The organism is Lentilactobacillus parabuchneri DSM 5707 = NBRC 107865, from assembly GCF_001435315.1.
GTDB lineage: Bacteria > Bacillota > Bacilli > Lactobacillales > Lactobacillaceae > Lentilactobacillus > Lentilactobacillus parabuchneri.
In genome coordinates, this window is record NZ_AZGK01000016.1 from 1 (window position 1) to 40,446 (window position 40,446).

Here is a 40,446-nt window from a genome sequence, read left to right on the forward strand (position 1 = left end):
TTGTCGGCGGGACTTATGTCCCAGCCACTCGTTTATTTGGTTACTTTAAATATTGCGCACCAATTTCTTGATAGGTCTCAATCATACTGTCGTATGTGTCTAAATCGATGTATTCATTAGGCTGATGACTGGTGGTGTTTCCTGGACCGAGGACGACGACATCCATTTTTTCATTTACTCGGGTGTATTCTGACGCGTCAGTTCCAAGTGATACCCCAATTGTCGGCAGATCCAGTGACTCATGCAGGTGATGGGCACCGGCCTGTTGGGCGATATCGATAATTTTGGACCCCGGGTGGTTGATCACCGGCCGTTTGCTGGTGATATCGATGGTCAGATGATAGCCAGTTTGTCGGTTTAACTCTTCAATCATTTGGTGGAGCTTGTTGATGATTGTTTGGTTATCAAATTCTGGAATTGTTCGAACCTTTACTTGAAGGCTTGCCTTGTCAGGAATGCTGTTAATTTGTTTGCCACCGGAAATGATGGTCGGTGCGTAAATGGTTTCGCCTAAAATCGGATTACTTGCCTGGATACTTTGGTAGAACTGCTTTTCCTTGAGGTAATAGTTTACCAGCATATCAATGGCATTGACGCCCATTTTTGGCATGGATGAATGAGCTGCCTTTCCGTGGGCGGTGACTTTATACATTAACCAGCCTTTGTGAGCAAAAAAGATAAAATGTTGTTCAGGTGCTTTTTGATCGTGGCTGATAGCGTGGAGTTGAGCAGCCAATTCCGGCGTAAATTTTGCGCCGCCACTGTCGACATAAGCATCGAGCCGTTGCTTTGAAACACCGCTGGGTTCGCCGATGACTACCGCGTCCAAATCATCCACGTAGCCTTTATCTGCTAAAAGTTTGGATCCGAGTTCGCCAACTTCTTCTCCCATCGTGACATATAGTCTCAACTTACCGTTTTTGATCGCCCGTGACTCAACCAGGTTGATGAAGGCAATTGTGAGGCCGGCTAAGCCACCTTTCATGTCGGCTGCCCCACGGCCGTATAAACGGTTGTCCCGAACGTCTGGGGCAAATGGCGGTGTTGTCCAGGTTGACACAACCCCTTCATGGACAACGTCGGCATGACCAGAGAAGCCAAGAACCGGGCCAGGATGGCCGGAGTCAAATTCAGCGACTAGGTTATCCCGATTATCCGAATATTGAATGAATTTTGAGCCAATATGATGAGCTGCCAGTAGGTCATGAATATAAGCAGTGACGAGGTGCTCATTTCCGTTGACTGTTCTAAATGCGACTAAATCCTTGAGAATCTGAAGTCTCTCTTCTTTATTCATAAACGATTAGTCCACCTTACCTTTTTGATTGAAGTAGTTGAGCAATGTTAAAGATGCCTGCTCATGAAATTTGGCAGCGTACTGTAGGCCGGATCACTTTTAATCGTTCTTTAATCTATATTTAATAATACTTTAAGAGTTCACGTGAAGATAGTCAAGGAAGATTTAAAGATGGTAATATTATTAAGGAATCAACTTTTCACAACGGGTCCAGTATGGTATGTTGAATATCAAAGAGACCAAGGAGGAACATACAATGGGACTATTAATTACAGGAATTATCATTGTCATTTTGATTGTGATCGTTATTGCCCTATATAACGGTCTGGTCAGTCAACGGAACCTGGTGGATGAAGCAGCCAGCCAAATTGACGTTCAACTGCAACGACGGGGCGATTTGCTACCTAATTTGCTGGAGACAGTTAAGGGTTATGCCAAGCATGAACAGGAAACCTTTGAAAAAGTCACTGCAATGCGCTCGCAAATTCAAGATCCCAACGTTAGTTTAGGTGATAAGGTTAAGGCCGATAATCAATTAACCGGCGCATTAAACCATCTGTTTGCGGTTTCCGAAAACTATCCAGAGTTAAAGGCAAACCAAAACTTTTTGTCACTTCAAGAAGAGTTAACGAATACAGAAAATAAGATTGCCTTTTCGCGTCAAAATTACAACAGTAACGTGATGGTTTATAACAACAAACTGCAAACCTTCCCAAGCAACATGGTTGCAAAATTCGGAAACTTCCCAGCTCATAGTTACCTTGAAGTTCCTGAAAAATCTAAAGAAGTTCCACAAATGAAATTTTAAAGGGGACTGACTGATAATGGACACCATAAATCAGCAAGTTCAGCAAAATCGGCGGCGAACCTGGTCAGTAATGACCTTTTTTGTCGTTTTAATCGCCATTATCGGCTTTCTAATTGGGCTGGTCTTTGCCATGGCAACCAAGGATGAAGATACCATCAATTGGCTCATTCCAACCTACACGATGATCGGTTTCCTAATTGGGGCCGCCATTTATTCGTTCTTCGTCTACATGGGCGTCACCAATATTTTGATGCGGTCAGCCAATGCCCACAAACTGCAGGAATCCGATGATCCGGAGTTATTCAATATTGTCAGTGATTTGGTCATGGTTGCCCAGATTCCGATGCCGGACATATACTTAACCGATGATCCGTCACCGAATGCGTTTGCTACCGGTCGCGATCCTAAGCACGCCGCTGTGGCTGTTACCAAAGGATTACGTCAAATGATGAATCGTGAAGAGTTGGAAGGGGTTTTGGCCCATGAAATTTCTCACATCAAGAATTATGATATTCGAGTGTCTTCAATCACCGTTGCGTTGACGACCTTTATTGCTGGGTCTGGGACAGTGTTGATTGTCTCTGGTATTGAGTTGATGCGAGGCGGTCGTTGGTTCAGCTGGTTTGGCAGTGACAGCGACGATGATGCCAAATCAAGTTGGGCGATTGCTTTGGGAATCTTAATGTTTGGTCTAATCATGTGGTTAGGCGGCTGGATGATTCGAATCGTCGGTGTTCCAGTTGCTCAGATTCTTCAATTCTCAGTTTCTCGTGAACGGGAATCTCTGGCCGATGTTTCCGGTGTTAATTTAACCCGGGATCCGCAGGGCTTGATTGATGCGTTGACTTTGCTGAAGAACGACTCGACACCCACCAACAACCCAACTGCCAAAGGGGCTGCACTTTATATCAATGAGCCAGTTACGAGGCGGGGAAAAACACCATTTCTGGCTAAAATGTTTGACACCCACCCACCACTGGATGAGCGGATTGCCAGACTGAAGCGTCTGTTAGGCGAAAAATAATTGAATTAAGCGTGAAACACAAAAACGGATGGCTCACAGGTTTTACAAAACCCATGAGCCATCCGTTTTTAGTTGTATCAATTATGCCACTTGGGCACTCGGTGTGATTTTCGTTCGATTTAACAAGACTGAGCTGGTTACGACTGACAATGAGCTAAGTGCCATTGCCAAGCCGGCTAATTCTGGACTTAAGGTCAGTCCAATGAAGTAGAAGATGCCGGCAGCAACCGGAATGCCGAGGACATTGTAGATGAATGCCCAGAACAAATTCAACTTGATTCGATTAAACGTTTTTTTACTTAATTCCAGTGCCTTGTAAACATCGCGAAGATCGTTTTTAACCAGAACGATTCCACCAGATTCAATGGCAATGTCGGTTCCGGATCCCATGGCGATACCGACATCAGCAGTGCTTAGCGCAGGGGCATCGTTAATACCGTCACCGACAAAGGCAACCTTACCGGACGCCTGGAACTTTTTAACTTGGTCAGCTTTATCTGCCGGTAAGACATCGGCAACCACTTGATCAATACCAACTTGATCAGCGATGGCCTGAGAAACGGCCTGATTATCACCAGTCAGCATGACAGTTTTTAGCCCTTGTGATTTAAGCGCCGAGATGGCATCCTTGGAAGTTGGCTTTGGGGCGTCTTGAATTGCGATTAGGCCAATAACCCGCTGGCCTTCGCCGACAAAGACAACTGTCTTGGCTTCTTGCTGAAGGGTGGCCATTTGAGTTTTAAGTTCATCACTCACGGACACGTCATTGAGTAGCTTGTCGTTACCAACAAACGCGGTTTGGCCGTCAATAACGGCTTGAACGCCCTTACCCTCGATGGCTTTAAAATCCTGTGACGGTTCGATTGTTAACTTAGAATCCTTGGCTTTATTGATAATGGCCGTTGCCAGTGGATGTTCTGAGGACTGTTCCAAGCTGGCCGCAATTCCAAGTACTTGAGCGGAATCACCAATTACATCAGTGACTTGGGGCTTGCCGACCGTAATGGTGCCAGTTTTATCAAAAATCACTGTTTTAACATCGTTGACGGCTTCAAGAACTTCGCCATTTTTAATCAGGATGCCCATCCGCGCACTGCGGCCGGTTCCGACCATCAAGGCCGTTGGTGTTGCGAGTCCAAGAGCACATGGGCAGGCAATCACGACTACTGACACGGCAAAAATCAAGGAACTAGCGACGCTGGCACCAATAAAGACGTACCAAATCAAGAAAGTTAGAATCGCGATAATCAGCACCAGTGGAACGAAAATCGCCGAAACTTTATCGGTTAATCCCTGAATGGGTGCATGACTGTTTTGGGCCTTTTTGACCAACTCGACAATCTGTGACAGCATTGTTTCATTGCCGACTTTGTTCGCTTTAAAAGTAAACGTGCCAGTCCCGTTGACAGTGGCACCGACTACGGAATCGCCAACCTTTTTTTCGACTGGCATGCTTTCTCCGGTAATCATGGATTCGTCGATAGTCGAAGCGCCACTGACGATTTGGCCGTCAACGGCAATCTTTTCACCCGGGCGTACCTTGATGATATCTCCGACAACAATTTCTGAGATGGGAACCTTGACCACTTTGCCATCTCGGATCACTTCAGCATCCTTCGCCTGTAAGTTCACCAATTTTTCGACAGCATTCGAAGCGTTATTCCGCATCCGTTCTTCAAAGACCTGACCTAAAAGAACGAAGGTGGTGACAAAAGCAGCACTTTCAAAGAAGACCGGCTGGTTGGTCGCCATGGCATAAATGCTGTAAAGATAGGCGGTCATCGTTCCAATTGCGACCAGCGTATCCATATTGGAGTGGTGCTTCTTAAAGGACGCCCACGCGCTTCGAATAAATGGGCCCGCTGCGACGACCATGACGACTGTCGTCAGGGCAAACATGGTCCACTCACCACCCGGCATCATCCAGCCAAATGGTTTCAGGATCATTTCTGCCAGCATCGGCAACGAAAAGATCAATGAAATCCAAAACCGTTTTGTGATGGTCATTAGCGCACCTCGACTTTTCCGTGGAACATGTCCATTCCGCAACTGAAGCTGAATTCACCTGCTTGATCAGTTGGAATTTGGACCGTTTTGGTAACACCAACTGGTAATTCTTCTGAAAAGTTCAGGGCATCGGAATGAACGACGTCCAAGCACCCTTGAGCATTGGTGCGTTTGAAATTAATTTCAGCGGGGATGCCTTTTTGGAGCTTGATTACTGAAGGCTTGTACCCACCGGCGACGATGACATCAACTGTTTGTTTATTTTCACTCATGATAAATTCCTCCGTTTACTTAATGACTAATTTTCCGTGAAACATGTCCATCCCGCAGGACCACTGAAACTCGCCGGGATGGCTGGTATCAATCTCAATCTCTTGTTTTTCGTTCTGTGGCAGTGCCTGGTTAATTCCAAAGTCTGAAAAGACGACTCGGTCCAAACACGATGACGAATCCTTGCGGGTGAAATTCAACCTTGCCGGCACACCTTTTTTCAAGACGACAACTTCAGGTGAGTAGCCACCGTTTACTTCAACGTCAACCACCTGCTGGTCATTTGTGACCTTTGCATTTGCTTCGGCCACGTCATGCTTGCCGAAGAACCACCAGACGATAAACCCAATAATGGCAAGCCCAACAATTAAGACAACTACTTTCACAATCCCATCTCCATTTCAAAACTAAATTTACAAACGTAAACTTTATGTGTCTAGCATATAGTCTAAGTTTACATTTGTCAACTTTAAATTTAAAATGGGTCGGATTGTTTTTAAAGTCAGAATTTGAAAAATGATTTTTAAAATTGTTGTTGACAATTAAAAAACCATGAGTTAGATTATAGGCGCATTAAAATTTGATTGAAAAAATGCAGCGACGAGGAGAGTAGATTCGCTTAATCATTTCAGGGAGTCCCGTTAAGTGCGAGGGGATAATGATGACCGAATTGAAAGTAGCCTCTAAGCAGTAGATGCGAAGTGATGAGTATCTACGGTGTGCACCCCTTAAAGTGCCAGTGTATCGCCAAGCTATTGGCCGTACACGATGAGACGATTTGTGTGAGCAGATCGTGAATTTAGGTGGTAACACGCGTAAGCGCCCTTGATCTTATGAATTAAGATCAGGGGCGCTTTTTTTAATCAAAAATAAAATTTGGAATTGGAGAGTGGTTTTTATGAAGTTTGCAATGATTGGTGCAGGAGCAATGGGATTACGTTATGGAATTTTACTGCAGGAGGCTGGCAACGATGTTACCTTTATCGACACGTGGCAACCCCATATCGACAAGATTCGTGAACAGGGTGGCGTATATGTTATGCGTGACCATAAAGACCGCCATTTGACTAAAATTAAACTGGAAACACCGGAAACATTTGACGGCCACCCAGATATGTTCATTTTCTTTACGAAGCAAATGCAGCTTCAAGATTACCTTGAGCGTTGTTCACATTTCTTCCACAAAGATCAGTACGCGTTCACCGCGATGAACGGGATGGGCCATATTGAAAAACTTCAAAAGTACTTCAGCGATGATAAAATCATTGGTGGAACTGCGCTAATTGCGACGGTTCTTCCAGGACCAGGCGAAGTTGATTTCATGGGTAAGCGGGGCGCTGGGATGATGAACATGTGCCCACTCAATGAAAAGCCGGACGCCATGTGTCAGGCACTCTTTGACCAGCTTCAAAAGGCCAAGATGAACCCAACGTTAACGGATGATTTCACAGGCACGTTAATGACGAAGGTGATCTTCAATTCCGTTATCAACACAATTTGTACGATGTTTGAGTTGCCCATGGGTGAGTTTGGAAACTTCCCGGGTGCCTATCAAATGGGTCGTCAGTTAATTGACGAAGCTTATGACATCTGTGCCCGCGCCGGGATCAAACTCGTTTCCAGCCGTGATGAGGAAATGGCCGCCCTCGACCACAATACCCGAATTGATATGCCGCTTCATTATCCGTCTATGTATCAGGATATGACCAAGGACCGGCCAACTGAAGTTGACTACATCAACGGCTATATCGCTGAGCTTGGCCGCAAGTACCATTATGAAGCCAGCACGCATTTGTTTGTTACCCAAGCGGTTCACTTGGCAGAATTTCATCGCCAAAACTTGGCCAAACAACGAGCGCTCAAGCAAGCACAGTCAGCACCCCAAGCTCAGACCGCATAGTATCCCAGCGGGTGGACACGGTATTTGGAAGCCATTTGTCGAAGCGTCGTGAAGAGAACCTCCTGTTGGTCACGGGTGCCGGAGACTTCCAAATAAAACGAATAAACACCCAACTGGGTTTTGACAGGTAAGGACATGAGGGTTACCAAATTAAGCTGCTGCTTGGCAAAGTAGCCGAGAATCTCATAAAGGGTTCCGGGTTGATCATTGAAAGAGGGTGTTACGAAGAGCGGGGCTTTGAAATGCGTATCGGATAGGGCTTGTGAAGAAAGTGCTTCAAGATTGGCAGGCCGGGATTTAAAAATGATAAATCGCGTGCTGTTGTCATCTTGATCAGCAACTTTATCCAGCATGAGCGGCTGTTTTAAAACCGCCATTTGTGATTGCGGAATGATGGCCGCACTGCCCGGCTCGCCGGATTGGAACTTTTCAAGCGAAACCATATTAGAAGAAGTTGTGACAATTTGGGCCTGAGGCAGGGATGAAAGTAACTTTTGGCACTGGCCCTCGGTCTTAAACTGAACATAGATTTGTTTGATTTGCTTCAAATCAGCAACGTTTGCCACCAAGCCAAAGTTCACTGGAATGGTTATCTCGCCGATCTCCGTAACATCGGCAGACTGCAGGCGCTGCAAGGTTGCGGACACATAACCGTCAAGCTGGTTTTCCAGTGGCAAAAGACCAATGTTGTCACCGGAAACAGCTTGATAAACCTGATCGAAAGTGGGATGGTAGTCAAAAACGATATCGGAATCTGGCTGGGTTGTTAAATAAGCTTTTGCGGCCGCATCGGCGAAAGTGCCGGCGGGACCGAGAACGGAAAATTTCATCACGTAACCACCTTTTGTTTTCAAATGAAATAATGCTTCTATTATCTCATATCAAAGTAGAATCGAATGAATAATGATAAAAATGAAATGAAACGCGCCATGAAATCGGAACAGTTTCCGAATAAGTGGCGCGTTTTTGTGTTGTCATGGTCGATTTGTTAAACAAAAGTAAAGTTGTTTGACTTCCCTCAATTCAGTCACTAGTATTAATAATAATATTTACGAGGAGTTATGACGATCAATGAAATTAGCAAATCTCAAGCCATCATCATTTATCAAGCTGGTTCTCCCGTTAACTGCGGTCACTGCCGGCAGTTTCTGGGTCAGCCTGAAACTATTTGATTTTGCCTTTAAACGTGTAGATTACGTACCTGAAACGTCTAAAGAAAAGCAGCAATATGCCGACCAATACTATGAGTACGTTGACTGGTTTCATCATATGCCGTCAGAAGAATGGTACCTTAATCGAAACGACCCCGACAAACGGATGGTCGCAACTTATATTCCGGCTGAAGGCATTTCCAAGAAGACCGTCATCATTGCCCATGGTTACAAGGGAAATCGCGAAACAATGGCCAACTACGCCAAAATGTTTCACGATATGGGCTTCAATGTCTTGACGCCGGACGACCGTGGTCATGGCGAGAGCGCCGGAAAGTACATCAGCTTTGGCTGGTTAGATCGGCTGGATTATTTAAAATGGATTGATCAAACCATCGACCACGTCGGCGAAGACAGCAAGGTGCTCTTATTTGGTGTCAGTATGGGTGGCGCCACCGTCGAAATGCTATCGGGCGAGCGGCTGCCAACCCAAGTCAAGGCGATTATCGCTGACTGCGGCTACTCCAGTATTAAAGAAGAACTGACCTACCTATTGAAGAAACAGTATCATTTACCGGAATATCCAGTTGAACCGATGGTTAGTGAAATCAATAAGCGGGCGGCCGGTTTTGGCTTGAACAGTGCCTCGTCGGTTAAGCAACTCGAGAAAAACACCCGGCCAATTCTCTTTATTCATGGCGGCAAGGATACCTATGTGCCGGCGTACATGGCTTATGAAAACTACCAGGCGACTCACGCCCCCAAGCAGATTTGGATCGTCAAAAACGCAACGCACGCTGAGAGCTTCTGGTATGATCCGGTTGCTTATAAACGGCGGGTCCAAGAGTTTTTGAGGACCTATTTTTAATTTAAATGAAGATCTTAGAAGCAGCTGGCGCGTGAAACCGTCGGCTGTTTTTTATGCCTGAATGATAACGTCTTTTTCAAAGGATGATAATCAATTTGGTTATACTTACGAAAAGTAAGTCTAAATGCTGGCATTCCATTTTCAGCATGCCTATACTTGATAATTGAACCAGTAAGATTAGTGATGGATTCGGTTCACAAACTATTGGTAAGAAGGAGATTTTTCTATGACTAAGATGATTGCAGGACAAGCTTTAGTTAAAGTACTTGAAGACTGGGGCGTCGATCATGTTTATGGAATTCCCGGCGGCTCAATCAATCATACTGTCGAAGGACTCTATCTTGAGAAAGACAAAGTAAAATACATCCAAGTTCGCCATGAAGAAGTCGGAGCAATCGCTGCTTCAGCTGATGCAAAATTCACTGGCAAGATTGGCGTTGCCTTTGGTTCAGCCGGCCCTGGCGCAACTCATCTATTTAACGGCTTATACGATGCTAAAATGGATCACGTTCCCGTGCTGGCATTAGTAGGTCAAGTGCCACAACCCGCAATGAATACCAATTACTTCCAGGAAATGGATGAAACACCTATGTTTAGCGATGTTTCCGTTTATAACAAGCAGGTCACGACCGCGGACCAAATTCCTTACGTTGTGAACCAAGCAATTAAGGAAGCCTACCGTCAAAAGGGTGTCGCAGTTGTTATCCTACCAGAAGACCTCACTTCTCAAGAAATTGATTACACACCTACCAGGACACCACTTGTGGTTAAGGATGACTTTAAGCAAACCGTTGACCCGAAAGCAGTCGAGGATACACTCAAGATGATCAAGGATGCCAAGCACCCATTGATCTATGCTGGCCGTGGTTTACTTGGCGCCCGCGATACGCTGACCAAGTTCTCCGAGCAGTTTAATATTCCCGTTATGAATAGTGTGCCGGCTACCGGTGTTATCAGTACCGACCATCCAAACTTCATTGGAACCACCGGCCGTCTTGGTACCAAATCTGGATTTGAGGCCATTCAAAACGCCGATTTGATTTTGTTCTTAGCTTCTGAGTACCCATTTGCCAACTTCTGGCCACAAGATACCAAGATGATTCAAGTCAACAATAATCCTTATGATATCGGGAAACGAATTGATGTTGACTATGCGGTAATTGCCGACGCCAAGAGCTATCTGCAGGCAATGATTGACTCCGGTGAGAGCCGACCAAAGGACGCTTGGTTGGAAGCCAACCAGGAAAACAAGAAGAATTGGGATACTTGGTTGGATCAGCTCGCCGATGATGACAGTGATGGCTTGAATGCTGAATCGGTCACCAAGAAGATTGCTGAAATTGCCGGTCCAAACGATACTTATGCCGTCGATACCGGAAACGTCTCCGAATGGGGCGTTCGTGGCTTGCCAATGAACAAGAACCAGCGTTTCGCAATTTCCGGCTTGTTTGCAACGATGGGCTTTGGACTTCCTGGTGGTTTGGCAGGCGCTTTGAGTGTACCTGATGCACAAGCATGGTCATTGTCTGGTGATGGTGGCTTTTCAATGGTTGTCCAAGATATTTTGACCGAAGTCCGTTACAACTTACCAGTGATTAACGTGGTCTTCTCAAACGACCGTTTTGGCTTCATCTGGTATGAACAAATGCAGACCAAGCAACACTTCTATGGTGTTGATTTGAATGACGCCGACTGGGCAAAAGTCAGTGAGGGTCTTGGTGGTATTGGGTTTACCGTTAAGAGCATCAAAGACCTGGACGAAGTCTTCGCTAAGATTAAGGACCTTCAAGCTTCTGGAAACAAGAAGCCAATTGTGATCGATGCCAAGATCAAGCAAGACGATCCAGTCGCAACGGCCTTCATGCCACTTGATTCACAGAAGTATGGTGAAGAAACGGCCGAAGGATTTGCAAAACAATACCACATTGATCGTCAACAACAACCTTCATTAGAAGAGTTACTGCGTTCTAAAGAACAGTAAACAAATCAATATATGAGCTTAATCAAGAGCGGCAAAAGTTTTACGGAACTTTTGCCGTTCTTTTACATATTGGGACATGGACCGTCAATGTTACAAAACTGTTACATTCAAAAATTGTAAAATTAATATATAAGTTTGTGAAGTTTACATAAATGAAACATTGATATGTTAGGGTATTCATGGCTATTAAGATTGTGCATAATCATTTGGTAACCGGTAACTTAACTTTTGGTAAAGGCGGTTAATATTACGCCATTATTTCATTGACATCTTTTTGTAACGTGCAATAATGAGTTTAATCTTTTAGGGAGGTAGTATGATTATGAAAAAATTCGCAACGATTATTACCGTAGCTTCACTTGCATTACCAATTGCTTTTGCAGCTCCAATGGCAGTCTCAGCTGCTACAACACCGACGACTACTACAGCAAAAACTAAGGGAACAACTTACACGATCGCAAAAAATGGTGTTAAGAACTTTAAGGCTAAGTCCTATCACATCAAGAAGAACATTACGCTTTATAAGGGTTTCTTCTATGCAGATGCAGGTAAAGTGACATTCACACCTAAGGGCAAGTTAACTAAGGCCATTACTTACAAAGTAACGCGTTCAGTTAAGGTAGCTGCTACCAAAACATCCAAAGCCAAGACATTCTTGTACGTCAAGGGCTATGGCTATGTCCTTTCAACTCAAATCACTAAGGGCAGTTACATGGCAGCCGATTAAGTTAAATTGAAATAAATGATTAAGCTTCATCCTTCTATAATCAGGTCAAGGGCAATGTGAATTGTTCTTGGCCTTTTTATATGCGAATTTTGTCCATAAAAAACGGCACCAATCCGATTACGCTCGAATTGGTGCCGCTTGTTGGATGGAAATGCCTATTGATAATCAGTATTTGCCCTGAATGACTAATTTCTTATTTGCTGTGACAAACATACCATTGCTCAGCTGGTAACGGGTGGTCAGGTTGTGTTTAACCAGTTTCTTAACGGTTAAACGAGTGCCTTTCTTGTATGATTTTACCCGACCGGTTAAGTTCTTGTTCTTGTATGCGTGAACACCCTTCTTAGAAATGACGGTGATCACCTTGTTCTTTGGAACTGACTGATAGTAGACACCGCAAACGAATTTCCAGTTAGCAGTGATGTAGCCGATCTTGCCGTCCGATTTGCGACCGTGGTTAACATCACGAACTTTGTAACGGAAGGTCCCGTTATTGGAACGTGCATAACCGATGACCACAAATATTGGGCGGTTAACCCGCTTCTGCTTTGGATAAGTGGCGATTCGCTGGCTCTTCTTGAAGGTTGGGTTCTTGTAGAGGTAAATGGCCTTCAGTGCGTAAACAGCAGCTTTCTTCTTGGTCACATATCCCGGCGTTGTCGGCGGATTAGGCGTTGGAGTAGGTGTCGGCGTTGGTTGTGGCTGTGGTGTCGGAGTAGGCGTCGGTGTTGGTGTAGGAGTTGGATTTGGTGTGATGTTACCGCCGCCTCCGCCACCACCTGGTGTATAAACGGTTACGATAGTTGTGGCGGTCTTATCACTTCCTGCGAAGTTGAAAGTAACTTTGTGCTGGCCTGGAACAGCTGTACTAAAGTCATTACCGGTGATCATCAAGCCATCAGCAATTGCTTCGCTAAGCTTTGTGGTTTCTCTTCCCTCAGGTGTGATTGCTGAAATGAAGGCATCCTTAGAATCAAATTTGGTGCCTACAGGGATGGTGATTGACGGTTTGACAGTGATTGACGATTGATCCTGCATACCATTCTCAGGTACGTAAGTTTCGGTTGGGATACCGGCTGTTTCATAATGAGCGATTAAGTTGGCAGGTGAGTAAACAGTTCCCGTCGGTTTGCTCAAGGTACCACCATTAACTGCTTGCCAGTTACCGGTTGTACCGCCAGCCGGCGCGCCTAATTTAACATTTGAGAAGAATTGAGCTTTGGGTCCTAAAATGAGTCGGATTAGTCCGGTAGTTTGATCGAACATGTCAGACATGCTTGCACGCTGAGTTACATTTGTTAAATCAAGCTTGGCAAGATTTAACATCTTTAGTGAACTTGCGCCCGCAAACATGCCATTAACATCGTTTACGTTTGGTGTTTCAAAACTTGAAACATTTAACCATTTTAGGGCACTATCAGCAATGAACATACCGCTCATATTCTCAACATTTCGAGTATCAAAGTTTCCAAGATCAAGTGAAGTAAGTGCCATATTACCGGCAAACATTGCTTCCATCGTCACAACTTTGCTGGTATTAAAGCTAGATACATTCAAATTTTCTAGAGCGACGTCACCATAAAACATATCGTTCATTTGCTCGACGTTCCCTGTATTAAAGTTGGACAGATCCAAGGAAGTAAGAGAAGAATTTTCCGAGAACATTGCCGACATGTTTTTAACTTTGCTTGTGTCAAATGTTGATACATCAAGTTTAGTAAGCGAAGAATCACCACCAAACATACCACCCATTTCGGTTACATTTCCCGTCTTGAAATTAGGAAATTTGGTAAAGTCCAATGATTGCAGTGATGCGGCCCCTTGGAACATGGCTCCCATGTCGGTAACTTTATTGGTATCAAAGGACGACAAATCCAAATTTTGCAAGGAAGTCGTATCATAAAACATCATATTCATATTAGTAACATTACTTGTATTAAAAGATGATAAATTTACACTCGTTAATTTAGATGCGCCGGAAAACATTTCGGCCATATTAGTAACATTACTGGTGTCAAAGGTTGATAGATTAATGGATTCTAAACTTTTAGAATCATAAAACATTTGATACAAAGTAGTTGCTTTGGAAGTGTCAACATTGCCTAGTCCTTCAATCGTCTTCAAATTACTCATCCGAGAGAAGATATGCTGCGCAGAAGGACCAACTAAATGTAAATTTCCGGTTATGGAAATTTTAGTGATATCGCTCCTACCCCTCCACGGGTATAGAGCTAATGAAGGATCGGCAGGGTTTTTTGTAAGTGTTCCTCCACTGATATATAGTGTTCCATCAGTTACACTCCAAGTAACACCATCGCCAATGGTCCCACTGTCATCATTTTGAGCAGCTACGACTGGGGCATCCGCTTTTAAATCGAGGCGATTATTGGGCAGCGGTGCCGCTGTGCTAATTTTGCTCTGGCTCACCTGAGTCGATGCTTGCGAGACGTCCTGCGCATTTAACAACGCGAACGATACACCGGCTGAGGCTGTCAGTAAAAGTAATACTTTATTGATTCGATTCATAGAAAACAACTCCCCCCTCAAACACAAATCAAAGAAATACATTAATTTCCCTCGAGCAAATAACTAAACCCCTTCATCTGTGAATATAACTGATTTGAGTCTGAATGTGTTTGCCGTTTCTACAAAATAATTGGCGATTGTTTGTCCAAACATACGAAAGCGGCCAGAACAAAAGTAAAACAATTGCTCTGGTCGTTGGCCTAATTTCTATTCAGTAGCTTTTTAATAAACGCAATGTAAATCAAAAATTTGTCGTTTGTCAGTCGATAATCCAAGCCGGTTTGCTTGTAAATCATGGTTAGGCGATACCGAATCGTATTTGGATGGGTAAACATTGCCTGACTGGCTTTCTTGATCGATTCATTTTGACGGAAGAATTCTTTGACCGTTTCAAACATTTCGTCGTCTTCAAGGATTTGATCCATTTCGATTGGATACAGGCGGCTGTCTTGAGCCCGTGAAAGCTTTTGTACCAGTTTCCAGAGGCCAACGTCCCGATAAAAGACGGGGCGGTCAGACCAATCCAGTGTTTGAGCGATCTCAACGCCGAAGCTGGCTTCGATATAACAACGATGAATTTTTTTGGCCGGGTAAGCGTTGGACACGCCCTCATAAATGATGAAGCGGGGGATGTGAACGTTATGAATCAGCCGGGTGTAAGGCGTTCGGTCATGAGGCGGCAGCTCAACTTGATCGTTGCTAAAAAATGAAATTGCTGTGGCCCCGTTGGAAGATTCAAGAATGAAGTAAGTCTTAATTCTTCCTTCACGCTGGACCCGATCGAAGAAGGCTTGAATTTGATTAACCAGGTCGAACTGAATGGACAACCGCTCACCGGGCTTGGGGGTTTCGCCAAGGACGATCTTGGTAACTCTGACGTTAAGCTCATACAAATTGATATCCTTTAATCCGGAAACAAAGTCGAAATCTTTGTCGGATGCTGAATTTGATTTTAAGAGATAATCCAAATCAAGGTCAGCCATTTTATTGATTCGGCGATTTTCAAGTAAAAGCGCATTGATATCGTTGAGAATCTGTATGTAAGTCGCACTGGGCTCAATTTTAAATAATGGAAAGTTCAATTGATTGCCGTAGTCGATCAAGACTTGGGGGAACTCACCCGTTCCATCCGGTGAGTATGGCTTCACCATTAGTGCAACAACCCCTTTTTCGACCAACTGGGCAAGCAATTGTTTAGCGACACCCATGTCCTCCGGCATCATCCGCGAACTGGTGATCACGATTTCCCCGTTCTTCGCCCAGCCGTCTACCGTTCCACTGTCCATAATCGTAATCGCATTCACTTTGCGATTATTCAAAGGGACTTTATTGACTTGAACGATTCGTTTCTTTTCTTTAGTAATAATTTCTTCAAGATCAATCATCCGTATCACCTCCAGCAAAGGAAACGTAGCTCAACTTTATCAACCCCATTTTACAAAATTCAGCATCAAAATGGAAGCGTTTCAATGCCTAAATTGTTATCAAAAGCTGAATTATACCAACTATTTTGTTTTTCTCACAAATAAAACCGGTATTTTTTGTAATTTTAGTCAAAATATTGGCCCAATTTCCATGGTAAACTTTTGGCAACAATCGAAAGTAACATCCTTCAAAGAGATTGTCGTCGATGACCGCTGCATGTTTGTGAGAAGGTGAGAGTCATGTATCTACTACAAGTAACTCAATATTGCAGATGCCCACCAGTAAAGTGAGAAATCCTCGAGCTGTTCTGTATCATAATTGTCCATTTCCCGTTTGGCGGCTGATACGTGTATTTAATTAGGTAGTCTGTTAACCATTTGTGTGCAAGCCCCTTCATGCTGTTCATACTTGCGATTGGCTGGCAGCCTGATGTTAATGAGTGACTGGACATCTGCAATAACACGGGGAAGCGTTGTTGCGGTAGCCGCCAAATGAGACTAAATCCAACACAAAGAAGCTGAGCTAAAAGTGAAAACTTTTAACTCAGCTTCTTTTTTGGGGGATTTTATATTATCTAGATAAACGTGCTCCGCAAACCAGCTTTGTCCGCTTAATCCAATATCATATTAATGCTCCGAAGCTAAACGGTTTGCTCCACACTCTCTGTTTTAAAGTTCAACCCCATTGACGATGTAATCTGGTTGGTTGCCTTTATCCATGGCAACCGTGTTCTTAGCAACAATTTCAGCCATTGCATCACGCGCCTCAACAGTTGCGTTACCAATGTGAGGGGTCAAGATGACGTTCTTCAATGATTTGAAGCCATCGTCGACCTTTGGCTCAGCTTCATAAACATCCAAGCCGGCGCCGGCAATTTCGCCATTCTTTAATGCTTCAAGCAACGCAGCTTCATCGATGAGCGGTCCTCGAGCCGCATTGATCAGCATGGCACTGTCTTTCATTTCCTTGAACTGTTCGGCACCCAGTAAATGATGGGTCTCAGGAGTTGCAGGGGCGTGCAGCGTGATGACATCGGCATTTTTAACAATGTCATCAACGCTGGCAAAGGTTGCCCCCAGCTTTTCTTCCGTTGCAGAGTCCAACTGGTGACGCTGGTTGTAAAGGATCTTCATGTCAAATGCATGCATTCTCTTGGCAACCGCCTGGCCAATTTGGCCCATGCCGATAATTCCAAGAGTCTTTCCGGCTAATTCGTGGCCTAAGAAGAACAGTGGTGCCCAGCCAGTGAAGCCCTTGGTTCGCATTAACTGGTCACCTTCAACAACTCGGTGGGCCAAGCTAATCATCAATGCGCAAGTAACTTCAGCGGTTGACGTGGTTGAAACCTTTGGCGTGTTGGTAACAGGGATGCCCTTTGATTTGGCATAGTCGGTATCAATATTGTTAAATCCTGCACCGTAGTTGGCAATCAACTTCAAGTTTGGTGCCGCATCAATGACGTCTGAATCGACCTTCGTGGAAAGGGGTGTGATTAAGAAGTCGATGTCGGAAACTCGCTTACTTAATTCATCCTTCGTGATGAGATTTTGACTATCATCAAATACATCAATATCCAAGCCGGCATCCTTGAGAATGTTGAGTGCGTGTTCCGGAATTCTACCTGCAATTAATACTTTTGACATAAACTCACTCCCTATCAAATATTTCATACAACTCTATTATAGGGCATGTTGGGGTGGAAATGAAACCGCTTCCGAAAATGATTTCGCCAAACCGTTTTAAATAATTATCAAAATTGGTATTGACATTGTGATGGCAGACCGTTAACATACTAATTAAATAATTAGAAAACGCTGTGAGAAAGTTGAGTAACGTTCGGACATCCAGAAGCGAGCTTCGTTTGGTGAGAGGAAGCAGGATCAAGAATGCGAAAATCCCTTTTGAGCGATGTACCGAAGAATAAGAGTAACGTGCATTGGTGACACCCATTATCGTGTTAGCGTATCGCTTTTTTAGCCGTACGTGAAAGGCAATTGTAGCAATATAATTGCAAATATAAGGTGGTACAGTGCAGTAGGCGCCCTTAATTCAGCAGTAGCTGGATTAGGGCGCCTTTTTGATTACACGGATTTTTGTACATAGTTTTCTAATAATTCATTTAAGAAAAGAGTTGGTGAAAATGAAATCCCAGATTGATATTAGTCAGATTAGGAGCCAAAATCGAAATTTAATTCATAAAGGAGATCTTCATATATGCAGGAATTACATGACTTAAACCCAAACCCATTACGAAAACGCGACTATTTTGTCGTCAGCTCAATGTTATTTGGCCTCTTCTTTGGAGCCGGAAATTTGATTTTCCCAATTCACTTAGGGCAGTTGTCAGGTTCTCACTGGCTGTTAGCGGCAGTTGGCTTTCTGGTGACGGCGGTGCTGTTACCACTGCTTTCTGTGTTGGCGGTCAGTGTTACCCGATCCGAAGGGGTTTATGATATCGGAAAACCACTTGGTCCAGTGTTTGCTTTGACGTTTATGGTCTTAATTCACGCAACCATCGGACCGTTGTTTGGAACGCCACGGACGGCCACCGTTCCCTTTACTGTTGGTGTTCAGCCACTGTTGCCGGCATCGATGGCCCACGTTGGGCTACTAGTATTCTCAGCGGTATTCTTCGGACTGGCATTTCTGGTTTCCTACAAAGAATCAAATGTCATGACGTCAGTTGGAAAAGTCCTGAATCCCGTATTTTTAGTGCTATTATTTAGTGTTTTTGCATTAGGATTTGCCAATCCAATGGGAGTGGCCGGAAAACAAGCAGCTACCGCAGCTTACAAGAGCGACTCGTTCTTCAATGGCTTTTTACAAGGGTATAACACGATGGACGCGCTGGCTGGGTTAGCGTTCGGTGTCACAGTTGTGACAGCTGTCCGTCAATTAGGGAAGACCAAACCCAGCAGTAACGCCAAAGTCACCGCCAAAGCCGGCTTGTTTGCGACTTCGGCCATCGGAGTCATCTATCTGGTCTTAATCTGGTTGGGGGCCACGACCCTTTCAACGTATAAGGCTTCTGCGGATGGTGGGGTTGCCTTTAATCAATTAGTGACCTATTATCTTGGCGGCATGGGGCATGCCTTGTTGGCAACCTTGCTGACGGTTACTTGTTTGACGACCGCCGTTGGCTTGGTCGCTGCATTTGCCCAAGACTTTCACAATCATTTTTCGAAAGTCAGCTATCGCGGCTGGCTCGGCTTCATGTGTGTGGCCTCTTTTGCGACTGCGAACTTTGGCCTCGATACCATCATCCAGTGGTCAACGCCAATGCTGATGTTCCTATATCCATTCGCAATGGTTTTGATTTTACTGTCGGTCTTTTCACCGCTGTTTGACCGCGATCCGCTGGTTTACGCGCTGGTCGTTGGGTTTACGACTGTTCCAGCACTTCTGGACATGGTGGCGGCCTTCCCACCCGTTGTTAGTCAAAGCGCCTTTGGCCAGACTTTGGGTGCCGTTCAGCAACACGTCCTGCCATTCGCCAGTCTGGGGATGGATTGGGTTGTACCCGCAGCTGCTGGAGCTGTTCTTGGTCTGGGGCTTCACTTCTTGCGGCCGGTTCTTGGAAGAGCAAGGCAAACGTCTTCGCAGCAAAATGATGATTAGTCTGCCTTTAAAGAGGCAAGCTAACTGATTTGATGATAAAAACAAGGGAGTGTGCCAAAAGGCGGTTTTGCTTCCGCCAAAGAGGCTTGGCATTTCATGGCCGGCGTAGCATAACCTAGAATGACTTTTTGAGCTGAAAGCTCGGAAAGTTATTCGTAGTTATGCCTAGGAAGCGGCCTTTTGGCACACGTTCTGGCTATATAAAATTGAANTCCCGATTACAAATTACAAATTCGTAAACGCGCCGTTTTCCTGCAGCAATTTAACAAACCCGGGAACGGTATCTTTTCTGTTCCAGTCACGCTGTAATTCACAAACTAATTGCGGAATGGTGATGAGGTGGGCACCTGCCTGCTCAACTCGCCGAAGGGCCGTTTCGTGAGCGATTGTCGAAGTCCCACCGACTGCATCGACAACAGGGTAAACGTCAAAGCCTTCAGCGATCGCATCAATCGTTGGGAAGGTCAAACAAGCTTCGGTCCATAAGGCCAAGATGATAATCTTCTTGCGGCCGGTTGCCTTAATGGCTTCATTGTAATCTTTATCCTCCCAGGCGTTAATTGATGAACGATCATAGGAAGGAATGTCGCCAAGCAAATCTTTTAGCGGCTTAACGGTGTCCGAGTTGCGTTGATTATGAGCGTTTACAGTCGAAAGCACAATGGGTAAGTTGAATAGTTTTGCGGTCTCAACGACCATTTCGGCGTTTTTTAACAAATCAGCATGTCGCATTGAGCCGATTGAACCGATTTGGATGGGTTGATAATCAATAATCGTTAACAGTGAATTATCGGGTGAAAGCAGGCGATCGTCTACGCCACGTTTGTCAAAACTTGTCATAAAAAAATTCCTCCTCATTAATTGATACCATTTTTTGAATTCGCTTACATGATACAACCATCTAAATGGCGATACCACTAATTACACCGCATGCAATCAACGGGGATGGGATGAATTGTTGAAAAATTTGAATGAAAGACTACCATGGAGTTTAGACGTAGAATGAATTGAATATGGATAAGAGTGGCGATTAATGAAATGTTTAGAAAACAGCTATATTTATTTTTAACGATTCTGGTTTCCATCATTTGCCTAAGCTCGGTGCCTGCTCAAGCAAAATCTTCCAAAGTGAACAACTACATAGCGAGTCACAATATTACGCATCGTTCGATTACCACCAATATTTGGGGCGGATTTCCGCATTATAAGTACCGGCACGGCAAAAACAAACCTGAAGGCGTCGTCGTTCATGAGACGGGTAATTCGACTTCGACCATCTACGGTGAAATTGCCTACATGAAGAAGAATTACCGAAATGCATTCGTGCATACTTTTGTCGATGACGATCACATTATTAATATTGCCAGTACCAAATATTTAAGCTGGGGCGTCGGCTATCCGGGCAATGCCCGCTTCGTGCAGTTTGAGCAGGTTGAAATGCACAGCAAGAAATCCTTTGCCAAGGAGGTTGAAAATGCAGCCTACTATACGGCCTATATTTTAAAGGAGTATCATTTAAAGCCAAACGATGCCTGCTACGACGGTAAGGGAACGGTCTGGTCTCATGGCGCCGTCGCACACTATCTTGGCGGCTCTGATCACACGGATCCGGTCGGGTACTACAAGAATCGTGGTAAGAAATACTTTCATCAAGCCTACACGATGGCCCAGTTCTACAAGTTGGTGTTAACGAATTATCATGATTTGTAAAAATATTTGAAGAAATATCCCAAATTCTCTTTACAACCGAAACCGTTTCGATTATCCTTAAAAAGTAACGATTACGATTTAAAGAGGAGAGGATATTTCATGTTACATAAGTTATCAAATCTAAAGGCCATGCTGCTGGCAGTTCTTGTCGTGGCACTTGGAATTGGCCTTGCGGGATGTTCAAACAGTTCATCGTCCAGCAATGGCAAAATTAAGATTACAGCAACGACCGATTTTTATGGTGAGGTGGCAAAGGCCGTCGCCGGCAACAAGGGTGATGTAACATCGATTATTAATAATCCCAACGTTGATCCCCACGATTACCAAGCTACGACAAAGGTTGCCAAAGAAACGGTTGGTTCAAAAATTGTGATTGCCAACGGGATCGGCTACGATGGCTGGATGAATAATTTGGTCAAAGATAGCAGTAAGGTTGACTACATCAAGGTTGGTGAAGACTTGATGAACAAGAAGAACGGTGATAACCCACATCTGTGGTACAATCCGGCAACAATGCCAAAACTGGCTAACACGATCGCCACAAAATTAGGTAAACTTCAGCCAAAGAATAAAGCCTATTTCAAGAAAAATGCGAAGAAGTATATCGCTTCGTTGAACCCCATTAATGACAAGATTGCGCAATTGAAGCAAATTGCGTCAACTAAGAAGAATAAAGAAGTCTACGTCAGCGAACCAGTTTTTGATTATGCGCTTCAAGCGACTGGCTTTAAAGTTGGGGACACCAAGTTTGAAAATGATACTGAAAAAGGCGTTGATCCCTCTCCACAAACCATTAAAACCATGCAAAATGGTATTAAGAATCACAAAATTGCCTTCTTCGTTTTCAACAAGCAAGTAGATAGTAAGACAGTTAATAACCTTGTGGCATTGGCCAAGAAGAATAAGATACCGGTATTGCCAGTTACTGAAACCTTGCCTGCCAACAAGACATACGTCAGCTGGATGGACTCGCAATATACTAAATTGATTAATATTTTGAAATAAATTACGGTCACAATTAAATGATTTGATAACCAGTAAAACGGACCACAACGATGAAATAAGCGTTGTGATCCGTTTTTTAGTGAGCCTAATGAGCCTAATAGGATGGGCATTTGAATTAAAAAGATTGTGAGCTTTTCGTTGACTTAATTTTGAGAGGGAACTATACTGTAGTTGTTCAAAAGATAGTAACCACTCACTATGTAGAAAGTGAATACTACCTACTTTAATATAAAGAGGGTAATCATATGTTTACATGGACATTCTGGATTTTGGCGATTTGGTTTGTAATCAATGCGATTTGGATGTGGTTTGAATTGGACAACCAGAACCTACAAAAAATCTTGGGCTGGATTAACGTTGCTGCAGTGATCATTGGCTTCTGGGTATTTTATGCCAGCACCCCAGTTGCAGCAATCTCAACTTGGTTCAACGTTTTGAACTACGTCAATATTCTTCTGGCAGCCACCCAGTTCTACTTTGGCTACCGCAAGAATCACAACATGACGGTACAACACTAGTCGAAGATCGTTAGTAGGCATTGGTATTAAGTTAAAGGGAAATGACCGGCTATTGTAAGATTGCGCCGGTCATTTTCTATTGTAAGCACCCTATTGCATCTACTATAATTGGGATAAAGAAGGTGGATTGATGCAAAACAATTTAATGAGCTTATACGCCACGTCACCCGAGACGCGCAATCTAACCGAGAAGCAGTTAAAAGTGCTGAATGCTGCCATCAAATTATTTGCAAAAAATGGTTATGCTAATACCAGTACCCAGCAAATTGCCAAAGCAGCGACTGTTTCGGAAGGAAGCATTTTTAAACATTTTAACAACAAACATGGTTTGCTCAAGGCAATCTTAAGGCCGTTGACAGATTCACTGCTTCCCGATATTTTGCACGAATTTTCCCGGAAGACGTTGCTGACGTCTTATCCATCGTTACATGAATTTATCAAAACGATCACAGTTAACAGAATTCAATTTATCGAGGATAATATTTTAGTCGTTAAAATATTTTTGAGTGAAGTATTGTATGATTCAGCGGTTCGAAAGGACATCATTGGCGCATTTCCACAAGATTTCATTGACGATTTAAACAATGAACTCACGCAAATGAAGGCGCAACACGTGATGGTTGATTGGCCAAATCAACAGATCATTCGGTTCCTGTCAGCCAATTTTGCCGGATACGTCGTTGAACATTATGTGTTCTTCCCGGATCGGGATTGGGATAAAGAAGCTGAATTGAATAATCTGATTCGGTTTATGGAGAATGGCTTGAGCCCTCAAGAAGTGAGCTAAATTTGCGAAAAGTAAAGCGGGTATGGACAATTACAAGTTGTCTGTATCCGCTTTTTGTGGTGTTCTGATGTTATTTGGATGAAACGTGTTCCGACGGCCGCAAACGGAGTGCAGTGCCTAGCCTACTTGGCGACGGCCCAGACTCGTCCGCTTAATCCGACAACTAGCTTCGCCGCAACCCCAGCGGCAAAACTAGTTGTCACATTAATGCTCCGAGTCTAACCGGGTCTCGTCACACTCTATTTTAAATACCCTCTCCAAATCCAGCCGCCGTGGTTTCCTACCGTACTCCTTACGTGGTAATAGATTGCGTACTTGCCCGTATTTTTCTTATATAACTTTTCGTGTGCATCCGTTACCCACGTGACATTTGGGAGTTCCGCATTATAGCCATACCGGGTTCCCAGGTGCTTTGAATAACGGGCACCCTTTGTCGTTGTACAGTAATGAGCGCCCATATTGCTGCGCCATACTAACTTAACGGATGCTGAACGTGCAGCTGAATACTGTTTGCCTGACGGTGCCGGAATTTTGACAATTTCACCATCGTTATTTGAGTTCGATGGTTTAGTCGGCGTTGTTGCGCTGGAGGCGCTTGAAGCACTCGACGCACTTGATGAATTGGCATTTGTGTTCGTATTTGTCGATGCAGCCGCTGATCCTGAATTTAAATAGAAGCTATTGTTCAACTGGCTGACGTCCAAATTCTGATTGATATTTGGGAAACGATAGTCAGAGGCCCACTGCCAAGCATTGGCGGACGGGTATTTATTGCCAGTTGGGGTTGCGGGATAGTCGGCAATCCAACCTTGATTTGAGGCGTTGGTATCGATTTTGACGCCCAACCAGCTGGCCATTGTGTACAGGTCAGTCTTGTTATAGCCGCCTTGGTTCAGTGCAGCATCAAAGGCCGCCAAGTTGGCGTCATTATTTGCTTTTGAGATGCTTCCCAATTCAGATGATTCAAAATCTGCGACCATCACGACATCTTTGGAACTTGTAACGGACTGGACGGCATTGATGAAGTTCTGTGCCTCCTGAGTTGCTGATGTCGTGTCTGTAAAGTGGACAAAATGATAGAAGTTAATGCTGAGCCCGGCCTGTTGAGCGTACTGGACTTGTTGTGACAGGTACGGGTTGGTATATCCCGTTCCCTCAGAGGCTTTAATCGTAACGGCTTTAACGCCATTTTGTGCTAATGTTTGATAATCTGCTGCAGTTAAGTTGCCCTGCCAACTGGAGACATCTACCATATTGGCGCCGGGTTGGGTACTTGAAGGTGTCAAAGTTGCGTGAGCTGTGACGGATGTACCAAGTAAGATTCCCCCAGCAAGCAGCCCAAGGACTGCGGCTCCTTTTTTTAAGCGATTTCTCATAATCAATCCACTCCCATCTATGTATATACACATCACTGTGATACTAACATGAATGGGAGGCTTTCGGAAGCATATTTACTTATTCTTGTCCCTTCGTCGATCAAGTGAAAAACTCCAGTAAATTGCCAGTAACAATACGGCGGCAATTGTAATAGTTGTCATATTATTTGGCATTGCGTGGGGAGCGTACTTTATAGAACCTTGAGCAAAATTCAGTAAATAAAGTATAAGTTTTAGTAGCTGAAAATTTAATCAGCAGCCTACATGTGATATTATTCATATGTAGGTTTTATTATTTAGTAAAGTTTGAATTCAATTATGGGGTATGTTTATATGGGTGATAAAATGACAACAATTAAAGATGTCGCTAAAGAAGCTGGCGTTTCGATATCGACAGTATCACGGATTTTGAACTTCGATGACACGCTTTCGGTGGGGGAAGATACACGAAGAAGAGTGCTTGAAGTTGCTGAAAAGTTACAGTACAAAAAACGCAATCGTCACGTCCCCAAGGGTGGCAAAAAGATTGGCATTATCCAATGGCATTCTGACAAAGAAGAATTAACCGACTTGTACTACCTTCAAATTCAATATGGAATTGAAAACAAGGCCGCAAGTGTAGGTGCCGGAGTTGAAAAGCTGACTTTTGATTCGGTTGATAAAAATCGAGTGAAGACACTCAGTGGCATGATTGCGGTTGGTAAATTTGATAAAACCGAAGTTCAAAGCTTAAAGTCTTACGGCATTCCGCTGGTATTTATCGGTGAAAATTATTTGACCTATGATTGCGACAGTATTCGAAGCGATTTTGAGTCGCCTGTTCGAAAAATTATCGATCGGTTTATTGATCGGGGCATCAAGGACATCGGGATGATCGCTGGTAAAGAAACCACGGTTACTGAAAAACAAGGGGTGCGTGATCCACGTGTTTCAACGTTTGATGCGTATCTTTCTGAAAAGGGACTGCTTAACGACGCATTCGTATTTCAAGGCCCATTTGGACCGGATTCGGGTTTCGACTTAATGAATACGGCCATCAAACAGCTGGGTGACAAGCTGCCCCATGGATTTGTCATTGGCAGTGATTCGATGGCTGTTGGGGTGTTGCGTGCGCTCCAGCAAAATCACATCAAGGTGCCCGACCGGGTCAGCCTCATTAGCTTTAACGATGTTGCCATCGCTAAATACACCAGTCCGGCATTAACAACGGTTCATGTTCACACTGAATTAATGGGTGAGCGGGCACTGGAAATGCTGACGGATCGAATTAAGGATCCAAAGAAAGTTCCAGAGTTGACGGTTATTGCAACCGAACTTGTTGAACGGGAAAGCAGCTTATAGTCAATACAGAGTCATAAAAAGTCGGCCCAAGACGTTTCACACTGTGGTCGACTTTTTATTTTCCCTGAATTATTTTTACTAAAACGAGAGATAAGAATTAAAACTAATATTAATCAATTTTAAAAAATAGTTGTTTCTGAATAAGAGGAACGAAACAAACACCCGTAAAATAGGTTCAAGCGGTGAATTAATCCGCAAAATATATTTTACTAAAATCTATTGACTCTACTGTATAATATAGTAAAATTAAACCGTTAGATTAAAAGAAAGCGCTTGCGAAAATGAACAACTAGAAACTGCGTTTAACTAGCTTAGGAGGATAATATTATGGAAAAAGGTTTACTTTACCCGGTTACCAATAAATTTCGGCAGGATCAAAAGCTGGATGGTTTATGGGATTTTAAGTTTGACCCATCTGCTGAAGGTGAAAAAAAGGGCTGGACGACCGGATTTGGTGACCCAATCAAGATGCCAGTGCCTGCCAGCTTCAATGACTTCTTTACCGATAAGGATTCCCGTGAATACACCGGTGATTTCTGGTACGCTAAGAAGTTTTTCGTGCCCGACTACATGAAGGATAAGATGATTGAACTTCGCTTTGGTGCAGCAACGCACCGGGCAACCGTTTATGTTAATGGTCAGGAGATCCGTTCCCATGAAGGTGGCTTTCTGCCATTTACAGCCGATATTACCACAGCCATTAAGTTAGGCGAAGAAAATATTGTCACCCTTAAAATGAATAACGAGCTTCACCGCGATGCGCTTCCTGCCGGCGATACAGCCATATTGAAAAACGGCAAGAAGATGTCAAAGCCATTCTTTGATTTCTATAATTATTCCGGATTAAACCGCAGTGTTCATTTAATGGCAATCCCTAAGGAAAACATTTACGATTATTCAACGACTCATGATGTGAGTGAAAACCAAGCAACGGTCCACTATGACGTCAAGGCGACGGCGGGGAGCAACTTCATGGTGAGTTTGGCTGATGAAGATGGTCAGATTGTCGCAACCAGTGAGGGCCAATCAGGGGACTTAGTTGTTGAGAACCCAACTCTTTGGCAAGTTCGTGATGCCTATCTGTATACGATTAAATTTGAATTAGTTGAGAATGGCCAAACTGTCGATGAATATTCCGATGAAATTGGTTTACGGACCATTGAAGTCAAGGGTCACCAGATCTTGGTCAACCATAAGTCGGTTTATCTTCGTGGCTTTGGTCGACATGAAGATAGCATTTACGCTGGGCGGGCTTTTGATTTGAACGTTGAGCGCCGGGATATGAACTTGATGAAGTGGATTGGCGCCAACTCATTTAGAAGTTCGCACTATCCATATGATGAACAAGTTTATAAATTCGCTGATCGCGAAGGTATCTTAATTATTGACGAAGTGCCAGCCGTTGGGTTTAAGATGGCGGCTGCCAGCTTCTTAGGTGGTTTGAATCAGTCATTCTTTGATGGTGACTGGGTTGACGAATTATACAAGAAGCACATTGACCAAGTGAAGGATATGATTCAACGCGACAAGAATCACCCAAGTGTCCTTGCTTGGAGCCTATGTAATGAGCCGGATACGTCAACTGATTCAGCAGTTCCATACTTCACAAAGCTGTTCAATGATTCAAAAGAATTGGATCCCGAAAAACGTCCAAGAACATTTACACTGAACGAAGACGATACCTTCGAAGCATCTAAATGTTTGCAATTCCCTGATCTCTACCTGTTGAACCGTTATCCAGGCTGGTATCACAAGTGGGGTTACGAAATTTCTGATGGTGAAGCAGGATTGCGTGCCGAACTTGATGAGTGGAAGAATTCGGATATTGATAAGCCAATCGTCTTTTCCGAATATGGTGCCGATACTGAACCTGGCTTACACAAATTGCCATCCATCATGTGGAGTGAAGAATATCAAATTGAGTTGTTGGATATGTTTGATCGTGTATTTGATTCATATGACTTTGTTCGTGGTGAACAGCCATGGAACTTGGCCGACTTCCAAACTGTTGAAGGCAACATGCGTGTCAATGGTAATAAGAAGGGAATCTTCACCCGTGATCGTCAGCCAAAGGCCGCTGCATTTTTCTTAAAGAAACGCTGGACGTCACTTCCATTGGACTACAAAGCAGATAAATAGTTGAACACGAGACCAGAGTGAACTTGGTTTCAGATTAAATGGCCCAAATATTCTGGTAATGGATATTTGGGTTGTTTAGTAGAAACCTTCACAAGAATAGCTAACAAAGGAGAAATCATATGAATCAGACTAGTTTTACGATTGACGGCAGCCAACTTGATTTAGAGGCTGGGGATGCGAATACATTCAAGGGCTTTGGCTATTTGAGTTGTAATAATTCATCGCGCTTACTATTGGATTATAAAGCAGAGCATCGCGACAGCTATGACCAAATCCTCCAGATTTTATTTGGTGGCCGCCACCCACTGATGCGAATGCTAAAAGTGGAGATGGGCGATGATGCAAATACGTCGTCTGGAACCGAGCCGGCAACGATGCGGTCGAAAGATGAGACCGCAAACGTCAAACGAGGTGTCGGTTTCCAATTGATTGCGGACGCAAAAAAGCTTCAGCCATCGTTAAAGACGGCCGTGTTACGCTGGGGAGAACCCGGCTGGTTGCGCCCACTCTGGGTGAATGTGAAAACGGATGATCCGGATAATAACGTTGCCGAGTCAGCGTTTGAACCTATGTATCAGTGGTATAAGAAGACGATTGTTGCCGCTTATGAGGAGTACGGGTATCTAATCGATTACGTCGATCCAGACAGAAACGAGACCAAACACCCGATGGTCAAATGGATTAAGTGGTTTGCGGATCGGATTGCCAACGACCGTAACGATTTTCCGTCCGGATTTCCAATTGATCAGTTCAATAAAATCAAGCTCATCGCTGCAGATGAAAATTATGAACGTGACTTTGGTGACATGATGATTGCTGATTCGGAATTACGCAAACGGGTTTCCGCTGTTGGTTACCACTATAATACAGATGATGGTGAAAATATGCCGTTCACCAAGTTGGCAGATGATTACCATCATGAGGTTTGGTACAGTGAGGGTATTGCCCCAATGACGATGGGGAAGTATCGGGTTCGAGCCAGTAATGGCGATGGAATTGGAGGCGTCCAGAGCGGTTTGGATGTTGCGAACCGACTGATTAAGAGCTATGTGAATTCACGTCGCAGTTTATACATCTTCCAACCCGCAGTTTCCGCCTATTATACCGGAGTCAACTACAGCCACAAAGAACTGATTAATGCGAACCGCCCCTGGTCAGGTTACTTTGAAGTCGATAACGTTGGGCTGCAATGCATGAAACACTTTAGTGACTTTGCCAAAGCTGGGTGGGCCGATGAAGATGCTTGGCGTTACCTAACGAGGGCTTGTGATAGCAGTGTCGGCGGGACTGAGAACTTGGATCGAAACCGAGAAGCGCCCAGTTACATGACGCTGGTGTCTCCTGATAAGAAAAATTTTTCGGTTATCTTTGATAATGATAGTGCTCAACCCCGAACTTATCAGATTCAAGTCAAAAATCTGGCAACAAGCGCAAACCAGAAACTCACGGTTTGGGAAAGTATTGGTCCTAAGGATGAACAGGATGCCTATGATAGTCGGATGAAGCAGGTGCGCGAATCACTTCCTTTGACCGATGGAACAGTAGAAATAACGGTCAACCCACATTCGATTGTGACTGCGACAACTTTGGAGTTGGCAGATGATCCAGAGGTGACCTACAAGCGGCTTGAAAGTCCTTATGCCGACCACACTCTAGGCAGCAAGGGTGCAAACGGTGTCTTATATGAAGACGACTTCAGCTATGCTGGTTATCCAGGTAACTATTTGGCTTCAAGAGGTAATACACCAAGATTTACGGCTGATCAAGGCGGTGCTTTCGAGGTTGTTGATGATGGCGGAAACCACGTCGTCCAGCAGATGATTACTGAAAAGCAGCGTGCGCTTGACTGGGAGTATTCGTTTGCCCCCAACTTAACCATTGGTGATGACAAATGGTCAGACTATCAGGTCGCGGTTGCCATGAAGTTTGACGATCAGACGCAACAAAATTCGCCAACCGGAAACTACTTTGGAATTGGTTTGCGGGAAATGACTGATGTTAAAGGGCGCCTTGAAAGTGCCCCTTATGTCTTCAAGATTTACATTGATGGCAGTTGCCAACTGATCAAAGATGATCGGATCGTTTCGCTGAACTACGTTGATGAATTGGATTTGACGATCTCCCACCAAATTAGCTTTGTGGCGGTTGGCAATCGATTAACCGCGTCAATCGATGAAAAACAAGTCTTTGATTATACTGATAGCGATAATCCGCATTTCAGCGGCCGAGTTAAGCTTGGGAGCGGTTATTATCAGACGCAAATCAGTCAAATTACAGTTACCAAACCTCAAAGTGGGCATTTAATTTCCAAACGATTGGATGATTTGGACGCTGCGATTACTTATAAAGGAAACTGGCAGCACGTTTGCGGACTTGGCAATACAAAATGGAATCGAACGTTGTCAACCGCAACCGCCGATGATAGTCAGGTGCCAACCTTTGACTTCGATTTTACCGGAACTGGATTTTCACTGATTGGTCAACAGGCCGCCAAGGCAGCTTTAAAAATCGCCGTTGATGGTGTTGTAATTGATTGGAACTTAGTACCACAGATTGGTGTCGATCGGGCAGAAAATGCCGTTATTTTGGGATTAGCTGCCGGCAAGCACCACGCAACCGTTAGTGTCGTCGGGGGCAGTTATACCTTGGACGCAGTTGATTGGATTAATTAATAACAATTTTTTAAAAATCGATCTAAATAAGCGAGAAAGGGCCGGGCCGAAGGTGTTAACTTTGGCTCGGCTCCTCTTTCGGCTATTATTTATACCCTCGCACCTTTGGTGGGACATAAGTGGTCATAAACGTGTAGATTTCGTCTAACGAGTCTGAAAATAACAGTTTTTTGCGATCTTCGACTGACAAGAAACCGTCATCGGCCATTTTGTCGAACATGGACGCAAGGTCATCATAATAATGGTCTACGTTATAGAAGACACAGGGACTAGGGTTGTCACCTAAGCGGGCCCATGAAAATGCCTGGCTAATTTCTTCGAGAGTCCCGACGCCTCCTGGAAGTGCGATGCAGCCATTTGAAATGTTCATCATTTCTGCTTTTCTTGCTGACATATTGTCTGTAATTGTTAGGTCGGAGAGGGCTTTTAACCGTGGTGATTCTGCACCTCTGGCAACTAATTGCTTGGTCGTGACCCCATGGACCTTACCACCTTCAGCCAATACCTGGTCCGAAAGTACCCCCATCAAGCCAACACCGCCACCACCATAAATTAATTCCAAATCGTGTTTTACAAGCCAGGATGCCAACTTTTTGGTGGCTTCTATGTACGCTGGATTGTTCCCTGTGGACGCGCCACAGTAAACTGCTACTCGTTTCATATTCAGTCCTCCTCAGGAATCGTTTGAGTTTATTTTACCGCTTTTTGGGAAATCTTTTTTGAAAATGATTTGATTGGATTATAATTAAACTATTCATTCTCAAAATCAGTGTCGGGAGGTCAGCATGAAACAATATATTTTAGACGATTCGGATGACTTATGGGAACACTTTGCCAAGCTGATCGGGGAGGCTTCCTGGCCAGCTGGCAAATATTTGGCCAATGAAATGATCGGTGGCAAGGTTTCTGACTGGGAACGGGTCATTGTCATGATGGATGATGACAAGCTGGCGGGATTCTGTGCGGTGGTGCGAGAAGACATCGTCAAAGGAACTGGATTTTCACCGTTTATTGGGTTTGTCTTCGTCAGCGAACCTTATCGTGGCCAGCATTTAAGCCAAGAATTGGTTAAACTTGCCGAAAGTCAAATCCGAGAGATTGGATTTCATAAAGCCTATATCGTTACCAAACACGTTGGGTTGTATGAAAAACTTGGTTATCAAGAAATTGACACCGCTATCGATCAGTTAGGCAGAAAAATGAGAATTTTGGCAAAGGCACTTTAGTGTGAATTGGGGCCTCGTCTTTTATGAGAAAAAGTTAAAAAAGCCAGCCCAAATAAGTCTGTAATTATCAACATGATTAAAAAGGCATGATAAAATGAGTTGACTCTCAGAAAATATCCGTTACAATTAGTATTAACGTATTTGACGAAGATCGGATGAGTAGTCAGCCGCCCCTGCAAAGAGAACTGCCAATTGGTGAAAGGTAGTCTGGGGAGCTGGTGAATATGGTCCGTGAGTCGCGGTAATCAAGCATTTGTGAGATTATCATGCCGGGTCCATTATCGCCCACAGTTTATAACTGGCTGAGAAAGTGTTCCTGAGAGCATTTTGAAGTAGGGTGGTACCGCGATGAATTCGTCCCTATATGATACTAGCAGTGAACCGACTTGTGAACTCAAGCCGGTTTTTTTTCGCAAAATTTGGGAGGTATGGGATATGAAGAGAAGATTTTTGGTCGTGTCGAGTATTGCTTTATTGGGGGCTTTGGTCTTGAGCGGCTGCGGTAAAAGTTCGTCCAGCAAGGACAACAGTAATCGAACCTTTAAGACGACTGCTCAAACCAATGTCATTACGGTCGATCCAAACCGGGCAACTGATGTGGGGAGTTACCTGGCGATTTCTCAAGTGGTTGAGGGGCTATACAAGCAAAATAATCAAGGCAAAATCGTGCCTTCAGTGGCGACCAAGATTGTCAAACCAACGAATAACGGCAAGACGTACACTTTCAATTTGCGCCATGACGCGAAATGGAATGACGGCAGTCGTGTAACAGCGGGGGATTTTGTGGCGTCGTTTCGGCGGCAGGTTGAGCCAAAGACAAAGTCACAACGAGCTGGCCATTTGAGTGATATCAAGAATTACCAGGAAGTGAACACTGGAAAAGCGTCACCGTCCAAGCTGGGGGTTAAGGCACTCAGTAAATACAAACTGCAGATTACGCTTTCCAGGCCAGTGCCGTACTACAATTACGTTATCGCAACCCAGCTGTTCCCGATTAACCAAAAAGATTTGGCAAAGTGGGGGAGCAAGTACGGTCAAGATTCTGAACATGCCGCTTCAGATGGGGCCTATGAGATTAAGAATTGGAACTCTTCTAAGGACACCTGGACACTCGTTAAGAACAAGCACTACTACAACGCGGATAAAGTTGATCTTAAAAAGATTCATTTTCAGGTTGTGAAGACACCGAAAACTAGTTTGCGATTATTCCAAGCCAAAGATATCGATGAAACTCAGATTTCAGGGAGCTTGGTGGCTGACGCTAAGAAGCAGTTCAAGAGCGAAACGGTTGTTTCTAAATATGGGCAACTGGCGTTTATCCCTTGGAACAATTATCGGAAGACAACTCGTAACTTAAACCTGCGCAGGGCGCTTAGTTACGCCATTGATCGCAAGTCGTTGGCTAAAAATGTGTTAAAGGATGGCTCAACGCCAGCTCAATCGGTTGTGCCTGAAGGCGAGGTTAAAGATGCCAGCGGTAAAGATTTCAATGCCGGCGTCACCAACAAACTCACGTATAATTTAACCAAGGCCCGCTATTACTTTAAGCTGGCGCAACAAGAACTTGGTCAAAAAAAGATTAATGTTCAGTTGTTGACGGCCGATACAGACGCTTATAAAGCAGTGGCTGAATATATTCAAGCTCAGGCACAAAAAGTTTCTCCTGACTTTAATTTGACGGTTCGCTCAATTCCATTGCAGCAAGAAATTTCTGATTTCAGTGCTCACAAATTCGATGCTGGAACGCTTGGCTGGTCAACTGATTTTCCTGACCCGATTGACTACTTGAACTTAGCAAGTAAAGCCGGGGTCATCAACTTTACCAAGTGGACCAACCCTAAGTACCAAAAAATTATTGATCAGATTAATGACACGACCAACCAAACCCCTGAACAACGGGTTAAGCTCCAACAAAAAGCAGCTTCTTTGTTAAACAATCTGCAGGGTGTGACACCACTTTACCAATACGCTTCGGTTCACTTGAGAACCAAAGATGTTAAGGGGTTGGAATACCCGTTGATTGGCTACCAGAAGTATGAATATGCAAGTTGGAAGAAATAACAAGGGAGACTTTAAGATGACAAGTAAAATTGGAATTGCCAGCAACCATTTAATTCATCCCACTGAGCGTTTTGGGACAAATTTTGTGGACTATATTCAACGTGATTACGTTACCGGATTGCGTCAGGCAGATGTTTTGCCATTTGTATTACCGCTGGGAGATCCCAAGGATGCAAAAGCCTATATTGAAAGTGTTGACGGCCTTTTACTTTCGGGAGGTCAGGGCGTCACACCGATTTTATATGGGGAAGAGCCTCTCGCAGAAGTTGCTGAGACTGATATATATCGCGACCAATTTGAAATTGCCTTGGTAAAGGCTGCCCAAGAAGCTGGAAAGCCGGTTTTGGGGATTTGCCGTGGGATGCAGGTCATTAACGTTGCCCTCGGCGGCAACCTCTACCAAGATATTTATAAGCAGGCGGGGGCCACTGAAAAGCACAACCAGTATCCAACGTCATGGGAAATTCCGACCCATCACGTGACCACGACTTCGGGCTCCTGGTTAAATCAGATCTTAGGTGAGCGGTTTGCGGTTAACTCATTTCACCATCAAGGAATTCATCAGCCGGGTAAGGATTTGACGGTGGTTGCGCAAAGTGATGACCATGTTGTCGAAGGAATTGAATCCGCCAATGGAAAGATTATCGGCGTTGAATTTCACCCGGAAATGATGCGGGCCGTTCATCCGGAATTCCAAAAGATTTTTGACTATTTTGCAGAACTGGTAAAATAGAGAAATTGAATATGACAACACAAAAGCGAGAACCAATCCATGTTAATGCCGGGGTTGGTTCTCGCTTTTTGGGTTGTTATAACGGATGCCTAGTTGGCTAGACTTTTGTGGTCGACGGATTTAAAGCGTAAGCTGCCCAAGCTTGAACAGCAACGGTCCCCAAGATCAATGCCGCGCCAAGTGATTCCGGCAAACCAAAGCTGACCCCGAGAAATACAATCGAAAGGAAGGTTGCCGAAAGCGGCTCAAATGATCCCAAAACACTGGCTGTAGTTGGCTGGATAAATCGCAAACTTTGTAGATAGAACAGATAGGCAAACATCGTCCCAAAGATAACCACAAACGCGACACTACCATAGGTTAACCAACTAAATGTGGGCATGTGTTCCCAAATTCGGTAGTACAAACTAAACGAGAACCCACCAATGAGCATCGACCAGCCGACGATTGGAATTGCCCCATACTTTTTCAGCAACTTTCTTGGCAACAGGGTATATAATGTGGCACTGACAGCAGCACCCAGTCCCCATAAAAAGCCACCCAAGGGCATGCTCAGTGCTGTCAGTCGGCCGTGGGTAACGAGTAGAATCGTACCGGTTAACGCCATCAGGACCGAAAAAACATCAATCCGCCGCGGAAAAGTTTGCGTTCGGAGGGCTAGATAGATAATGATAATCGCGGGTGATAAGAATTGCAGAATCGTCGCCGTTGCGGCGTTTCCAGCTTCAATTGCCATGAAATATGTATACTGTGATGCGGCCATGCCGATAAAACTAAAGAAGATGAGTTCCAGTGAATCTCGGCGGTCATGCCAGACGGCCACTGACCCTTTATCATTTTCCAACATTCCAAATGCCACCAGCAATATTCCTGAAATCAGCATCCGGACTGATACCAACCAGTTAGAACTTACGTGAACGTCGTCAAACAGAAATTGCGCGACGGTTCCTGAGATTCCCCAAAGTAATGGGCCCAAAATTGCGAGTATTAATCCTCTTATCTTCATGTTATGCACAGTGATATCCTCCAATACGTCATGAAACAATTATATTACAAAGCCAAATGTTTTAGAATAACCCTTTGTAAAAAGAAGTGAATTGCGTTAAGGTATCATTAATATTTAATGATAAAATATATACATAGGGGGCTTGCCCATGTTCGATAAAATTGGTCAGATTATTTTTAATAATGAAATTGTCGCCAACGCAAGTGATTTTAATATGGGAATTGAAGTTGAAACCATCCGAATTGATTCCGCGGGACGACTAACGAAAGAACCTTATCCAAAGGCTTTGGGAAATCAACGGAAGAACCATTTCATTAAAACTGATGTCTACCAGATTCAAAGTGAAATTATTACTCCCACTGCGCGAAAGTCACTGGATGCGATGCACTATCTGATGGCACTTAACGATACGCTGCGCAACGCTTTGGAGCCCAACGAACTGCTGTGGCCATTGAGTATGCCACCAGTGTTGCCGCAGGATAAACGAACAATTCCGATTGCGGATGTGGATCCCGATCAAAAGGCCTATTACGAAAGATGGATCAAAACTCGAAGCGATACCCAGGGGATCCCAGTCGGCGTTCATTTAAACGTCAGCATCAACGACGACGTCCTCAGAACCGTTTGGGAAGCACTTTCAGACCAGTACGAGTCATACGCTGACTTTGTAAATTACATTTATATCAAAATTGCTCAGGGATTTGATTATTACCGTTGGTTGATCACGTATTTGTTTGGCAATAGTCCAATTGCTGAGAAGAATTTCTTCAAACCGGAAGATGACCAACCGCAGCACGAAGTTCGTAGTATCCGTTCTTCAAACTACGGCCTCACTTCTGATGTGACGCATAATTATCGCAGTGTAGCAGACTACGTCAAAAATATTGAAAGTAACATTAAGGAAGGCCACTTGTTTAGCGAAGCCGAGTACCACTCCAGTGTTCGTTTGAAATCCGTTCACGGTGATTTGACTAACATGGTCAAAAACGGAACTGATTACATTGAGTTACGAATGCTCGATTTGGATCCAACTACAGCACTTGGTGTTCGAACGTCCGCAATTCGGTTCTTTAGAATCCTCCTGAGTTATTTCATGATGAGTGACACCTTGGTGAGCGATGATAAAATCAACTTGAAGTTGGAGCAGGGTCGTGCCATGAATGAAGTTGTCGCCATGGAAAGCCCCACTCAACAGACCATCTATCACCACGAAGCTCAAACATTTCTCGATCAGCTGCAAATGTTTGGCGCAACAATTCAATGGGGACCCGAATATCAAGAAGTCCTCGACACCATGCAGGACCGGCTGGACAACCCTAATTTGACGCCAGCCGCGACACTTTGTGATCACGAAGTTGACGGTTCGTTGATGTCTTACGGGTTGGCGATGGCCAATCGTTATCAGAACCGTGCCCATGAAAATCCAAATCCATTTACCGGCTTTGAGGAACAACCGGACATGACAGCTAACGAGCTTCGTCAACGGTTGTTTGGGGCGATGGGCAAACCGGATAATTACAAAAATGGTTAGTATATGTAAAGGCAATGAGAGAGAAGAGTACCCGTCTAGCGACTTTTAAGAGACCTCAGAATGGTGAAAGTGGGGAAGGTAGCTCTTGAGCTATGGAAGCATTGATGCGCTCATTATCGCGCGGTGTATTCATACACACTAAGGCAGTTTTGGGCGACCGAGCTGCGAAAATAGGTGGTAACACGGTGAAACGTCCTACAAGATTCTTTCTTGCGGGGCGTTTTTTGATTAGGATGGTGATTATGATGAAACAAGCAAAACAAGTATCCGACTTTATTAATTCAACAATTGGACTAGAAGTTGAAACCCACCGGATTAACGGCAAGGGGGAGCTGAGCCACAAAGCTTATCCACATGGGTTATTGAACGAACGGCAACATCATTTTATCAAGAATGATTTTTTAGAAACCCAATCGGAATTAATTACACCACCAACGAAGACGACCATTAAAGGGCTGAAATACTTAGGCGTTTACCATCAAGCCCTCCGAAGTGAACTGTCCGGCAACGAATACCTCTGGCCTTATAGTATGCCGCCGAAGTTAAAGGCGGATCACTCCGATATTGTGATTGCCCAGACCGACAAGGAAAGCTACGAATATCGCCAGCAAGTTGCGAAAATTCGTAAAATTGAGCGGACGGCTGAAACCGGGGTTCACGTGAACGTTGGCTTGACCAAGAAAGCGTTGAAGGATTTGAAAGTAACTGGCAAGGAAGCAACGGATGCCTTATACCTTCAAGCCGCAATTGGATTTATGCGTTACCGCTGGTTGTTGACGTACTTATTTGGTGCGACGCCTGTGGCATTTGAAAACTATTTCTCCCCTGAAACTCAGGCACCCAAACGGCCGGTTCGATCATTGCGCAACTCACACTTTGGCTTTGGCAACGGCTTTATTTCCAGTTACCAAAGTGTTCAGGCATACGTTGACGGCATTTTAAAGGCGGTTGACGATCAACAACTGATTGCCCAACGTGAGTATTACGGCACGGTTCGCATGAAACGAAATGATGATGTCCGGGACTTGTTAACGAAGGGAGTGGCCTACATTGAATTGCGAATCTATGACCTCGATCCTTTCGAACCATTGGGAGTTTCAGAAAATGCGGTTGACTTGATTCGGTTGATGTTTGCTTACTTTATCAACGAACGACCGTTCAAGTTGGATCCAGCTGACGACGATATTCACCGAGCCGAAAAGAAGAATGATCAGGTTGCGTTGGAAGATCCACTGACAGTTAGTCAATATCACGACGAAGCAGTGGCGTTTATCGAGGTTCTTGAGCAATTCAGTTCACAAATTGTGATTCCGTTTAACGCGCAGCACCTTTGCTTCAAGCTGAGAGAAATGATTGACAATCCAACCCTGACACCAAGCGGGCGATTAGTCAGTTGGCTGGGAGAGGACCCTCATCGACAATTTGACCAGTTGTTAAAATTTGCAAAGGGGTACCAGGACGATTTGACCCATAATCCGGCGATTGGCTTTGAAGCATTGACGGCGGCTGACCAACAGGAGGTCATGCAAACATTGAAAAACGGGATTCCGGTTCGGATAAAGTCTTGGTTGAAATAACTGAAAAAGGGTAAGGCAAAAACTTGAATATGTTGCCTTGCCCTTTTGCATATCATAACAAGCATAAGACTGGAAAATGTTAAATTAATTTGTTTAGCATCCATTGTTTAACTATAATGAATCAGAAAAGGAGTGGTCAATTTGTGTACAAGTGTCACGTTTTTATCAAAAACAGGCGATAACTTTTTGGCGCGAACAATGGATTTCGCGTTTGAACTTGATGGTCGACCGGTTGTGATTCCCAGAAGGCAACACTTTAATAGCGATGCGGGTGGGAGTGGGTACGATACCCAATATGGATTTGTTGGTGCTGGCAGAAATTTAGGAAATTACATATTAGTTGATGGCGTTAACGAAAAGGGATTGAGTGCCGCAGCATTATATTTTAGTGGAGAAGCGTCATACGCAACAGCGCTGCAGGCAAACAAGGTTAATATTGCGCCTCATGAAGTACTGAACTGGTTATTAGGGAATGCCAGCGACTGTGTGGAACTTAAAGCACGGCTCGACCAGTTAAATATTATCGATGCGCCCGTTAAACTACTGGGGAAAAGTACCCCACTTCATTGGATTATCTCGGACAAATCAGGGGAATGTTATGTCTTGGAAAGTGATCATGACGGCATGAAGTACATGAAAAACCCCGTTGGCGTGATGACCAATAGTCCGGATTTCCAGTGGCATTTAAAGAATTTAAGTAATTACACGGAATTGAAACCCTCACCGCATCCGGCTCGTTCATATAACGGATACGAAATTACCTCGTTTGGACCAGGAAGTGGTGCACTGGGGATGCCGGGTGACTATACATCGGTGTCAAGATTTATTAGAACGGTATTCATGCGGGAGTATTCCGATGAAGTTTCAACCGAACAGACGGTTAATGAGTTAAGCCACATTCTTAACTCAGTTGAAATCCCGAAAGGTGTCAAGATCAAACAAGATGGCAGCGAAGACTACACGCAATACCGTGGGTACATGGATATGCATCATTTAGCCTATTATATGCAGCCTTATGACAATCAATCAATCTTCAAAGTGTCGTTAACTGAGGCGTTGATGGATCAAGAAAGACCGACAGAGTTTCCGATTACACATGAGCAAAAATATGAAGAACTCGGGTAATAAAAATGGTGGCTGGGACATAAGTCCCGCCGACAAA

32 protein-coding genes are annotated in these 40,446 nt (G+C 44.2%); 20 read left to right on the forward strand and 12 right to left on the reverse strand.

From position 1 onward, the window contains the following. Window positions 1-40: 40 nt before the first annotated feature. Window positions 41-1,297: a M20/M25/M40 family metallo-hydrolase gene (locus tag FC51_RS10370; protein WP_061773315.1), complete on the reverse strand. Its 1,257-nt coding sequence runs from the start codon at window positions 1,295-1,297 to the stop codon at window positions 41-43. 256 nt (window positions 1,298-1,553) lie between these two features. Between FC51_RS10370 and FC51_RS10375 the strand changes: the two genes are divergently transcribed. Together FC51_RS10375 and FC51_RS10380 are read left to right on the forward strand one after the other, a co-directional pair. After that, window positions 1,554-2,105 (forward strand): LemA family protein, encoded by a 552-nt coding sequence (locus tag FC51_RS10375; protein WP_057910189.1) that lies wholly within the window; start codon window positions 1,554-1,556, stop codon window positions 2,103-2,105. A 16-nt stretch (window positions 2,106-2,121) separates the two neighbouring features. Then, the gene (locus FC51_RS10380) at window positions 2,122-3,129 is read left to right on the forward strand and encodes a M48 family metalloprotease (protein ID WP_057910188.1); all 1,008 of its coding nucleotides are present in this window, start codon (window positions 2,122-2,124) and stop codon (window positions 3,127-3,129) included. Between the two features lie 81 nt (window positions 3,130-3,210). Here the strand turns inward: FC51_RS10380 and FC51_RS10385 are convergent, their stop codons facing one another. The 3 genes from FC51_RS10385 to FC51_RS10395 are packed head-to-tail and all read right to left on the reverse strand — an operon-like array spanning window position 3,211 to window position 5,792. Further along, window positions 3,211-5,136, reverse strand: a complete 1,926-nt coding sequence (locus tag FC51_RS10385) for a copper-translocating P-type ATPase (RefSeq protein WP_057910187.1) — start codon at window positions 5,134-5,136, stop codon at window positions 3,211-3,213. Continuing rightward, on the reverse strand, window positions 5,136-5,408 hold the full coding sequence (locus FC51_RS10390) for a cupredoxin domain-containing protein (RefSeq protein ID WP_057910186.1): 273 nt from the start codon (window positions 5,406-5,408) through the stop codon (window positions 5,136-5,138). The genes FC51_RS10385 and FC51_RS10390 overlap by 1 nt, the downstream gene beginning before the upstream one ends. 15 nt (window positions 5,409-5,423) lie before the next feature. Further along, window positions 5,424-5,792 carry a cupredoxin domain-containing protein gene (locus FC51_RS10395; protein ID WP_057910185.1) on the reverse strand — a complete coding sequence of 123 codons (369 nt, stop codon included), beginning with the start codon at window positions 5,790-5,792 and terminating at the stop codon, window positions 5,424-5,426. Between the two features lie 512 nt (window positions 5,793-6,304). Here FC51_RS10395 and FC51_RS10400 point away from each other — a divergent pair. Beyond that, a complete protein-coding gene (locus FC51_RS10400) occupies window positions 6,305-7,306 on the forward strand; it encodes a ketopantoate reductase family protein (protein ID WP_057910184.1) in 1,002 nt (333 codons plus the stop codon). Here FC51_RS10400 and FC51_RS10405 read toward each other — a convergent pair. Further along, the gene (locus FC51_RS10405; RefSeq protein WP_057910183.1) at window positions 7,294-8,136 is read right to left on the reverse strand and encodes a prephenate dehydratase; all 843 of its coding nucleotides are present in this window, start codon (window positions 8,134-8,136) and stop codon (window positions 7,294-7,296) included. The genes FC51_RS10400 and FC51_RS10405 overlap by 13 nt on opposite strands. 241 nt (window positions 8,137-8,377) lie before the next feature. On the opposite strand from FC51_RS10405, the gene FC51_RS10410 reads away from it, so the two are divergent. The 3 genes from FC51_RS10410 to FC51_RS10420 all read left to right on the forward strand — a co-directional run bounded on the left by FC51_RS10410 (window position 8,378) and on the right by FC51_RS10420 (window position 12,033). Further along, entirely contained in the window at window positions 8,378-9,325 is a 948-nt protein-coding gene (locus FC51_RS10410) for an alpha/beta hydrolase (protein ID WP_057910182.1), read from the forward strand. A 226-nt stretch (window positions 9,326-9,551) separates the two neighbouring features. Beyond that, window positions 9,552-11,306 carry a pyruvate oxidase gene (gene spxB / locus FC51_RS10415; RefSeq protein ID WP_057910181.1) on the forward strand — a complete coding sequence of 585 codons (1,755 nt, stop codon included), beginning with the start codon at window positions 9,552-9,554 and terminating at the stop codon, window positions 11,304-11,306. Window positions 11,307-11,628: 322 nt separating this feature from the next. Beyond that, window positions 11,629-12,033, forward strand: coding sequence for a hypothetical protein (locus tag FC51_RS10420; protein WP_057910180.1), 405 nt, complete (start codon window positions 11,629-11,631; stop codon window positions 12,031-12,033). A 165-nt stretch (window positions 12,034-12,198) separates the two neighbouring features. Here the strand turns inward: FC51_RS10420 and FC51_RS10425 are convergent, their stop codons facing one another. From FC51_RS10425 to FC51_RS10435, 3 genes are all read right to left on the reverse strand, one after another. Then, the gene (locus FC51_RS10425; RefSeq protein WP_057911301.1) at window positions 12,199-14,559 is read right to left on the reverse strand and encodes a BspA family leucine-rich repeat surface protein; all 2,361 of its coding nucleotides are present in this window, start codon (window positions 14,557-14,559) and stop codon (window positions 12,199-12,201) included. A 200-nt stretch (window positions 14,560-14,759) separates the two neighbouring features. After that, entirely contained in the window at window positions 14,760-15,944 is a 1,185-nt protein-coding gene (locus FC51_RS10430; protein WP_057910178.1) for a PucR family transcriptional regulator, read from the reverse strand. Between the two features lie 708 nt (window positions 15,945-16,652). Continuing rightward, window positions 16,653-17,627, reverse strand: a complete 975-nt coding sequence (locus FC51_RS10435; protein ID WP_057911302.1) for a 2-hydroxyacid dehydrogenase family protein — start codon at window positions 17,625-17,627, stop codon at window positions 16,653-16,655. Between the two features lie 571 nt (window positions 17,628-18,198). Between FC51_RS10435 and brnQ the strand changes: the two genes are divergently transcribed. Then, window positions 18,199-19,602, forward strand: a complete 1,404-nt coding sequence (gene brnQ, locus FC51_RS10440) for a branched-chain amino acid transport system II carrier protein (protein WP_057910176.1) — start codon at window positions 18,199-18,201, stop codon at window positions 19,600-19,602. Between the two features lie 225 nt (window positions 19,603-19,827). Here the strand turns inward: brnQ and FC51_RS10445 are convergent, their stop codons facing one another. Continuing rightward, window positions 19,828-20,442: an isochorismatase family protein gene (locus tag FC51_RS10445; protein WP_057909706.1), complete on the reverse strand. Its 615-nt coding sequence runs from the start codon at window positions 20,440-20,442 to the stop codon at window positions 19,828-19,830. A gap of 198 nt (window positions 20,443-20,640) precedes the next feature. On the opposite strand from FC51_RS10445, the gene FC51_RS10450 reads away from it, so the two are divergent. The 4 genes from FC51_RS10450 to FC51_RS10465 all read left to right on the forward strand — a co-directional run bounded on the left by FC51_RS10450 (window position 20,641) and on the right by FC51_RS10465 (window position 23,622). After that, on the forward strand, window positions 20,641-21,312 hold the full coding sequence (locus FC51_RS10450; protein ID WP_057909705.1) for a peptidoglycan recognition protein family protein: 672 nt from the start codon (window positions 20,641-20,643) through the stop codon (window positions 21,310-21,312). Between the two features lie 99 nt (window positions 21,313-21,411). After that, window positions 21,412-22,317: a metal ABC transporter solute-binding protein gene (locus FC51_RS10455; RefSeq protein WP_057909704.1), complete on the forward strand. Its 906-nt coding sequence runs from the start codon at window positions 21,412-21,414 to the stop codon at window positions 22,315-22,317. 245 nt (window positions 22,318-22,562) lie between these two features. Beyond that, entirely contained in the window at window positions 22,563-22,835 is a 273-nt protein-coding gene (locus tag FC51_RS10460) for a hypothetical protein (protein WP_057909703.1), read from the forward strand. A 130-nt stretch (window positions 22,836-22,965) separates the two neighbouring features. Further along, window positions 22,966-23,622, forward strand: a complete 657-nt coding sequence (locus FC51_RS10465) for a TetR/AcrR family transcriptional regulator (protein WP_057909702.1) — start codon at window positions 22,966-22,968, stop codon at window positions 23,620-23,622. Window positions 23,623-23,861: 239 nt separating this feature from the next. Here the strand turns inward: FC51_RS10465 and FC51_RS10470 are convergent, their stop codons facing one another. Beyond that, window positions 23,862-24,998, reverse strand: a complete 1,137-nt coding sequence (locus FC51_RS10470; RefSeq protein WP_057909701.1) for a GH25 family lysozyme — start codon at window positions 24,996-24,998, stop codon at window positions 23,862-23,864. A 345-nt stretch (window positions 24,999-25,343) separates the two neighbouring features. Here FC51_RS10470 and FC51_RS10475 point away from each other — a divergent pair, with 345 nt between their 5' ends. From FC51_RS10475 to FC51_RS10485, 3 genes are all read left to right on the forward strand, one after another. Then, a complete protein-coding gene (locus tag FC51_RS10475) occupies window positions 25,344-26,339 on the forward strand; it encodes a LacI family DNA-binding transcriptional regulator (RefSeq protein WP_057909709.1) in 996 nt (331 codons plus the stop codon). 327 nt (window positions 26,340-26,666) lie between these two features. Next, on the forward strand, window positions 26,667-28,478 hold the full coding sequence (gene uidA / locus FC51_RS10480) for a beta-glucuronidase (protein ID WP_057909700.1): 1,812 nt from the start codon (window positions 26,667-26,669) through the stop codon (window positions 28,476-28,478). A gap of 119 nt (window positions 28,479-28,597) precedes the next feature. Beyond that, window positions 28,598-31,150 carry a glycoside hydrolase family 30 protein gene (locus FC51_RS10485; protein WP_057909699.1) on the forward strand — a complete coding sequence of 851 codons (2,553 nt, stop codon included), beginning with the start codon at window positions 28,598-28,600 and terminating at the stop codon, window positions 31,148-31,150. Window positions 31,151-31,235: 85 nt separating this feature from the next. Here the strand turns inward: FC51_RS10485 and FC51_RS10490 are convergent, their stop codons facing one another. Beyond that, window positions 31,236-31,811, reverse strand: a complete 576-nt coding sequence (locus FC51_RS10490) for an LOG family protein (protein ID WP_057909698.1) — start codon at window positions 31,809-31,811, stop codon at window positions 31,236-31,238. Window positions 31,812-31,935: 124 nt separating this feature from the next. Between FC51_RS10490 and FC51_RS10495 the strand changes: the two genes are divergently transcribed. From FC51_RS10495 to FC51_RS10505, 3 genes are all read left to right on the forward strand, one after another. After that, window positions 31,936-32,376, forward strand: coding sequence for a GNAT family N-acetyltransferase (locus FC51_RS10495; protein WP_057909697.1), 441 nt, complete (start codon window positions 31,936-31,938; stop codon window positions 32,374-32,376). A 435-nt stretch (window positions 32,377-32,811) separates the two neighbouring features. Continuing rightward, window positions 32,812-34,437: a peptide ABC transporter substrate-binding protein gene (locus tag FC51_RS10500; protein ID WP_057911303.1), complete on the forward strand. Its 1,626-nt coding sequence runs from the start codon at window positions 32,812-32,814 to the stop codon at window positions 34,435-34,437. A 16-nt stretch (window positions 34,438-34,453) separates the two neighbouring features. Next, window positions 34,454-35,170, forward strand: a complete 717-nt coding sequence (locus tag FC51_RS10505) for a gamma-glutamyl-gamma-aminobutyrate hydrolase family protein (protein WP_057909708.1) — start codon at window positions 34,454-34,456, stop codon at window positions 35,168-35,170. A gap of 97 nt (window positions 35,171-35,267) precedes the next feature. On the opposite strand, the gene FC51_RS10510 is transcribed toward FC51_RS10505, so the two are convergent. Then, window positions 35,268-36,176: a DMT family transporter gene (locus FC51_RS10510; protein ID WP_225904617.1), complete on the reverse strand. Its 909-nt coding sequence runs from the start codon at window positions 36,174-36,176 to the stop codon at window positions 35,268-35,270. A gap of 148 nt (window positions 36,177-36,324) precedes the next feature. Between FC51_RS10510 and FC51_RS10515 the strand changes: the two genes are divergently transcribed. From FC51_RS10515 to FC51_RS10525, 3 genes are all read left to right on the forward strand, one after another. Beyond that, window positions 36,325-37,707, forward strand: coding sequence for a glutamate--cysteine ligase (locus tag FC51_RS10515; protein WP_057909694.1), 1,383 nt, complete (start codon window positions 36,325-36,327; stop codon window positions 37,705-37,707). Window positions 37,708-37,952: 245 nt separating this feature from the next. After that, the gene (locus FC51_RS10520) at window positions 37,953-39,284 is read left to right on the forward strand and encodes a glutamate--cysteine ligase (protein ID WP_171031879.1); all 1,332 of its coding nucleotides are present in this window, start codon (window positions 37,953-37,955) and stop codon (window positions 39,282-39,284) included. Between the two features lie 141 nt (window positions 39,285-39,425). After that, window positions 39,426-40,409 carry a choloylglycine hydrolase family protein gene (locus FC51_RS10525; protein WP_057909693.1) on the forward strand — a complete coding sequence of 328 codons (984 nt, stop codon included), beginning with the start codon at window positions 39,426-39,428 and terminating at the stop codon, window positions 40,407-40,409. The last annotated feature ends 37 nt before the right edge of the window (window positions 40,410-40,446 follow it).

Bases quoted from the DNA above. Each gene is read 5' to 3' on its own strand.
- FC51_RS10370 (WP_061773315.1), bottom strand. From the start codon at position 1,297: ATGAATAAAGAAGAGAGACTTCAGATTCTCAAGGATTTAGTCGCATTT.
- FC51_RS10375 (WP_057910189.1), top strand. From the start codon at position 1,554: ATGGGACTATTAATTACAGGAATTATCATTGTCATTTTGATTGTGATC.
- FC51_RS10380 (WP_057910188.1), top strand. From the start codon at position 2,122: ATGGACACCATAAATCAGCAAGTTCAGCAAAATCGGCGGCGAACCTGG.
- FC51_RS10385 (WP_057910187.1), bottom strand. From the start codon at position 5,136: ATGACCATCACAAAACGGTTTTGGATTTCATTGATCTTTTCGTTGCCG.
- FC51_RS10390 (WP_057910186.1), bottom strand. From the start codon at position 5,408: ATGAGTGAAAATAAACAAACAGTTGATGTCATCGTCGCCGGTGGGTAC.
- FC51_RS10400 (WP_057910184.1), top strand. From the start codon at position 6,305: ATGAAGTTTGCAATGATTGGTGCAGGAGCAATGGGATTACGTTATGGA.
- FC51_RS10405 (WP_057910183.1), bottom strand. From the start codon at position 8,136: ATGAAATTTTCCGTTCTCGGTCCCGCCGGCACTTTCGCCGATGCGGCC.
- FC51_RS10410 (WP_057910182.1), top strand. From the start codon at position 8,378: ATGAAATTAGCAAATCTCAAGCCATCATCATTTATCAAGCTGGTTCTC.
- spxB (WP_057910181.1), top strand. From the start codon at position 9,552: ATGACTAAGATGATTGCAGGACAAGCTTTAGTTAAAGTACTTGAAGAC.
- FC51_RS10420 (WP_057910180.1), top strand. From the start codon at position 11,629: ATGAAAAAATTCGCAACGATTATTACCGTAGCTTCACTTGCATTACCA.
- FC51_RS10425 (WP_057911301.1), bottom strand. From the start codon at position 14,559: ATGAATCGAATCAATAAAGTATTACTTTTACTGACAGCCTCAGCCGGT.
- FC51_RS10430 (WP_057910178.1), bottom strand. From the start codon at position 15,944: ATGATTGATCTTGAAGAAATTATTACTAAAGAAAAGAAACGAATCGTT.
- FC51_RS10435 (WP_057911302.1), bottom strand. From the start codon at position 17,627: ATGTCAAAAGTATTAATTGCAGGTAGAATTCCGGAACACGCACTCAAC.
- brnQ (WP_057910176.1), top strand. From the start codon at position 18,199: ATGCAGGAATTACATGACTTAAACCCAAACCCATTACGAAAACGCGAC.
- FC51_RS10445 (WP_057909706.1), bottom strand. From the start codon at position 20,442: ATGACAAGTTTTGACAAACGTGGCGTAGACGATCGCCTGCTTTCACCC.
- FC51_RS10450 (WP_057909705.1), top strand. From the start codon at position 20,641: ATGTTTAGAAAACAGCTATATTTATTTTTAACGATTCTGGTTTCCATC.
- FC51_RS10455 (WP_057909704.1), top strand. From the start codon at position 21,412: ATGTTACATAAGTTATCAAATCTAAAGGCCATGCTGCTGGCAGTTCTT.
- FC51_RS10460 (WP_057909703.1), top strand. From the start codon at position 22,563: ATGTTTACATGGACATTCTGGATTTTGGCGATTTGGTTTGTAATCAAT.
- FC51_RS10465 (WP_057909702.1), top strand. From the start codon at position 22,966: ATGCAAAACAATTTAATGAGCTTATACGCCACGTCACCCGAGACGCGC.
- FC51_RS10470 (WP_057909701.1), bottom strand. From the start codon at position 24,998: ATGAGAAATCGCTTAAAAAAAGGAGCCGCAGTCCTTGGGCTGCTTGCT.
- FC51_RS10475 (WP_057909709.1), top strand. From the start codon at position 25,344: ATGACAACAATTAAAGATGTCGCTAAAGAAGCTGGCGTTTCGATATCG.
- uidA (WP_057909700.1), top strand. From the start codon at position 26,667: ATGGAAAAAGGTTTACTTTACCCGGTTACCAATAAATTTCGGCAGGAT.
- FC51_RS10485 (WP_057909699.1), top strand. From the start codon at position 28,598: ATGAATCAGACTAGTTTTACGATTGACGGCAGCCAACTTGATTTAGAG.
- FC51_RS10490 (WP_057909698.1), bottom strand. From the start codon at position 31,811: ATGAAACGAGTAGCAGTTTACTGTGGCGCGTCCACAGGGAACAATCCA.
- FC51_RS10495 (WP_057909697.1), top strand. From the start codon at position 31,936: ATGAAACAATATATTTTAGACGATTCGGATGACTTATGGGAACACTTT.
- FC51_RS10500 (WP_057911303.1), top strand. From the start codon at position 32,812: ATGAAGAGAAGATTTTTGGTCGTGTCGAGTATTGCTTTATTGGGGGCT.
- FC51_RS10505 (WP_057909708.1), top strand. From the start codon at position 34,454: ATGACAAGTAAAATTGGAATTGCCAGCAACCATTTAATTCATCCCACT.
- FC51_RS10510 (WP_225904617.1), bottom strand. From the start codon at position 36,176: ATGAAGATAAGAGGATTAATACTCGCAATTTTGGGCCCATTACTTTGG.
- FC51_RS10515 (WP_057909694.1), top strand. From the start codon at position 36,325: ATGTTCGATAAAATTGGTCAGATTATTTTTAATAATGAAATTGTCGCC.
- FC51_RS10520 (WP_171031879.1), top strand. From the start codon at position 37,953: ATGAAACAAGCAAAACAAGTATCCGACTTTATTAATTCAACAATTGGA.